This window comes from Dyella sp. 01N36 (assembly GCF_056399745.1).
The window spans coordinates 1-55498 of the sequence record NZ_JBFTRY010000015.1 but is presented as its reverse complement, the minus strand read 5'-3'; the positions used below and the strand labels follow the sequence as shown (position 1 = coordinate 55498).

Annotated in this window: 44 protein-coding genes and 1 pseudogene; 27 read left to right on the top strand and 18 right to left on the bottom strand. The window is 62.6% G+C overall.

Annotated elements, in window-relative coordinates; genetic code table 11:
- From AC1DMG_RS05765 to AC1DMG_RS05745, 5 genes and pseudogenes are all read left to right on the top strand, one after another.
- A pseudogene (locus AC1DMG_RS05765) lies at nucleotides 1-151 on the top strand (bifunctional D-altronate/D-mannonate dehydratase); the annotation flags it as partial.
- A gap of 204 nt (nucleotides 152-355) precedes the next feature.
- Nucleotides 356-2974: a glycoside hydrolase family 2 TIM barrel-domain containing protein gene (locus AC1DMG_RS05760; protein ID WP_441602104.1), complete on the top strand. Its 2619-nt coding sequence runs from the start codon at nucleotides 356-358 to the stop codon at nucleotides 2972-2974.
- Between the two features lie 54 nt (nucleotides 2975-3028).
- The gene (locus AC1DMG_RS05755; protein WP_441602103.1) at nucleotides 3029-4285 is read left to right on the top strand and encodes an MFS transporter; all 1257 of its coding nucleotides are present in this window, start codon (nucleotides 3029-3031) and stop codon (nucleotides 4283-4285) included.
- A gap of 85 nt (nucleotides 4286-4370) precedes the next feature.
- The gene (locus tag AC1DMG_RS05750; RefSeq protein WP_441602102.1) at nucleotides 4371-5129 is read left to right on the top strand and encodes an SGNH/GDSL hydrolase family protein; all 759 of its coding nucleotides are present in this window, start codon (nucleotides 4371-4373) and stop codon (nucleotides 5127-5129) included.
- Nucleotides 5130-5360: 231 nt separating this feature from the next.
- The gene (locus tag AC1DMG_RS05745) at nucleotides 5361-7469 is read left to right on the top strand and encodes a TonB-dependent siderophore receptor (RefSeq protein WP_441611347.1); all 2109 of its coding nucleotides are present in this window, start codon (nucleotides 5361-5363) and stop codon (nucleotides 7467-7469) included.
- Between the two features lie 127 nt (nucleotides 7470-7596).
- Here AC1DMG_RS05745 and AC1DMG_RS05740 read toward each other — a convergent pair whose 3' ends face one another.
- The 4 genes from AC1DMG_RS05740 to AC1DMG_RS05725 all read right to left on the bottom strand — a co-directional run bounded on the left by AC1DMG_RS05740 (nucleotide 7597) and on the right by AC1DMG_RS05725 (nucleotide 10545).
- Nucleotides 7597-8520: a flavin reductase gene (locus tag AC1DMG_RS05740; RefSeq protein ID WP_441602100.1), complete on the bottom strand. Its 924-nt coding sequence runs from the start codon at nucleotides 8518-8520 to the stop codon at nucleotides 7597-7599.
- 1 nt (nucleotide 8521) lies between these two features.
- On the bottom strand, nucleotides 8522-9151 hold the full coding sequence (locus AC1DMG_RS05735; RefSeq protein ID WP_441602099.1) for a class I SAM-dependent methyltransferase: 630 nt from the start codon (nucleotides 9149-9151) through the stop codon (nucleotides 8522-8524).
- Between the two features lie 69 nt (nucleotides 9152-9220).
- Entirely contained in the window at nucleotides 9221-9883 is a 663-nt protein-coding gene (locus AC1DMG_RS05730; RefSeq protein WP_441602098.1) for a helix-turn-helix transcriptional regulator, read from the bottom strand.
- A gap of 2 nt (nucleotides 9884-9885) precedes the next feature.
- Nucleotides 9886-10545 carry a hypothetical protein gene (locus AC1DMG_RS05725; RefSeq protein WP_441611349.1) on the bottom strand — a complete coding sequence of 220 codons (660 nt, stop codon included), beginning with the start codon at nucleotides 10543-10545 and terminating at the stop codon, nucleotides 9886-9888.
- A gap of 205 nt (nucleotides 10546-10750) precedes the next feature.
- On the opposite strand from AC1DMG_RS05725, the gene AC1DMG_RS05720 reads away from it, so the two are divergent.
- The 5 genes from AC1DMG_RS05720 (at nucleotide 10751) to AC1DMG_RS05700 (ending at nucleotide 16107) form a co-directional block, all read left to right on the top strand.
- Nucleotides 10751-11458 (top strand): DUF3348 domain-containing protein, encoded by a 708-nt coding sequence (locus AC1DMG_RS05720; RefSeq protein WP_477180243.1) that lies wholly within the window; start codon nucleotides 10751-10753, stop codon nucleotides 11456-11458.
- A 10-nt stretch (nucleotides 11459-11468) separates the two neighbouring features.
- Nucleotides 11469-13565 (top strand): DUF802 domain-containing protein, encoded by a 2097-nt coding sequence (locus AC1DMG_RS05715; protein ID WP_477178545.1) that lies wholly within the window; start codon nucleotides 11469-11471, stop codon nucleotides 13563-13565.
- Nucleotides 13562-14212, top strand: coding sequence for an OmpA family protein (locus tag AC1DMG_RS05710; RefSeq protein WP_441602094.1), 651 nt, complete (start codon nucleotides 13562-13564; stop codon nucleotides 14210-14212). The genes AC1DMG_RS05715 and AC1DMG_RS05710 overlap by 4 nt, the downstream gene beginning before the upstream one ends.
- Nucleotides 14202-14843: a DUF2894 domain-containing protein gene (locus AC1DMG_RS05705; RefSeq protein WP_441602093.1), complete on the top strand. Its 642-nt coding sequence runs from the start codon at nucleotides 14202-14204 to the stop codon at nucleotides 14841-14843. Before AC1DMG_RS05710 ends, AC1DMG_RS05705 begins: the two co-directional genes overlap by 11 nt.
- Nucleotides 14844-15189: 346 nt before the next feature.
- The gene (locus tag AC1DMG_RS05700) at nucleotides 15190-16107 is read left to right on the top strand and encodes a JmjC domain-containing protein (protein ID WP_441602092.1); all 918 of its coding nucleotides are present in this window, start codon (nucleotides 15190-15192) and stop codon (nucleotides 16105-16107) included.
- A gap of 233 nt (nucleotides 16108-16340) precedes the next feature.
- Here the strand turns inward: AC1DMG_RS05700 and AC1DMG_RS05695 are convergent, their stop codons facing one another.
- From AC1DMG_RS05695 to AC1DMG_RS05660, 8 genes are all read right to left on the bottom strand, one after another.
- Entirely contained in the window at nucleotides 16341-17768 is a 1428-nt protein-coding gene (locus AC1DMG_RS05695; protein WP_441602091.1) for an apolipoprotein N-acyltransferase, read from the bottom strand.
- Nucleotides 17752-18336 carry a TetR/AcrR family transcriptional regulator gene (locus AC1DMG_RS05690; RefSeq protein ID WP_441611351.1) on the bottom strand — a complete coding sequence of 195 codons (585 nt, stop codon included), beginning with the start codon at nucleotides 18334-18336 and terminating at the stop codon, nucleotides 17752-17754. The genes AC1DMG_RS05695 and AC1DMG_RS05690 overlap by 17 nt, the downstream gene beginning before the upstream one ends.
- A gap of 103 nt (nucleotides 18337-18439) precedes the next feature.
- Nucleotides 18440-19201 carry an ABC transporter permease gene (locus tag AC1DMG_RS05685; protein ID WP_477180242.1) on the bottom strand — a complete coding sequence of 254 codons (762 nt, stop codon included), beginning with the start codon at nucleotides 19199-19201 and terminating at the stop codon, nucleotides 18440-18442.
- Complete coding sequence (locus AC1DMG_RS05680) at nucleotides 19198-20145, bottom strand: ABC transporter ATP-binding protein (RefSeq protein ID WP_441602088.1); 948 nt, start codon at nucleotides 20143-20145, stop codon at nucleotides 19198-19200. The genes AC1DMG_RS05685 and AC1DMG_RS05680 overlap by 4 nt, the downstream gene beginning before the upstream one ends.
- Before the next feature lie 165 nt (nucleotides 20146-20310).
- A complete protein-coding gene (locus AC1DMG_RS05675) occupies nucleotides 20311-20697 on the bottom strand; it encodes a DUF1090 domain-containing protein (protein WP_441602087.1) in 387 nt (128 codons plus the stop codon).
- Nucleotides 20698-20795: 98 nt separating this feature from the next.
- Nucleotides 20796-21581 carry an alpha/beta fold hydrolase gene (locus AC1DMG_RS05670; RefSeq protein ID WP_441611353.1) on the bottom strand — a complete coding sequence of 262 codons (786 nt, stop codon included), beginning with the start codon at nucleotides 21579-21581 and terminating at the stop codon, nucleotides 20796-20798.
- Between the two features lie 125 nt (nucleotides 21582-21706).
- Nucleotides 21707-22051 (bottom strand): FxLYD domain-containing protein, encoded by a 345-nt coding sequence (locus tag AC1DMG_RS05665; protein ID WP_441602085.1) that lies wholly within the window; start codon nucleotides 22049-22051, stop codon nucleotides 21707-21709.
- A gap of 123 nt (nucleotides 22052-22174) precedes the next feature.
- Nucleotides 22175-23080 (bottom strand): LysR family transcriptional regulator, encoded by a 906-nt coding sequence (locus AC1DMG_RS05660; RefSeq protein ID WP_441602084.1) that lies wholly within the window; start codon nucleotides 23078-23080, stop codon nucleotides 22175-22177.
- A 220-nt stretch (nucleotides 23081-23300) separates the two neighbouring features.
- On the opposite strand from AC1DMG_RS05660, the gene AC1DMG_RS05655 reads away from it, so the two are divergent.
- The 3 genes from AC1DMG_RS05655 (at nucleotide 23301) to AC1DMG_RS05645 (ending at nucleotide 26461) form a co-directional block, all read left to right on the top strand.
- Nucleotides 23301-24002 (top strand): SDR family oxidoreductase, encoded by a 702-nt coding sequence (locus AC1DMG_RS05655; RefSeq protein ID WP_441602083.1) that lies wholly within the window; start codon nucleotides 23301-23303, stop codon nucleotides 24000-24002.
- A gap of 256 nt (nucleotides 24003-24258) precedes the next feature.
- Complete coding sequence (gene pdxR, locus AC1DMG_RS05650; RefSeq protein ID WP_441602082.1) at nucleotides 24259-25761, top strand: MocR-like pyridoxine biosynthesis transcription factor PdxR; 1503 nt, start codon at nucleotides 24259-24261, stop codon at nucleotides 25759-25761.
- A 145-nt stretch (nucleotides 25762-25906) separates the two neighbouring features.
- On the top strand, nucleotides 25907-26461 hold the full coding sequence (locus tag AC1DMG_RS05645) for a hypothetical protein (protein ID WP_441611355.1): 555 nt from the start codon (nucleotides 25907-25909) through the stop codon (nucleotides 26459-26461).
- A gap of 60 nt (nucleotides 26462-26521) precedes the next feature.
- On the opposite strand, the gene AC1DMG_RS05640 is transcribed toward AC1DMG_RS05645, so the two are convergent.
- From AC1DMG_RS05640 to AC1DMG_RS05625, 4 genes are all read right to left on the bottom strand, one after another.
- Nucleotides 26522-27172, bottom strand: a complete 651-nt coding sequence (locus AC1DMG_RS05640) for a uracil-DNA glycosylase (RefSeq protein WP_441602080.1) — start codon at nucleotides 27170-27172, stop codon at nucleotides 26522-26524.
- A gap of 68 nt (nucleotides 27173-27240) precedes the next feature.
- Nucleotides 27241-27678 (bottom strand): LysR substrate-binding domain-containing protein, encoded by a 438-nt coding sequence (locus tag AC1DMG_RS05635; protein WP_477180241.1) that lies wholly within the window; start codon nucleotides 27676-27678, stop codon nucleotides 27241-27243.
- 68 nt (nucleotides 27679-27746) lie between these two features.
- A complete protein-coding gene (locus AC1DMG_RS05630) occupies nucleotides 27747-29267 on the bottom strand; it encodes a tetratricopeptide repeat protein (protein ID WP_441602078.1) in 1521 nt (506 codons plus the stop codon).
- Nucleotides 29268-29746: 479 nt separating this feature from the next.
- The gene (locus AC1DMG_RS05625) at nucleotides 29747-30427 is read right to left on the bottom strand and encodes a hypothetical protein (RefSeq protein WP_441611356.1); all 681 of its coding nucleotides are present in this window, start codon (nucleotides 30425-30427) and stop codon (nucleotides 29747-29749) included.
- 912 nt (nucleotides 30428-31339) lie between these two features.
- Between AC1DMG_RS05625 and AC1DMG_RS05620 the strand changes: the two genes are divergently transcribed.
- Nucleotides 31340-35692, top strand: a complete 4353-nt coding sequence (locus AC1DMG_RS05620; RefSeq protein ID WP_441602076.1) for a hypothetical protein — start codon at nucleotides 31340-31342, stop codon at nucleotides 35690-35692.
- Between the two features lie 32 nt (nucleotides 35693-35724).
- Nucleotides 35725-40437, top strand: coding sequence for a hypothetical protein (locus tag AC1DMG_RS05615; RefSeq protein WP_441602075.1), 4713 nt, complete (start codon nucleotides 35725-35727; stop codon nucleotides 40435-40437).
- A gap of 104 nt (nucleotides 40438-40541) precedes the next feature.
- Here AC1DMG_RS05615 and AC1DMG_RS05610 read toward each other — a convergent pair whose 3' ends face one another.
- Nucleotides 40542-41174 carry a TetR/AcrR family transcriptional regulator gene (locus AC1DMG_RS05610; protein WP_441602074.1) on the bottom strand — a complete coding sequence of 211 codons (633 nt, stop codon included), beginning with the start codon at nucleotides 41172-41174 and terminating at the stop codon, nucleotides 40542-40544.
- A gap of 144 nt (nucleotides 41175-41318) precedes the next feature.
- Between AC1DMG_RS05610 and AC1DMG_RS05605 the strand changes: the two genes are divergently transcribed.
- From AC1DMG_RS05605 to AC1DMG_RS05580, 6 genes are all read left to right on the top strand, one after another.
- On the top strand, nucleotides 41319-42206 hold the full coding sequence (locus tag AC1DMG_RS05605; RefSeq protein ID WP_441602073.1) for an alpha/beta fold hydrolase: 888 nt from the start codon (nucleotides 41319-41321) through the stop codon (nucleotides 42204-42206).
- The gene (locus AC1DMG_RS05600) at nucleotides 42196-43008 is read left to right on the top strand and encodes an SDR family NAD(P)-dependent oxidoreductase (protein WP_441602072.1); all 813 of its coding nucleotides are present in this window, start codon (nucleotides 42196-42198) and stop codon (nucleotides 43006-43008) included. The genes AC1DMG_RS05605 and AC1DMG_RS05600 overlap by 11 nt, the downstream gene beginning before the upstream one ends.
- Before the next feature lie 51 nt (nucleotides 43009-43059).
- On the top strand, nucleotides 43060-43434 hold the full coding sequence (locus AC1DMG_RS05595; RefSeq protein ID WP_441602071.1) for a hypothetical protein: 375 nt from the start codon (nucleotides 43060-43062) through the stop codon (nucleotides 43432-43434).
- A gap of 252 nt (nucleotides 43435-43686) precedes the next feature.
- Nucleotides 43687-45558 (top strand): PAS domain-containing sensor histidine kinase, encoded by a 1872-nt coding sequence (locus AC1DMG_RS05590; RefSeq protein ID WP_441602070.1) that lies wholly within the window; start codon nucleotides 43687-43689, stop codon nucleotides 45556-45558.
- 97 nt (nucleotides 45559-45655) lie between these two features.
- Entirely contained in the window at nucleotides 45656-46024 is a 369-nt protein-coding gene (locus tag AC1DMG_RS05585; protein WP_441602069.1) for a response regulator, read from the top strand.
- Nucleotides 46025-46068: 44 nt separating this feature from the next.
- Nucleotides 46069-46704 carry a response regulator transcription factor gene (locus tag AC1DMG_RS05580; protein WP_441602068.1) on the top strand — a complete coding sequence of 212 codons (636 nt, stop codon included), beginning with the start codon at nucleotides 46069-46071 and terminating at the stop codon, nucleotides 46702-46704.
- 87 nt (nucleotides 46705-46791) lie between these two features.
- On the opposite strand, the gene AC1DMG_RS05575 is transcribed toward AC1DMG_RS05580, so the two are convergent.
- Complete coding sequence (locus AC1DMG_RS05575; RefSeq protein ID WP_441602140.1) at nucleotides 46792-47613, bottom strand: alpha/beta fold hydrolase; 822 nt, start codon at nucleotides 47611-47613, stop codon at nucleotides 46792-46794.
- A gap of 310 nt (nucleotides 47614-47923) precedes the next feature.
- Between AC1DMG_RS05575 and AC1DMG_RS05570 the strand changes: the two genes are divergently transcribed.
- The 6 genes from AC1DMG_RS05570 to AC1DMG_RS05545 all read left to right on the top strand — a co-directional run.
- Nucleotides 47924-48952, top strand: a complete 1029-nt coding sequence (locus tag AC1DMG_RS05570; protein ID WP_441611360.1) for an alpha/beta hydrolase — start codon at nucleotides 47924-47926, stop codon at nucleotides 48950-48952.
- A gap of 189 nt (nucleotides 48953-49141) precedes the next feature.
- On the top strand, nucleotides 49142-51946 hold the full coding sequence (locus AC1DMG_RS05565; protein WP_441611362.1) for a helix-turn-helix transcriptional regulator: 2805 nt from the start codon (nucleotides 49142-49144) through the stop codon (nucleotides 51944-51946).
- Between the two features lie 96 nt (nucleotides 51947-52042).
- On the top strand, nucleotides 52043-53077 hold the full coding sequence (locus AC1DMG_RS05560) for an alpha/beta hydrolase (RefSeq protein WP_441602065.1): 1035 nt from the start codon (nucleotides 52043-52045) through the stop codon (nucleotides 53075-53077).
- 365 nt (nucleotides 53078-53442) lie between these two features.
- On the top strand, nucleotides 53443-53973 hold the full coding sequence (locus tag AC1DMG_RS05555) for a sigma-70 family RNA polymerase sigma factor (RefSeq protein WP_441602064.1): 531 nt from the start codon (nucleotides 53443-53445) through the stop codon (nucleotides 53971-53973).
- 540 nt (nucleotides 53974-54513) lie between these two features.
- Nucleotides 54514-55080: an RNA polymerase sigma factor gene (locus AC1DMG_RS05550; RefSeq protein ID WP_441602063.1), complete on the top strand. Its 567-nt coding sequence runs from the start codon at nucleotides 54514-54516 to the stop codon at nucleotides 55078-55080.
- A 274-nt stretch (nucleotides 55081-55354) separates the two neighbouring features.
- The coding region (locus tag AC1DMG_RS05545; protein WP_477180132.1) for a helix-turn-helix domain-containing protein at nucleotides 55355-55498 on the top strand (144 nt) is incomplete at its 3' end.

The following is a 55498-nucleotide window of genomic DNA, read 5'->3' as shown; positions in this document are numbered from 1 at the left end:
CGCCTATTCCTTCGAGCAGGGCTATCTGTATCCCGGCGATGCGATCGGCCATGGCGTGGAGATCGACGAGAAGGAAGCGGCGAAGTACCCGTACCAACCCGCCTATCTCCCGGTCGCGCGCCTGGAAGACGGCACCATGTGGAACTGGTAAGCGACACGATTTCCCTCCGCCGCCGTGTCCTGCACGGCGGCTTTTTTTATGGGCCATCGCTGCCTCTCCGTGCCGCTGGTCTCGTTGACACCACCGCGGCCTTGCCGGAGTATTGGTCAAACCAATATTTCGCAAACAGGATAACCGGTGATGCATCGACCCAGCGTTCGACGAGTCCTTGCTTCCGCGTGCCTGGCAAGTTTGATGGCGATCGCCGCAATCCTGCCCCTGCCCGCCCTGAGCGCAACCTCGCCGGCAGCTGACGGCCGCAACACCCAAGCACTCACCACCGGCTGGCAGTTCCGCTTCGGCGGCGACCCGGCGGGTGTCACCGACAGCAACTACGACGACCAAGGCTGGACCTCGGTCAGCCTTCCGCATACCTGGAACCGCGTGGGCGAATACGGCCTCACGCCGTCGCCGGCCATGAACAACAACCATGGCCTGGGTTGGTATCGCCTGCATCTGGATGTGCCGTCGAAGCTCGCGGGGCGGCGCCTGTTCCTGCAGTTCGACGCGGTCGGCAATATCGCCGACGTGTGGGTCAACGGCGTGCATGTCGGCCGCCATGAGGGTGCGTTCTCGCGTTTCCGCTTTGACGTCACCCAGGCGATCAAACCCGGCGCCAGCAACGTGATCGTGGTCAAAGCCGACAACACCAAGCCGGATATCGGTGCGTCGACCGAGAACGTCATACCGCTCGGTGGCGACTTCTTCATTCATGGCGGCATCTATCGCCAGGTGGCCTTGATCGACACGGACAGCGCGCAGATCGACCTGCTTGATCACGGCAGCCCCGGTGTCTACGTAAGCACGCCCGAAGTCGACAAGGACGCCGCCAAGGTGGCGGTGCTGGCGAAGCTGCGCAATTTCTCCGCGGCGTCGCGCAATCTCACCCTCGTCACCACCATCCGCGACGATGCCAACCATGTAGTTGCCGACGACAGCAGCGCCCTGAAGCTCGATGGCTCGGCCACGCTCGACGCGCGTCGCTCGTTGACGCTCAAGCAGCCACGGCTCTGGCGCGGCCTCAAGGATCCCTATCTCTACGCTGTCACGGTGGAGCTGCGCGACCACGGCAAGGTGATCGACCGTGTCGAGCAACCGCTGGGCGTGCGCAGTTTCAAGTTCGACGCCAACCAGGGCTTCAGCCTCAACGGCGAAGCGCTGCCGCTGCACGGCGCATCGCGTCACCAGGACAGGCTGGGCAAGGGCTGGGCGATCTCGCCGCAGGATCACGCCGAAGACATGGCGATCATGGCCGAGATGGGCGTCAATACCATTCGCGGCGCGCACTACCAGCACGCGCAGGAGTGGTACGACGACGCCGACAAGACCGGCATGATCATGTGGGCCGAAGTGCCCTTCGTGCACCAGTCCTCCTTCACCAACAGCGCACCCAGGCAGGCGCTGATCGACAACGGCAAGGAACAACTGGTGGAACTGATCCGCCAGAACTACAACCATCCCTCCATTGTGGTCTGGTCGGTCGGCAACGAGACGGACATCCGTCCCGTGCAGTTGAAGTTGAAGACACCGGCGCAATCGCTGGTGATGCTCAAGGTCCTCAACGAGGTCGCCAAACAGGAAGATCCCTCTCGCGCCACCGGCTATGCCGATTGCTGCGAAGACGCCATCGCCGGCCAACCGGTGCTGAGCAATGTGGCCGACCTCACCGGCTACAACCGCTATTTCGGCTGGTATTACGGCAAGCCGGAAGAGCTCGGCAGCTTCCTGGACAAGATGCACGCACGCTACCCCGCCATGCCCATCGGCGTGAGCGAGTACGGCGCCGGTGGCGGCCTCACCCAGCACACGGACAATCCGCTGGGAGGTCCGGTCAATGTGTTTGGACGTCCGCATCCGGAAGAATACGAAAGCTGGGTGCACGAGCAATCGTGGAAGGCGCTCGCCGCGCGCCCTTATCTTTCCGGCGTGTGGATCTGGAACATGTTCGACTTTCCTTCCGACCTGCGCGAGGAAGGCGATGCGATCTACCTCAACGACAAGGGCCTGGTTACCTTCGATCGCAAGGTGAAGAAGGACGTGTTCTATTTCTACAAGGCGCAGTGGTCGGGCGAGCCGGTGCTGTACATCACGGGCCGTCGCTATGTCGACCGCGCCTATCCGGTGACCGAGGTGCGCGTGTACAGCAATGCCGAGCGCGCGACGCTCAGCGTCAACGGCCGGGATCGCGGCGTAGCGGCTTGTCCTGAGCACATCTGCGTTTGGCACGACGTAGCGCTGAAGCCCGGCAGCAACAGCGTGCAGGTGAATGCTTCGATCCATGGCAAGCAGCTCAGCGATACGGTCAACTGGACCGCGCCGGATGCTGCCGCTGGCATGCGCATCAAGTCCGGCAGCCTTACCGGCTTGACCACCGGCGATGCGCAGCGCTTCGGCTCGGATAATTTCTTTGTCGGCGGCGAAGGCAAGACGCTCAACCCGTTCCGTCGCGGCGCCAACGAAGCCGGTACGGAAGTTCCGGTGAAGCACATCGCCGGCGCGAAAGACGCGGCGCTCTATGAGGCCTATCGCGAAGGTGCGTTCCAGTACGACGTGCCGTTGCCCAACGGCCGCTGGGAAGTCACCGTCCATGTCGCCGAACCCGATGCCGCATTGGCGGCCTCGCGCACGTTTACGGTCAAAGCAGAAGGTACGGTGGTGCTCTCACACTTCAATCCAGCCAAGGCTGCAGGCGGTGCCCTCAAGGCAGTCGAGCGCCGCTTCCCCGTGGTAGTGAAGAACGGCAGGCTCGTGCTCGACTTCATTCCCGAGGGCGGCCCGGCCATCGTGTCTGCCATTACCGTCACGCCGGGCTAAGCGGCACGCCCTTCTTCACGATCCACCGGTGCGCACTGCGCGCGAGGTCAACTCATGTTCACGCACGGCCGGCGCTGGTGGATCATTTGCCTCGTCACACTCGGCACGATCCTCAATTACCTCGCGCGCTCGTCGCTCGCCGTGGCGGCGCCCACGCTCAAGACGGTATTCGCGATGTCCACGCGCGAATACAGCTGGGTGGTGGCGACGTTCCAGGGTGCATACACGGTGATGCAGCCGATCGCTGGCTGGGTGCTCGATAAGCTCGGCTTGCGGCTTGGCTTTGCGCTGTTCGCCATCGGCTGGTCGATTTCCAATTGCGCGCACGCGCTGGCCGGCAGCTGGATGGGGCTCGCGTTCTTTCGCGGCCTGCTCGGCGCCACCGAAGCGGCGGCGATACCCAGCGGGCTGAAGGTCGTCTCCGAATGGTTTCCACCGAAGGAGCGCACGGTAGCCACCGGCTGGTTCAACATCGGCTCATCGCTGGGCGCCATGATCGCGCCGCCGCTGGTGATCTTCTGCATTCTGCACTGGGGCTGGCAGATGGCGTTTATCGTCACCGGCGGACTGGGCTTGCTGTGGGCTGCACTCTGGTACTGGGGCTATCGCAAGCCCGAGGATGATGTTCGCCTCGGCGCCGAGGAGCGCGCCTACATCTTGAGCGGTCGTGCCGTGGACCCGCCAGCTAAAGGCGTGGATGCGTGGCACACCGTGCTCGCGACGCGGGAATTCTGGAGCATCGCCATTCCGCGCTTTCTCGCCGAACCGGCGTGGCAGACCTTCAACTTTTTCATCCCGTTGTATCTGTCCGAAGTGCGTCACATGGACTTGAAGCATGTCGCCGCCTTTGCCTGGCTCCCGTTCCTTGCCGCCGATGCCGGCTCGCTTTGCGGCGGCTATCTCGCCCCATGGCTGATGCGTCGCTTCGGTGCATCGCTGCTCACGTCGCGCAAGCTGGTCATGACGTTGGGCACCTCGCTGATGATCGGCCCCGCGTGCATCGGCCTGGCCGACAGCACCACCCTGGCCATCGTGCTGTTCTGCGTGGGCGGCTTCGCGCACCAGATGCTGTCCGGTGCCCTGATGACCTTGTCGGCCGACGTGTTCGACAGTCGCATCGTGGCGACGGCCACCGGCATGGCGGGTTCGGCCGCATGGATCGGTGGCCTGGCCTTCTCGCTGGTCGTGGGTGCATTGGCCGACAGCCTGGGCTACCACCCGCTGTTCGCCTGCCTGGGCATCCTCGACCTGCTGGCTGCGATCGCGCTGTGGAGCTTGTTGCGGGAACGGCGTGGTGTGGCGCGGGCGTGATGCCGCGCATCAACTTCCATCGTCCTGCATCGTGAATTAAGGTGGCTGCGCGCTTTTGCATGCACCCTTCATCACGGATACCCGCATGACTGCTCGATGGATGACCGTTTCCGCGCTCGCCTCGCTGTTGTGCCTCGCCATGTCGCCAGCCAACGCGCAGGAACACGTCGCCGGAATCGTTGCCGATCCATGCACGATGGAGAAGGCATCCGAGAATGGAACCGTCTTCGCACGCGACTTCGCACAACTGTGTCAGTACCGCGCGCAGAATGCCGAACTGATGAAGCCCGGCAGTCCGACGCCGCGTGTGGTCTTCATGGGTGATTCCATCACCGAGTTCTGGGGCCAGAAGGACGCGGCGTTTTTCACCAACGGCAAGGTCGATCGCGGCATCAGCGGCCAGACAACGTCGCAGATGCTGTTGCGCTTTCGCCAGGACGTGATCGACCTGCATCCGCAAGCCGTGCACATCATGGCCGGCACCAACGACGTGGCCGGCAACACGGGACCGGCGACGCTGGAACAAGTGGAAGGCAACCTCGCCTCCATGGCGGAACTGGCGAAGGCGCATGGTATCCGCGTCATCCTGGCCAGCGTTCCTCCCGCGGCCCGCTTCCCCTGGCGCCCGGGCCTGCAAACCGTCCCCACCATCCAGGCGTTGAACGGCTGGATCAAGGCCTATGCCGCGCGTAACGGTTTCACCTATGCCGACTACTACGGCGCGATGGCGACGCCCGAGGGCGGCATGAAGGCCGGTATGGCCGAGGACGGCGTTCACCCCACGCTTGAGGGTTATAGGGCGATGGAGCCGCTGGCCGAGGCGGCCATACGAGCCGTCCTTTAAGCGGACCGCGTCGCACGCCCTCCCTCTGGGCGCCGCCATTACACAAGCAGATCAGTTGCTTGCAGCTGCGCCTGGGCGGGTTGTGGACGCCCCCGCCGGACATTGCGCCGCGGCCATTTGACGTAATAAGTTGATCTACAAATAAGAATCATTATCATTGTGTAACTCGCCTCGGGCGAGCCGTGCCGCCACCCGCGGTCACGGCCACGATTCTTCTAGGGTTTCCTCAACATGTCCGCGTCCTTTTCCAGAACTGCGCTTCTGGTAGCGATCTCGTTTGCCCTGCTCGGCCCGGCCCACGCCGACGACCAGACCGAGAGCAGCAACACTGCCACCAAGACCACCAGCGCGGACGACAAGAAGAGCGTGTCGCTCGCGCCGGTCAATGTCGTCTACTCGACCACCAAGACTGAAACGCCGACCGTCGAGATCCCGCAATCGGTGAGCACCATCACGCCCGATCGCATGTCGCTTTACGGCATGCAGAATCTGGATGAAGCGGTGCGCTACATGGCCGGCGCGGTGGGCGGCAGCTACGGCGCCGATCCGCGCAGCGACTGGATCCTGATCCGCGGCTATGACCCGGCGAAATTCCTCGACGGCCTGGCGCTGCCCAGCGGCTCATGGACCGCCGATTCGCGCATCGAGCCGTACGGCCTGGAACGCATCGAAGTGAACAAGGGGCCGTCGTCGGCGATGTACGGCCAGCTGCCGCCCGGCGGCATGATCGACATGACCAGCAAGCGCCCGAGCCTCGATGCACCGCACGAGATCGAAGCCACCGTGGGCAGCTTCGGCCAGAAGCAGCTGGCTGGCGATACCGGCGGTCAACTCGACAATGATGGCCATTGGTTGTGGCGCGTCGTGGCGTTGGCGCGCCAGGGCGATTCCAACATCAAGCATTCCAGGGACGACCGTTACTACTTCGCGCCCAGCCTCACCTGGCAGCCGGACGACAACACCTCCTTCACCCTGCTCCCCCGCTATCAACGCACGCTGTCCGACGGCGTGGGCGGCTTCCTGCCGTCGCAGGGCACGCTGTACCCCAATCCCAACGGCCAGATTCCGCGCGATGTGAATCCGGGGGAGCCGGGCTACGACCATTACTGGAAAACCGACGAATCGATCGGCTACGCCTTCAACCATCGCTTCAACGACGTATGGTCGTTCCGTCAGGATCTGCGCCTGCAGAACGAAAAGGTCGACCATCGCTCGATCGGCAGCCTGGGCCTGCAGGACGACTTGCGCACGCTCAACCGCTACAACTATCCGCTGGTGGATCACGCCAACGTGTTTGCGGCGGACAACCAGGTCGAGGCGAAATTCGACCAGGGCAGCGTGCAGCACAACGTGCTGATGGGCGTGGACTATCTGCATAGCCACAACGACTACAAGTCGGGCTTCGGCTCCGCGCCGACCATCGACATTTTCAATCCCGTCTACGGTCAGCCGATTCCGCCGGCGCCTTATACCTTCCACACCAACAGCTTGCTCGAGCAGCTGGGTGCGTACGTGCAGGACCAGATCAGCATCGGCAAGTGGGGCATCGTCGCCAGCGGCCGCGAGGACTGGGTCAGCAACGACGTGAAGGACTTGATCGCCAACACGCAGCAGAAGCAGAACGACAACGCGTTCTCCGGCCGCCTGGGCGTGAACTACACCACCGATATCGGTCTGGTGCCGTACGTGGCCTACTCGCACTCGTTCAAGACGACCGTTGGCACCACCTTTGATGGCAGCGCGTTCAAGCCGATCACCGGCGACCAGTACGAAGGCGGCCTGAAGTACCAGACGCCGGATGGCCGCACGCTGATCACCGGCGCCATCTACCAGCTCACGCAGAAGAACGCGCTCACCGTCGATCCCAACCACCTGTTCTTCTCGCTGCAGCAGGGCCAGACGCGTACGCGTGGTGCGGAGCTGGAAGCAAATGTCGCGGTGACCGATCACCTGAGCATGACGGCCGCGTATGCCTATACCGACGCCAAGGTCACCCATGCGAACGATGCCACGCTGGGCAAGGAAGTCGCCCTGGTGCCGAAGCAACAGGCCTCGCTGTCGGCCGATTACAACGTGCACGAAGGTGTGCTGGCGGGCCTCGGATTTGGTGGCGGCGTGCGCTTCATCGGCGAGCACTACGGCGATGCGTTCAATCAGTTCCGCACGGGCGGCTATACGTTGTTCGATGCGAATGCGCACTATGACGTGGAACGCTGGCGCTTCCAGGTGACGGCCGCGAACCTGTTCAATCGCCAGTACGTCAGCGCGTGCAATAGCGCGATCTGGTGTTATTACGGGTATCCGCGGGAGATCACGGTGTCGGCGCGGTATCGCTGGTAAGCGGGAGCATGGAACGATTGTCTGTGGGAGCGCACCCTGTGCGCGACAGCCACGCTTTGGTGTATCGCTCCGTAGGTTGTCGCGCACAAGTGCGCTCCTACACAAACAGCTGTGGCGTTCGGGCGAACTAGACCTCCGCAAACGCCTCCGCCTGATGCCGCCGATACGCCTGGTAATACGCCGGCGTGTGATGCAGCTGCGTACCGTCGGACAGCTCTTCGCCTGAGGCGACACGACACACGAAGAACAGGTGCGAACCGATCTCCTGGCTGTGCACGATGCTCAACTCGTGGATTCGCAGCGACTCGGCCACCGCGGGTATCCCGAAGTCCTGCGAGGGGCGAACCGGAAACGGCAAGGCCTGCCAATCCTGCAACGGATGCTTGTGGTGCTCGCTGAGCTTGTAGACCGCCGCTTTCATCGTGGCCGGCACGCTGGACAGCGCCACCTTGCGCAGCTCGCGCATGAAGGGCGCGGAGACATTGGTGCTGCGCAACGCCAGCGAATAGAAACCGCTGCGTTCCAGCGGACCGATCAAGTCCATCGGAAATATATTCTGATGATCCCCGGCTCCCACCGACACCAGCACGACCGGCCGCGGGCAAAGGTAGGCGATCATCAACTGCTGCACCGCTGCGGGCGTCATCAATGCATGCTGCGCCGAAGGATGTTTGCGCATCAGGCGATTTTGCAGCCATGCATTCCACGGGCGGCGCGGCCAGCCGAGGCAGCGATGTTCGCCTTTGGCCACGTGGTAAAGCGTGAGCGTCTTGTCGTCGACAGCAATAGAGGTGGCTTTGGCCAAGTGCAACGTGCCGACGGTGTCGCCCGTGGCACGATCGCTGTATTGGATCACCGCATGGTCGCCGGCATCGACGCTGGTGGCGATGGTCAGCGGCTTGAGCGACGCCACCGTGTGATCGTTGGTGACATCGGCCGAGCCACCGTCCCAGCGCAAACTGGCGTCCACCGCGTGTTGCGGCGGCGCCAGCGCAATCGTCGCCCATTGCGGCAGCGGGCGAACGAACGGCCTTAGCCAGTCCTTCCACATGTCAGCACCGCCGCAACAGCAGGAACAGGTAGAGATCGGTGAATGTGCCCAGCCCGCGTGGAAGCACGCGCTCCAGCCGAAAATGCGGCGCGGCCGCACGCGCCACGATGCGCGGCGCAAAGCGATGGATGTTGCTCTCGCTGGTAATGGCATAGTGGCCGCGCAGCGCGAGATTGAGCAGGTTCGCCCGCCACCATCGATAACGCGCGTCGCCGAGGAAATACGGGTTGAGCATGCTTGCCAGCACGAAGCCGCCGGGGCGAACCACGCCCGACAGCTGCTCGAACAGCGCCGCCTGATCGGGAATATGGTTGAGCACCGCGAAATTCGCCGTCACGGCGCCCACCCGGCAGGCCTGCGGCGATGTCACCGGCATGATCGCCTTGCGCTCGATATCGTCGCGGCAGTGCACGGCCAGGTAACCGCGCATGGCCTCGGACGGCTCATACACGAACGTCGGGTGACCGCTGGCGGCATAGGTCTTGGCATCGATGCCGGTGCCCGCGCCGAAATCGAGCACCTCGGCGCCGGCGGGCAACAGCTCCAGCGCCAGCTTCTGAAAGCGGTCGCGCACCTGCTGGTCGCGCGGCGAGCTCAGCATGATTTGGTGGTACTGCTCGCCCGTATGCATGTGTGGTTCGCCCGACCTCTCGCTGCCCGCAGCGTGCATCGCTTCGGCTCTGCGTGAGTGCCCGGCCGGTTACGGAAGGTTGTGCGGGTCAGGCTCCGTCGCCGCCACGCCGAGACGGAAGCGGCAGCACTGCCCGCCGCGCACGATGCATTCCATGTGGTGCACCTCGCGCCCGCTGGCCGCCTTCATATAGGCCAGGTCGAACTTGCACACTTCCTTGTGTTGCCTGGCCACCTCGTGAAAGACGCAATTGAAGGCTTCGATCTGCCATTCGTCGCGATATTTCACTGGCAGCGCCTCGTAGCCCAGGCGATCGAGCTGCGCCGACAGCGCGCGCACGACCTCTTCGTGGCTCGCCGTGGCCGGCAAGGGCAGCTCCCGCTGGCCCAGTGAGCGGCCCATCTGCTGCATGAAGGCTTCGAGTTGTTCGTCGCCCAGCTGCGTGCGCAGGGCGACGAACATTTCCGAAGCAATCACCGCGTAGTTGCGGGGGAACAGCGCGCTGCCCGTCTCGGTGATGCGAAAGATCGCCAACGGTCGCCCGCCGCTGGGACGCGAGCGGGCCCGCTCCACGTAGCCGTGCGCGATCAGCGCGCTCAGGTGCTGGCGCACGGCGTTATGGGTGATGCGCAGCTTGCCGCAGAGGGTCTCGACCGTGCTCCCGGCGTGTTCCGCCAGCAGGGCCCGCATCAGGCGCTGCTGCGTATCGCCAAGCTGGTCCAGACCGCTCACGATCAGGCTGCCTTGGCCGGGAACTGCTTGGCGATGGCGCCGGCCAGCGCATCGGCAATCACGTTCATATGCTGCTGCATCGCGGTCCAGGTGCTGGCTTCGGCCGTCATGTCGCCTGCCATGATTTCCTCGATCTGTGCCGAATGATGCGCCACATGCCCGGCCAGCAGGCTCGATACCGCCGATTCCGGCAGGTTCGGATTGGCGCCGGCGAGGAATTTGGCGATCTCGCCGCCATTGGTGGCCAGCGCGTTCATCGCCGCCGTTTCGGCGGTCTTGTCGTGCGTGCTGTCGGCCTGGGTGAGCGCCTTCACGCCAGCCCAATGTCCCGCCAGCAAGGTGAACATCTGCTCGCCCGCGGCCTTCCCATAGAAGCTGCCCACTGCATTGGCGATTGCCTTGGCATTGGTCACCACGGCGTCTTCCGCCGCCTTCGCCTTGGCGGCGTCGTGCGCATGCACGGCCAGGGCGTATTCGCGGGTGTGCACCACATGGTCGTGCCACAGGGAGCGCATGGCCGCCTGCAGCTTGGGGGCGGCCACGGGCGCGGCGGTTTCTGCCATGGCCATGCCATCCATCGTGGCAGCGGGTGCGGGCTGGGCGAAGGACAAACCCGTACCGGTCAGGAACAGGGCGGAGGCGAAGATAAGTCGAGCGTTCATTGGTTTTCCCCATGGATGTCGCCGGATGCGACTACGCTCATCCTGGGCCAGCCCTCGAGATACGCAATCAACCTATGTGTAAAGCCTACTACAGCTAGTGCTGAACGGGATCGGGCCGAACCGGCCGGCGGCGAGTGCCGACATCGCGCGGAAGGCGCCCGGGTCGGCTTACCGTGTAAAATGACGGTTTTATTGCCAGTAGTTGATGGTGTCTGCCTCTCCCTGGACGACAGTCCGTGGCCCAACGTTCATTCGCTTGCTTGCACGCCTGACGGACGTTGACGTCGCCCAATCCARACAGTCGCTYTCGGACCGGCTGAGCCAWTGGCTCGACTGGACGCATGCGCTGGCCTTGTCCACGGTGCTGGACGGCCAGCCCTCCGTCGACGGCGGCGATGCCCCCTCCTTCGGCAGTGCGGATGATGAGGAGTGCGCGCGTGCGCGCGTGTCGCTGGCGCAGACGATTGCCGGCGACAAGGCGTTCACCGAACGACAGCCGGCGGACGAGGCGGTCGATTACGCCGTCTTCCGCCAACGCTACTTCGCCCTGCAGCGGAAGATGCAGGCGACCACCGGCCATCTGCGCGGCCGGCTGCGCGACATGCTCGCGCAGAAGAGCCACGACATGGCGCGACTGGCCGCGGTGGATGCGGTGATGGAGCAGGCGCTGAGTCCGCGCGAACAAATGCTGTTGGCCGCCGTGCCTGCGGTACTGGGAAAACATTTTGATCGCCTGCGCGAGGCCGAGGGCAAATCGCTCGACGATGCGCAGGCCACCGAGAACACCACCGCGGTGATCCGCGGCGCCTGGCTGGACGTGTTTCGCAGGGATATGCAGAGCGTGTTGCTCGCCGAACTGGACGTTCGTTTTCAACCGGTCGAAGGCTTGCTTGCAGCGCTTCGCACCAGCTAATTGGGTAGTCATGTTCAGAAATCTTCTTCATCTCGCCGTGTTCGTTGCCGGCCTTGTCGCGGTGTGCTGGATCGGCGCCGGTTACATCGGTTCCAATCCGCTGGGCGCTGCCGTCGCGGGTTTGATTGGCCTGTGCTATCTCGCCGGTGCGCTGGAGTTGCATCGCTATCGGCAAGCCACGGCAACGCTGACGCAGGCGGTGACGGCGCTGTCCGCCGCGCCGGCCAGCCTTGCTGACTGGCTCAGCAGCCTGCATCCGAGCGTGCGCAACGCGACGCGCCTGCGCGTCGAAGGCGAGCGCGCGGCCATGCCCGTGCCGTCGCTCACGCCGTATCTGGTCGGCTTGCTGGTGCTGCTGGGCATGCTCGGCACCCTGCTCGGCATGATGGCGACGCTGCGCGGCACCGGCATCGCGCTGGAAAGCGCGACCGATCTGCAGGCCATCCGCGGCTCGCTCGCCGCGCCGGTCAAGGGCCTGGGCTTTGCGTTCGGCACGTCGATTGCCGGCGTCGCCAGCTCGGCCATGCTCGGCCTGCTCTCCGCCCTGTGCCGCCGCGAGCGCCTGCAGGCCGTGCAGCTGCTGGACGCGAAGATCGCCACCACGCTGCGCGTGTACTCGCAGAGCCATCAGCGTGAGCAGGCTTTCAAGCTGCTGCAGCAACAGACCGAGCTGATGCCGACCCTGGTCGATCGCCTGCAGACGATGATGGCGACCATCGAGCAGCAGAGCGTCGCTGCAAACGAGCGCCAGCTGGCCGGGCAGGAAGCGTTCCACGCGCGTACCGAAGCGAGCTACACCCGCCTCGCCGCTTCGGTGGAAACGTCGCTGAAGGACAGCGTGAGTGAAAGCGCCCGTGCCGCTTCGTCGGCATTGCAGCCCATCATGACGGCCACGATGGACGGTATCGCGCGCGAGACCGTGTCGCTGCACAATCAGGTGAATCAGGCCGTGCAGCAGCAACTGCAGGCGCTGACCCGCGGCATGGAGACCACCACCACCACGGTCGCCGAGCTGTGGAACGCCGCCCTGGCGGAGCATCGCGGCACCAACGAAGCACTGACTCACGACCTGCGCGGCTCACTGCAGCAATTCACCGACACCTTTGAACAACGCTCGGCCGGCCTGCTGGACAACGTCTCCGCACGCCTGGACGCCACCACCCACGGCGTTGCCGACGCCTGGAAGCAGGCGCTGTCGCAGCAGCAGGACGCCAATGGCGAACTCGCCGCGCGCAATCAGCAGGCCTGGGATACGGCCGCGGCAAGTTTCGAACAACGCGCCGCATCGCTGGTCGAGCTGATGCAGCAATCGCATGCGCAGCTGCAAGCCACGCTGGAATCGCGCGATCACGAACGACTGGCCGCCTGGTCGCAGGCGCTCGGCGCCATGACCGACACGCTGGGCACGCAGTGGGCGCAGGCGAGCGAGCATGCCGCGAGCCAGCAGCAGACCGTCTGCGATGCACTGGCGCGCACCGCCGCCGACATCTCGGCACAAACCCAGTCGCACGCCAGCGCCACCATCGCCGAGATCTCCCGCCTGGTCGAGGCCGCCTCCGAAGCACCCAAGGCCGCCGCCGAAGTGGTTGCCGAGCTGCGCCAGAAGCTGTCCGAAAGCATGGTGCGCGACACCGCCATGCTGGAAGAACGCAGCCGCCTGCTGGCCACGCTGGAAACCCTGCTCGATGCGGTAAACCACGCATCCACCGAGCAGCGCACCGCCGTGGACGCACTGGTGGTCACCTCGGCCGACCTGCTGGAGCGCGTCAGCACGCGCTTCACCGACCATATCGAAGCGGAGACCGGCAAGCTCAACGCCGTGGCCGCACAAGTCACCAGCAGTGCCGTCGAAGTGGCGAGCCTGGGCGATGCGTTCGGCGCGGCGGTGCAGTCGTTTGGTCAATCCAACGAGGCACTGATGGAACGCCTGGAGCTGATTGCCAGCGCGCTGGACAAGTCGGTCGCGCGCAGCGACGAGCAGCTCGCTTACTACGTGGCCCAGGCGCGGGAAGTGATCGACCTGAGCATGCTGTCGCAGAAGCAGATCATCGAAGACATGCAGCAGCTTGCCAGCCAGCGCGCCGCGATCGAGGCCGAAACGGCATGATCGACGACCTGGAAGGCGAAGCCGAATCGAGCGCCACGATCTGGGCCGCCTTCGGCGACCTGATGTCGGTGTTGCTGGGCGCGTTCGTGCTGATCCTGGTCGGCGTGATCGGCATGCAGTTGCAGCTGTCGAGCCGGCTGGATGAAGAGGTCAAACAGCGCCAGGCCGAAGCGCAGCGTCGCCAGACGCTGGAGCAGGCCTTGGCAGGGCCGCTGGCCGCCGGACGCGTCACTCTGGTCAATGGGCGCATCGGTATTCGCGGCAGCGTGTTGTTTGCCTTGAACTCCGATCAGTTGCAGCCGGAAGGACGCGACCTGTTGAAGAGTCTTGCCAGTCCACTGGCCGGCTATCTGAAATCGCGCGACGAAATCCTGATGGTCAGCGGCTTCACCGACGACCGCCAGGTGCGCGACGGCAATAAGCAGTTCGCCGACAACTGGGAACTGTCGGCCGAGCGCGCGCTCACCGTCACCCGCGCCTTGATCGCCGAAGGCGTGCCTGCGTCATCGGTATTCGCCGCCGCCTTTGGYGCGGAGCAACCGGTAAGCACGAATACAAACGACGAAGGCCGCGCCAAGAATCGCCGCGTGGAAATGGCGCCAATGCCGCGACCGTCGAATGCCAACGTGGCTGCCCATGAGCCCTGATGCGGCGACCGCTCGCGCGAAGTTAGCCGCGTGGCGTGAACAAGGCGCCGACCGGCTCGATCCCATGCGCTTTCACGTGATGGAAGCGCTGGCAACGCGCGCGTCCAGGCACGAAGGCAAGACGCGGCACATCCTCGATGCTCGCCTGGCCGAACTGATCGAGGCGTACGCGCACGAACTGGGCAATGCGGCGCCCGGCGCGAACACCGATCAGGCGACGACAGGTGCGCCAAGTGCGCTGAATGATCTGCTCGCCCATATCGAAACGGGCATAGCGGCGCGCCTTGAGCACGCCGCCACTCGTGAAGCACTGCCAGGCGCCAGCTATCCCACGCTGGAGATGCTCGATCAGTTCAAGAGGCTCTGGTCCACGCTGCGCACCACCAGCCAGATGCGGCAGTCGCTGGAACAGGTGCCGGAGAATGCGGGCCCCTTGAACTCCGGCGCGCTGGTGCATCGTTCCATCGCACTCATGCGCGAACTGTCGCCGGGTTATCTCGAACAATTCCTCTCGTACGCGGACAGCTTGTCGTGGATCGAACAGATCAACGCAAACGCACCGACGACGAGTGATGCCGCGCGTGCGCCAAGCACCCGCAAACGCGCCAAGGCGAAGCCGCGCGCAAGCTGATTGCCAGTCACCAGCGTAGCCACAAGTGACGCACGGTTGTATCAGCAACGCTTATCGACAGATACGCGCAAGCTAGCTTTTTTAAGGCGTTGAACCGCGATTTTCAGCACGCACCATGCGCGTCGCCATCGTTGCGCGGCGAAACTATTTTCGCCTTTCCTGACGCCAGGCGATCGAGTGCAATCTCTTGCGACGATGCACGTACAGCCATCCCGGAACGTAGTTTCTTTCACGGCGTATTGCGTTTAGACGCCTGCTCGCTGGCGATGCCTCAGCGTATAAATATTCATCACAGGGGCCACACATCACACGCGACGCATGCGCTCGCAAGGGTTGGGGGTCCGCTATGAGTGAAAGCACAAAAACGTTTATCGAGATGGATTGGGACGCGTTTGATCCATGGCGCATCCAGCCGCTGAAACACTGTCTGACTGACCACCCGCTGTTGCAGACCGAACAGCTGGTGGAACTTGGCAAGCGCTGTCGCGGCACCAAGCTCTGGTACGCGTTCAACAGCAATGTCAGCGCCGGCACCGACTTCGACGACGCTGCCAGCTTGTTTCCCACTGCCAAGTCGGCGGTCGATTCGCTACGCGATATCAGCGCGGCGAAGGCGTGGGTGCTGCTGCGGCACATCCAGGCGGACCCGCTCTATCGCGAGCTGGTCGATGCGGTGATCAATCCGATCAAGCCCCAGATCGAGCGCAAGGATCCCGGGCTTTACTACCGCGCGGGCTGGATCTTTTCCGCCTCGCCCAATACAGCCACGCCTTTCCACATCGATCGCAGCCACGTGCTGCTGTTGCAGGTGCGTGGCACCAAGACCGTCTATGTCTGGGACGCCGATGACACCGCCGTATGCAGCGACCGTGCTCGCGATTGCTTTCACATGCGTCACGATTTGAGCCGCACGCTGTGGAGCGAGGAGTTCCGCCAGCGCGCACACGTGTTCAAGCTGGGGCCCGGCACGGGCGTATACATGCCGCTGACCAGTCCGCACATGGTGGAGACCAGCGACGAGTCGTCCACCACCATCAGCTTCACCTACAACACCGACGCCACGCGCAGGAACGCCAAGGTGCATGTGATGCGCGAGATGCTCTTCCGGCTCGGCATGACGCCGCCGGACTATGGCAGGAACCACGTGTTTGATCGGGCGGCATACGCCGCGGCGTCAGCCATCGTGGTGTGTCGCGGCCCGGGTGGGCATCCACCCGCCTGCCCTTCTCTGCTTCACAAGAGCGCGTACGCCGTCGCGGATTAGCTGCGCCGCGGGGTGGCCAACCTCCGCCATAGGCCAGAAAGCAGAGGCCAGCTCCCGCGCTAAAACGTAATTTCCTGCTGATCGGGGCGAAGCTGATATCCGCCGCGAGGGCAACGGGCGAATGCACGCCGGCGGGGAGATCCCCACCTGCTGAAGACTACGTAATTTTGCGCGAACCGGACGACGGTCTGCCGCGTGCCATCAATTCCGGTGCGGAAGCGGCGCTAAGTGTTTCATCGCTGCGACACGGACGGTCGCAGCGCGAATGCAAGGCATGCGGCCAGGCCCAACATATCGAGCCAGGCAAACCAGTCGCCCCAGCGGCCGTAGAGCGTGCGTGTTTCACGCAACGGCAGCTCACCGACCAGTTCGGCGTCGTGTTGCTCGCTGGACGCTTCGGCGACCACGCGGCCGCGATCATCGCTCAGGGTGAGCCGGCCGGAACGAGGTGCACGCGCCACGGCAAAGCCGTTTTCCACGCCGCGCATGATGGCCATGCGTCCGTGCAGCCAGCCGTCGATGCTGAAATCCCATGCCGGCACCAGCAGCAATTGCGCATGGCGCGCGGCGTAGGCGCGGCCAATGTCGTGGAAGTCCATGTCCTTGCATACCGCCAGACCGATCCGCGGCCCGTCGCCAAGCATGGTGTAGCCGCTGCCCGGCGTGTACTGACGCTCGAAGCCCGGTATCAGGTGCTGCTTGCTGTAGGTTGCCGGCGACGCCGCTGCCGGTTGGAACACCGCCAGCATGTTGCGTTCGGCGCGGGGATCACCCTTGAAGTCGATGCCGGCCGCCACGGTGATGCCACGCCGCGTCGCCAGCTGCGCCAGCGCAGGAAGGTTGGCATCGGGCGTGGCGAACGAGGTTTCGGGTATCAGCACCAGATGCGCGCCCTGGTCCGCGAGACGACTCACGGCATCGACATAGCGCGCTTGCAGGGCCTGGCCATCGGCATCCGCCAGGGCGGGACGGATCGGCTTTTCCAGCGACACCAGGCCGATGCGCATCGTAGACACGGCTGGCGCCTGCAACCGCCAGCCGCCATAGGCAAGCGACACGGCGAGCACGACGGCGGTCGACACCGCCACGATCAAGCGGTCTCGTTTTGCAGCCCGCGGTGCGAGCAGCACGGCGATCGCGGTGGGCACCAGCAACACCAGGAAACTGATACCCCAGAGTCCGGCGACTGCGGCCACCTGGAGGATGGGCAGGGCATCCATCTGGGTGTAGCCGATGCTGCCGAAGGTGCCGTGCGGCGAAAGCAGGCTGCTGATGTATTCGATGGCAAGCCAGGCGGTCGGCACCGCCAGCGTCGCCAGCAAGCTGCTGCCACGCAGCAGCAATCGACGAAACAGCAGCACGCACAAAGCGAGCGCCACGCCCGGCATGCCGATGGCATACGCAATGAACGGCAGCGGCAAACCGATGTAGTGGTGCAGGTAGTCCCACTGGTTGAAGCCACCGGTCGCGAACGCAGCGAAGGCAGCGAGTGCAGCCACGGGCGCACGCACCCTCGGCGCGAGCCACAGCACCGGCAGCGGCGCCAGCCAGGTAAGCCACCACAGCGGTTGCACGCCGCTGCCATACCACCAGCACAGGGCAGCCAGCGCTGTCGCGCCCAGCCAGGTCAGAAGAGCGGAACCATCAAGCCTTGATGCCATGGATCAACCTCTCCATCGATTGCAGATAGAAAGCGCGGAACGCCGCCTCGTCGAAACTGAAACGACCGGCGCGATAAAGGGCGACCAGACCGTGCTGCTGGGCCCAAAGGGCCATGGCGACATCGTGCGGGTCGTCTTGCTTGAGCACGCCCTTGGCCATCCCTTCGGCCACGGTGTCGACCACGACATTGAAGGTGGGCGACAGCCCGGCGCGGAAATCCTCGGGATAACGGCGTGCGTCGTCGCGGCGCACCGAGAAGGCGTGATCGAACAGGTGTGGGTGCGCCAACGCGTAATCGAGATAAGGGCCAGCCAGCGCCATCAGTCGCTTCATCACGTCGCGGCTCTTCCCGCGATGCGCCTCCCACTCATGCGCGACGGCCTTGAAGCTGTCATCGGACAGCTGCTTCAGCAATGCATCGCGAGTCGGGAAGTGCCGATAAATCGCCATCGGGGTGATACCCACCGCCTCGGCGACGCGGCGCATGGTCACTGCGTCGGCGCCTTCGCGATCGAATAGCCGATGCGCGGCCTTGAGGATTTTTTCGGCGGTGGTGAGGCGGCTCATGTATACACTGTATACATGACGGACGGGACGAGGCAATGGCCCAGACGTCACGGCCCGGGCACTTGGAACTTCCAGCATATCGGGGCGGCGGCCCGCCCCGGACTCAGGAGCGCAGCTTGTATCCGGTGCGGAAGATCCAGGCCACCGCCACGGCGCACAGCAGCAGAAAGCCCAGGGTCATGCCTGCGCTCAACACCACGTTGACGTCGGAGTGTCCGTAGAAGCTCCAGCGGAAGCCGCTGATCAGATAAACCACCGGGTTGAACAGCGCGACCTTCTGCCAGAACGGCGGCAGCATGCCGATGGAATAGAACGCGCCGCCAAGGAAGGTGAGCGGCGTCACCACCATCAACGGGATCACCTGCAGTTTCTGGAAGTCATCCGCCCACAGGCCGATGATGAAACCGAAAAGGCTGAAGKTCACCGCCGTCAGCAGCAGGAACACGATCATCCAGCCCGGATGCAGGATGCTGTACGGCACGAAGAAACGCGCCGTCACAAGGATCAGCAGCCCGAGCATCACCGACTTGGAAGCGGCCGCGCCCACATAGCCCAGGATCGCCTCCAGCGCTGACACCGGGGCGGAAAGCAGTTCATAGATGGTGCCCGACCACTTGGGCAGATAAATGCCGAACGAGGCGTTGGAGATGCTCTCGTTGAGCAGCGACAACATGATCAGGCCGGGAATGATGAAGGCGCCATAGCTGGTGCCCCCGATCTCGCCCATGCGCGAGCCGATTGCCGTGCCGAACACAATGAAATACAGCGACGTCGACAACACCGGCGACACGATGCTCTGGGTCAGGGTGCGGAAGGTGCGGGCCATCTCGAAGCGGTAGATGGCGCGGATCGCGGGGAGATTCATGGCGCACCCCGCACGAGGCTGACGAAAATATCTTCGAGCGAACTTTCCAATGTATGCAGGTCCTTGAAGTCCACGCCGCGCTCGGCCAGCTTGCGCAGCAGTTCGGCAATGCCGGTGTCTTCGCTCTGGGCGTCGAAGGTATAGATCAACGTGGCGCCGTCGTCGGCCAGCTCCAGGCCGGTTGCATCCAGGCCCTCGGGCAGCGCCTGCATCGGCGTCTGCAGCGTGATGGAAAGCTGCTTCTTGCCCAGCTTGCGCATCAGTACATCTTTTTCTTCCACCAGGATCAGCTCACCGCGCGTGATTACACCCACGCGGTCGGCCATTTCCTCGGCCTCCTCGATGTAGTGCGTGGTGAGGATCACGGTGACGCCGGTTTCGCGAAGCCCGCGCACCATCTGCCACATGTCGTGGCGCAGTTCCACATCGACGCCGGCGGTGGGTTCGTCCAGGAACAGGATGCTGGGCTCATGCGCCAGCGCCTTGGCGATCAGCACGCGGCGCTTCATGCCCCCGGACAGGGTCATGATCTTGGCGTCCTTCTTTTCCCACAGCGACAGTGCACGCAGCACTTTCTCGATATGCGCGTCGTTGCGCTCGCGCCCGAACAGGCCGCGGCTGAATCGCACCGACGCCCAGACCGTTTCAAAGGCATCGGTGGATAGTTCCTGCGGCACCAGGCCGATCTTCGAGCGCGTCGCGCGATAGTCGCGCAGCACATCGTGACCATCCACCGTCACGTTGCCGCCGCTGGGTTTGACGATGCCGCAGATGATGCTGATCAGCGTGGTCTTGCCTGCACCATTGGGACCGAGCAAGGCAAAGATCTCGCCACGCCGTATGTCCAGATCGATCGCCTTCAGCGCCTGGAAGCCGCCCTTATAGGTCTTGCTGATGCCTCGTATGGAAACGGCTTGCTGGGTCAGGTGGGACGAGTCGTTCATGGGGTTCCTTGGTTCGAACGCAGCTCAACCATGAGGATTCTAACCCCGACATTCAATGGCCACGTGACACGAAAGGTTCGCTTGCAGGCATGAGGCGCCGCGCTTCATGCGACTGCGCCTCGGCGGGAGCGGCGTCCACTCCGGTGCTGGCAAGATCCCGCGGGATCAGTGCAAGGCCTCGGCATCCATCATGGCCTGCTGGAGTTGGGCATGGGCTTCGTCCGCCTTGCGCTGGCGGTCCGCCATCTTGTCGGCGCTCTTGCCCTGCTCCCTGGCTTCCTGCAACTCCTGATCCCGCGCGACCACCTTCTGCTGCGCCTTGGCCACCTTTTGTTCGGCATCGGTGCGCAACGATTCATCCGAGCAATGCGCTTTCACTTGCGCCAAGGCGGTCTGCAGTCCTTGCACGCGCGAGGCGTTGCCGTGGGCCTGGGCATAAGTGATTTCCTGCTCGATCGATTGGCGCTTGGCATCGCAACCGCCCGACTGGGCGAGCAGTACAGCTGGGCACAGGGAAGCGGCAAGAAGGGCCAGCGAGGTGACGACTTTCATGGGCGACTCCTGGAGTGATCGAGGGGAGCGCCAACGCAGCGGCGCCCTTCCTCATGGTCCATTCGTCGAGTGATCGTAATGTGTTCGCCGCGCCCTGCTCAGCCTGTGAGCACTCGCTCGGCATACGCCTTGAAGGCAGCGGAGACGGCCGCCGGTTGATCGATCCACGGGAAATGACCGGCATCCGGGATCGCCGCCGTCATCACGTTGGGCGTGTTGTAGCGCGCGGCCGACCATCCGCGCTGGCTCACGATCCGGTCGCATTCGCCCCACAGGCGCAGCACCGGTATGTCGAGCGGCCACCAGCTGGCCGCATAGGTGTGATCGAAGTGGGCGTCCGACCATTCCACCGCCGCGCGGTTATAGGGCATGCGCGCCAGCAGGGCGCGCCCCGCTTCCAGCGCTGCGGGCGTGAAGTTCCACTCGGCGGAGGTGACCGCCAAGGTGGTGAGATTCTCGACAGAGGGGTCCTTCGTGTACGCGACGACGGCCTGCTCGAAAGCCGGCAGGGGATCGCGCCTGGTCATCGCCACGTATTGGGCATGCCAGGCGCAATCAGGTGCGGTATCCAGCAAGGCCAGGCCGCGAACCACGCCGCGCAATGCCGGCGTGGCCAGCAGATACATGCCGCCGGTGGAGTGCCCCACGAAAACAGCGTCGCCAACGGCCTGCGCGGCTTCGATCAGCACCTGCGGCCAGTGCGCGAACGGGTCGTCGCTTGCGTGCTCCGTATTCGAACCGTCGCCCGGAAGATCAATCAGCCAGATATGGCCGGGTACGACCATGGCATCGGCCAACTCCTGCAGGCTTTCCGAACCAATGCCGGGGCCGCCGGGCAGCAACAACCAATTGAGCGTGCCGTGCCGCGATGAATGAAGACGCATGCGGACGCCGGAGTCGGTAAAGCGCGTTTCCATGCTTTGCTGTTCTCGAAGGGGGAGCGGTCATTATCGAGCCGTCCGCGAGCGCGGACTTTCCAAATCCCCCGATTCAACCCGCGGCGTGGACGTTACCGCTCCTCGACACGCAGCACGCGCGCCCGGCTCACATTGCCCCGGGCGACCGCATGGAACTTCCACGTCTGCCCGGGCGCGAGGTTATGCACCTGATCCGTCGCACGCCCGATGGCATGACCCATGGCGTCGAACAAGCGGAAGCTCACCCGAGCCGAATGCACCGGCACGCGACCCACGTTGGTCAGCGTGCCCACGACTTTATTGTGCCCCGGCTTCACGTCGCGTTCGACCCGATAAGCACCCAGCCGCACATGCCGCACCGGCGCACCCGCAGCGACGGCCGACGAACTCACCACACATCCAAGCAACACCCACCACACGATCGAGCGACGTTTCATTGCAATCAGGGACAGCACCAGGGACGAAGCGCGCAAGTCTAGATTGATTCGAGCCCGTTGCGCAGTCACTTCGATCACAGCAAGCCAGCGGCGTGGCCGAAGCTCAGCGGGTTGCCATCCGTATCAGGGATGTTGATAGCCGAAGCGCTCGCGCAGTCGCGGCGTGGCGAAATCGATGAAAGCGCGTAGTTTCAGGGGCATCTGCCGCTGGCCCGGATACACCAGGCTCAGCGGCATGGGAGCAGGCTCATAGGCCTGCAGCAAGCGCACCAGCATGCCGGCTTTCAGCAGATGATCGACTTGATCGGCCAGGACACGCACGATGCCGCCATCCTCGGTGGCGGCGATCACGGCGGCTTCGGCCGAATTGACGCTCAGGCGCGATGACACCTTGACCACCCGCGAGGCCTGACCCTCGCCGAATTCCCACATGTCCGCCGCCGAGTAGCCCACGTAAGTGATGCAATCGTGCGCAGCAAGATCTTCGGGTTTCTGCGGGACGCCACGTGCCTGCAGATACGCAGGACTGGCGCACAGCACACGGTCGAGCAGTGCGATGCGCGTGGCTACCAGGGTGCTGTCGGGCAAGGCGCCAAGTCGTACGGCAAGATCGACATGATCCTCCAACAGATGGCTGACCTGATCGCTCAACTGGATGTGCGCGCGAATCTGCGGAGCGCTGCGCAGGAACGCGACAAGCACCGGGACCACGTGATTGCGTCCGATCACTACCGGCGCGCTGATGATCAATTCACCCTGCGGCGCGCGGTATTCACCGGCGGCGGTGCGTTCGACCTGCTCGATGTCTTCCAGAATCTGCCGACAGGAGGCGACGTAATCGCGCCCTGCATCGGTCAGCACGAGTTTCCGCCCACCGCGCAACACCAGGCGGACATTGAGGTGCGCTTCCAATTCCGACACGCGGCGGCTGACGGTGGCCAGCGGCATATGCAGCTGCCGGCTGGCGGCGGAAAGGCTGCCCGCGTCTACCGCCGTCAGCAGCACGGTCATGGCTTCGAGTCGGTCCACGGCCTCTCACCAGATGAAAGGGTGCCTTCCGAATTTACCGTCTAGTGCCCGGATTTGAAAGGATCTAGCCTTTGCGTCCATGCGATGAGCCCTTGAAACACATGCTCCCCTTACGGCGACCGGCCAACCGGGGGACCTCTGGAATTCGTCACGAAACTCATCACGGCCGGGACCGCCTGAGGCGGCATCACTCCCTTTCCCCCATCTCCTGGAGTTTCCTATGAACATCAAAGACGCCACTGTTCTTGTCACCGGTGCCAATCGCGGACTCGGCCTGGTTTTCACCCGCGAGCTGCTCGCCCGCGGCGCCCGCAAGGTCTACGCCGCAGCGCGCGACCCCGCCACGATTACCGAGCCCGGTGTGCAACCTCTGCGGCTGGACGTCACCAACCCGGACGACGTGGCGGCTGCCGCCAAGCTCGCCTCGGATGTGACGCTGGTGATCAACAATGCCGGCATCGCCCAGGCCGGCGGCTTTCTTGCCGAGGACAGCGAAGCCGTCACGCGACGCATCTTCGAGACCAACTTCTACGGCATGCTGAGCATGAGCAAGGCTTTCGCGCCGGTGCTCAAGGCCAACGGCGGCGGCGCCTTGCTCAATGTGCTCTCGGTCGTCTCGTGGGTGAGCGGCGCGATGGCCGCCTATTCAGCCAGCAAATCCGCCGCGTGGTCCCTCACCAATGCGCTGCGCCTCGAACTGGCAGGACAGAACACGCAGGTGACGGCGCTGCATATGGGCTTTGTCGATACCGATCTTGCCCGTGACTTCGATGCCCCGAAGTCGACGTCGGAGGACATCGTCAAGCGCGCGCTCGACGGGCTCGAAGCGGGCGAGGATGAAGTGCTGGCCGATGAGCGCAGCGTGCAGGTGAAGCAAGGCTTGGCAGCAGCGCGGCCCATCTACTTGCCGCCACGCTCCTGAAGTTCGGCATGGAGGTGATCGCCCGCCAGCGCGCAGCCTCCAAGCCTGTTCCAAGGGTGATGGCGCGCGGGATTCGATCACGTGTGGGCTATGGACTTACAACACCGAGCGCCTGAACATGGCGCTCGGTCGTACCTCGATGCAGGATGGTCCCGCTTGCTCCGCGTTGATTGGCAACCGCTGGAAGCGCAGGACCCGCTCCGCTGCAGTAGCTTGTTCACCTCCCCGTGCGCTTGAGCCAGTTCGGAGGCAGTTCGTGGCAAGTGATGTGCTGGATACGAATAGCCTGTTCGAAATTGCTTTCGAACTCCCGCCCAAGGGGAGCCGCCGTTCGGCGGCAGCCGTCTACACGCAATTGCGTGCCGCCATCCTGGATGGTCGCTTGGTCCCTGGGGCCAAACTCCCGGTGGAACGTCAGTCGGCGACCTTTTTCGGCGTCTCAAGAAACACGGTTGCCCGGGCTTATGCGCGACTGGCGCTCGAAGGATGGGTACAGTCCCGGCAAGGCTCGGGAACCTACGTACTGCCCAAGCAAAAACGCCCGCCGCGTGAGCGGCCCTCGACACGGCAAGCGCCCGATCCACGCCTGAATGCGCTGTGGTCGCGACCTGAGCTGGCACAGGCGCTGAATTTCTGGAACGACAGTCAACCGGGAACCTCGACAAGCACCGCGAGGTGTCTGGATTTTCGTCCCGCGCTGGTTGATCCGCGCCTGTTTCCATTCGACATATTCCGCCGGGTCAGCGCCAAGCAACTCCGGCGAATGGAATTGAAGCCTCCCGCCTTCAAGAGCCCGCAGGGCAATCAGGGGCACTACCCGTTGCGGGCAGCCGTTTCGACGCATATCGGCGTGTCGCGTGCGGTTGTCTGCGAGCCCGACGATGTGCTGGTGACCGCCGGCGCGCAACAAGCCTTCGATATGCTCGCCCGAGTGCTGGTGACCCCAGGGGTTACGACAGTCGCCATTGAGGATCCTGGCTATCCACCGATGCGTGCGGCCTTTCTCGCTGCCGGCGCGAAGGTAGTACCCATACCGGTGGACGCGGAAGGACTGGTGGTTCACGCCTTGCCGGACTCGGTACGCATCGTGTGCGTTTGTCCGTCGCACCAGTTTCCGTTCGGCGTCTCCATGTCGATGCGGCGGCGATCGGCATTGCTCGACTTTGCCCGCAAGCATGGCGCGGTCATCATTGAGGACGATTACGACGGAGAGTTCCGCTACGACGGCGCTCCGCTGCAGGCGCTGCGTTCAACGGCCACCGCGAATGAGGTGTTCTATGTGGGAACCTTCTCCAAGTGCATGTTTCCCGCATTGCGCCTGGGCTTCATCGTGGCGCCCCCATGGGCCATGTCGGCGCTGGTCACGGCCAAGAACTGTCTCGACTGGCATTGCCCGACCTTGACGCAAATGGCCGTCGCCCGTTACATCGCGGACGGCCACCTGGCGCAACATGTACGCAAGCTCCGTGATGTGTTTCGAAAGCGCAGAGATCTACTGGTCGACATCCTCCGAGCGGATTTCTCCGAAGAACTATCGCCGATGCAGTCGCACTACGGCATGCACGTGTCGGCGTCCGCGACGCAACCCCATCGCTTGGAACGCGTCACGGCACGATTGTCGGAGTCCAACGTGCATTTGCATTCCTTCGAGCGCTATTTCTTCGGCTCGCCAACATCGGAAGGACTGGTATTCGGCTACGGGGCGGTTGACCTCAACGATATCGAACAAGGGCTCAAGGCGCTGCGCCGCGTGCTCTAGCCACGCCCGGTCGTTCGCTACCTGGCGCCCCGCGTCCAACTCGCGCCCATCGAAGTGGACCACGCGAGTTTCTCCTCATTGGCCCCACAGGAACGATCGGTTTTCCCTAGAGTCACGCCTCAGGCTTGGCTAAATGGAGAAAACGATGACGTGGAGACTGCAATTAGGTGGAGGCATGCTGGCAGGTGTCCTGGCCTGCCTGTCCCTGAGTGCAAGGGCCGAAACGCCGCGCGACGGGTCCCATGACTTCGACTTCGCTCGCGGTGCGTGGCATACGCACGTGACGCAAGTACTCGACCCATTCGAAGGCGGGACTCACACGGTCACCATGGACGGCACCAAGACGGCGCGGCCGGTCTGGAATGGCCGCGCATGGCTGGAGGAGATCGAGGCCGACGGCCCGGATGGACACTGGGAGGGCGCCACGCTCTTCGTCTACAACGCCAAGGCCGGGCAATGGAGCCAGACCTACATAGACGGCGATACGGGAGCGTTCGAGGCTCCCACGACTGGCAGCTTCAAGGACGGTCGCGGCGAGCTATACGGCACGTCCGTCTATAAGGGACGTACCGTGCTGGTGCGTGGCGTCTGGTCGGACATCACCACCAACTCCCACCGCTTTGAAATTGATTACTCCAGGGACGGCGGCCGAACCTGGGCGACTTCGTTCAAGGCGTACTTGACGCGGGTCAAGCCATAGCGCGGATCCAACCGTGCTTCTCATGGTCGAAAGCGTTCGCGCGGCACGTCGCCCTTGCCATCAGAGTTGCTGCGCCACCAAGGCAAGTCCGGCGCGGAACATCGTCGCGCCACCATTGGAAGGATGGCGGATCTTGTCGGCGTGTACGCCCAGCTTGCGCAGCGAATCGGCGGCGACATTGCCCACGGCCACCACGGTCACGCCAGGCAACGCAGCCATCAGTTGCTGCAGCAGTGCCGCGCCCATGGCCTTCTCCGCTTCGTTGGGCGCACGGTTCGACAAGGGCGTCGCGCCGTGCGGATGCCATGGGAAGGCGCCCCACAGGACGGTGTGATCCATCAAACCTTGTTCACGCAGCGCGTGCCACACGATGGTGGACGATGGCTCGCGCCAGGGTAGCCGCCGCGAAGTAAGTCGGCCGTGCAACTTTCCGATACGCGGCACGCCATCCTCCAGCAGCAGAGCCTCGGAGGTGAACGGGCAACCGGTGATCCGTGTGCCTTGATAGCCTGGCGCCTCGCCGACCAGCAGCAACCTCGGTGCAGGAGCAGACAGATGCAGCCTCAGGCGTTCGCGGCGGCCTTCGATCGCGGCGGGAGCAATGTCGTCGCTGGAGATAGCGTTCCACGGATCGAAGACGTGCGGTATACCGGCGGTCGGCGCCGAGTAGAGTGCTTCCAGGAAGGCTTCGATCTTCGCAGTAGTGCGCATGGCCATAGGCATAAGGCTTAGTGATCTTCCACGAGCGCCATCCGACGCGCCATCCAGTCCATCCGACTTTACGCCCTGATCGCCTCGATCAGTGCTCTCAAACCCGCCGACTGATGTTTGCGACTCGGAAAGTAGAGGAACAGATTTTCCTCCGTCGTGCACCAATCCTCCAGGCAGTATCGAAGTCGACCATCGGCGATATAAGGCGCAGCGCGATCCTCCCACTCATAGGCAAGCCCTACGCCTTGCGCCGCGGCATCGACCATCAGTTCCTGGCTGTCCAGGGCGAGTGGTCCATCGACGTCCACCTGGATGGCTTCGCCCGCCTTGGTGAATTCCCAACCAAAGATGGCGCCGCTGGGAAAGGCGTAGCGAATGCAGAATGTCGTTGCGTTCCTGGCTTCCGATGACGCGCCGTTTGTTTCGGGGCATGGATTGCTGGTGGATGGTGGTTGGTCGATCGCCTGATCGCTTGCAGCACCAATGCACTGCATCCCGAGCAGCACCGATGTGTGCTGCTCGACGCGCGCTGAAAATGCGATCAATGGCCTTTTGAGCTGCTATCCGTTGCGCGTCACAGCCGCTCCATGCGCAGCCACGATGGATCACCGAGCCATGCGCGCTGAAAAGCCGCTCGCGCCGCGGCCGCTTCGCTTTGATGGCCCAGCGCATCTTCGCTTTGGGCCAGTCCATACAACGCCCAGCCGTTCTGCGGCGTTTGCTGCAGCGCTGCCTGGAATGCTCGGCTGGCTTCCTCAAATCGCCCCGCTCCGAACAAAGCCGCGCCAAGCGACTGGCTGACCGGGTAGTACCAGTACGCGGGCTCCTGATAGGGAATCTTGCGCTCGAGCGTGATGGCTTCGCGATAGTGATCCGCTGCCTCGTCGAAGCGGCCTTGCGCGTGCGCAAATCTGCCACGCGCGACAGCTTCGGCAAGCAGAAGGAGATCGGGTGCAGGTACCCCCTGCTCGATCATCGGCGCGAACGCATCGGAAGCACGCAGCGCGGCGAGCGCCCTCAGTTCGCTGTCGAAGGCGGCACGATCTTGTCGCTGGGCATGGGCGACTGCGCGTGAGTAATGGCGCATGGCTACCGCATAGGGAAGACGCGCATCCGCCGGTGGCATGGCGAGTATCGCCTCGGCTTGCGCGAACTGCGCCATCGCCAGATAAGGCGCAGCATCGATCGCCTGCACCCAGGCAATGCGCGCGGACGTCTCCGGATCGAGCACGGTACGCAGTCGACCGGCCTCGCGGATAGCGGTGTCCATGTCGCCGGCCATCTGGGCCGAGGCGACGATGAAATGGATGTTGTGCGGGTAGTAGCCGTAACGCACCAGGCTGTGGTCATCGGTACGGCGAATCAGCCCTTCGTCGGATCGGGCCGCCGCAACGTTGACCCTCATGGCATCGGCATATCGCCCCGTCAATGCATAGATATGCGCCGGCATGTGGACGAGGTGTCCCGCGCTCGGAGCGAGCGGTTGCGCCAAACGATCCGCAGCCGCTTCGGCGCGGCGTGGATCGGCGCTGTTCTCCATGAGATGGATATAGAGGTGAGCCGCCTGCAGGTTTTCCGGATGGCGGGCAAGCACCTTCTCGATCAACGCAACGGCCTCACCGCTGCGCCCTACGGGCGTTCGCTTGTCGGCTTCCCAGTAGTTCCATGGGCTGGTATCCATCGCCGCTTCCGCGGCGAGCACCGCGACGTCGTCGTCGTTCGGAAAGCGACGCGCGACATCCAGCATGGCGTCGGCATAGGCCGCATCGAGCACGGCACGATCAGCCTTCGCATCGCGAGAGTAGCGGCGCGCAATGGCGTCGATCAGCGCCTGCTCAAGTGGCGATGCGTGCGCGCGAAGTGCGAGCGCCCGATCCATCGCAGCCAGCGCGCTGGTCCGGTCGCGATCGTCCATCGGAGCATTGATATTGGGTCCCAGCGCGAGTGCCTCGCCCCACCAGCACATCGCGCAACCCGGATCGAGCCGCTGCGCCTCCCTGAATGAGCGCACCGCTCCCGCGTGATTGAAACCGTAGGTGAGGACCAAGCCCTGATTGAAGTAGCGCCTGGCCTGCTCGCTACGCGTCGTGATCAAGAGCCGAGATCCTGTGAGATCGGCGAAGAGCGGCATGGGCGCCGATGCAACGCCCGCTGGCCCGGCAACAGCCGATGCAAATGCCAGGTGGCGCGTCAGAGACCATGTGGCCGACCCGCTGCCACACATCGCAGTGGCCAGCAGAGCAGGATCAAGAGTCCTTGCTTGGGATAGATAAGACGTGACAAGCGACGAACTGGTGAGTGCAACACCAGCCCCGGCGAGTACTGCGTACTTCAACAACTTGCGCATGGCCAAGGCTCCGTAGAGGAACGTAGCCTGGTCAGGTTACTCGGTCTGCCGGGGGCGTAAATAACCAGAAAGAGAGATCCGCAAATGCGAGGGGCAACATGGGTAGTGGCATCCATGCCGCTGGCTGATTTCAAAGACGGCTGAACGAAATCGACGATTGAAACGGGGATCAGGTTGAGTTCCTCACTGCCCTTCGATCGCGGAACTTAAGCTGACCCCGTTCCTGGTCAGGCGAGGCCGGACAGTCCGTAATTGAAGATCCGCTGTCCTGCTTCTTCTGCTGCATGCTTCAGCGTCGCGACCTCGCTCAAGCGAGCCGCTCGAATCAGCGTTGCGCCCAACACGAGCGATTCCTCTGGACGAGGCGGGCGGGGTTCGCCCGGGTCGTGAGGTTTCGGCAGACCTGGAAGCGGGATGACGGTGCCGCACCAGTCCTCAGAAAACTGGCGCAGCAGACTGGCACCCTGCTCACCACCGGCCTCACGCGCGCGCCGCAGCGCGACGAATGCCAAGGCTCTCGCAAATCCAATTCCACCAGCCTTCGGGGGCAGTGGCTGAGGATTGAGCGCTACAAGATCGCTCAATAACCCGCCGCCATGCCAGTTGGGATGAGGTCTCTTACCCCCGGCGGTGAGTTCATTGTCGAAAAGGCCGTTCAACCCCGCCAGTGCGGCAAGGATCGCCCTGAGAGGTGGCCCCGGATGTGGCCCCACGGGACTGTTCTTCCACCAGTCATCGTCCTCCGTGCTTGCTGCTCTGCGCCAGGGTTCGGGATGTGGCCCCTCGTTGAGCGCATCCCTGATCCATGGTCCCCACGGCCCGACCGGACCGGGATCATCCGGGTTGGGATAGAACGCATCGGTCAGGCGATTGACCAGCGCAATCAATCGAATGTCATTTGCTTCCATTGACGTTCTCCAGAGAATTATCAGGACGTTCTGCCAGACGGCTATCCCATTTCCTTGCGCATTCGAGATCGCCGCTCGATCCAGCGCGCTCCACCGTGCCGTGCCAGCAGGCAACGGGGAACGCGAGTGCTCACGCATCCGCATTTGGGGCGACCGTGAAAGCCGGGCAGGAGACATTCACGAATACCATTCGTCATCTTCTGTACGCGCTCCACGGGCACGTGACACTGCCATATCAGCGACGTCGGAGTAATCCGTGAAACTACGCGCTTTACTTAGGATGAAAGGCATAGACAAATCCGCGACCGACGTTGAGGCATGCAGCTGCAACTTCGATAAATCAAAGCTGGCCACATCGCGTCGCCACACCGTCGAATACGCGGCGCCAGTCGCTTTTTGAGCTGCCGAGGCTCAAGCATTGCCTTGCAAGAGCCGATGCAAATCACGAACGTTTAGCCGTCCGTGTTTGTTCGGCATCAGATACTGCCGCGATGCTATGGGCTTGCGTCTCCGCCAGCCCTGACTTCAAAGTTCGACGCCACCTTAACCTCGGCTACCGTAGGCTCTTGCGCCGGGGTGTTCGCGGGGGCGCTGTTCGCTTTCGGTCCCGCTGGGGTACGCAGCCGACATCGGCTGTCGCGAAGTGGATTCGTTTGGAATGACTGGCTTGGTTTGCTGACTTGGTCGGCACGGTTTCGTGTTGCCTGAACCACGGTCCGCCGTAATGCCGGTCCATACCATCTGGCGTGGGAGATTGGGCGGGGAACACTGGGAAGCCGTGATCGAACGGCTAGGCAGACATGAACCGATGCACGTCCCGCATGGCGTGCGTGGGGAACGTTTGCGGTGCGCTCCGATGCCTATGAATGATCTTCCGTTCCGATGGGAGTCTTTCACGACGGAGGGACGGTCATGCCCAGCAAGACGCGACGCGGCGCCACCATCCAGCGCGACCTGGCCGAGTTGGCCAACGATCCGCGATTTGTCGCCGGCTTCGAGCGCGCGCAGCTCAAGCGCGTGGAACCCATCGTGGGCGGCATCGCCGCGATCGTGGATATCGGGCAATCGGTGATCCGCTCCGATGACTTCCTTTCGATCAATTTCTCGTTGATCAACCTGGACGTGGTCGCGCCCGATGGACACGGCCCGGCCACGCTCAAGGCGAGACAGGGCAAGACTGGCTACATCGTGCTGCGCTTTGCGCCGCAATCGATCTCGGAAGAGGTGTATTACCAGGCGCCCACCGGCAGCATCAAGGACAGGGACCCCCAGTGCCCGCCGACTTCGCCTCCTGCGAACATGGCCGGCGAGCCGCCGCGTTTCCCGCCCATTCCTTCGCGCATTGCCAACGGCAGCCGCGCCGTGTTCCGCTACGACGCCAAGCTGCTGGCCGATGCCAACATGCTGCCGGTGCCTTACACCTTGCAAGGCATACTTGAAGCCTGCCTGCATCTTCCCCTGAGCATCACCGCGAATGCGGCCCGTGGTCCTGCGCGGCGCATCGTGGTCGGTCCACTCACCGGTGTGCTCCAGAAACGCCAGCGCGCCGCTTTCGCCGCGCTCACGCCGGGTCAACAGGCACGCACACTCGCCACGACGCTGCGCAACCTGCGCATTGTGCAGAACGGGGGACCGGAAGGCCTGCATCTGCTGTTGCGTCGCGCCGAACTGCGTGCCGACCAGCTCGCCGTGCCCGCCGAACAAGCTGGCACGGAGGTCCTCGAACCAGGCAGGCCGGTGGCCGGCACGGTTCGGCCCGCTGCGCATCAATCGCTGCACAGCGCATCTGCCATGGCGCTGTATGGCGTGGTCGGATCGGCGGGTCTGGAGGTCACGAAGATACCTCCGTCCTGGTATTTACTTCCGCCCATCCCTAGCCTGCCCACCGCCACGCAAACATCGCTGGAGCTGCCGTATCGGCTGATTCTTTCGCCTAATGAGACCGGCCGCTTCGTGCATGCCATCACTTCGCAGACCTTCACTCCGACGGGCTGCACGCCGCTCTGGCATACGCGGCTGGGCTGCCTGGACGGCACGACCGGCGTCTTCAAGGAAGGCCCGAACAGCGGCACGCAAGTGCGCGCCATATGGGCACGCTTCGGGCCGCAATCGGTGCCGTCCACATTTGATCCCGGCATTCCCAAACCCACCACCACGCCCGCGCCGAACGCGGTTCCGTTCCGCATGACGCTGGACGACCGCGACCGCTTCAACATCGTCCACGAGTCGAGCAACTTCCGTATCTCAGACGGCAACCAGGAACCCATCGAATGCCATCGGCTGATGCTGTCTGCGCTTGGCGGCTGGCTGGATGCACGCGGTGCGTGGAAGGTGCCGCACGGACTGTCGGTGGAAGAATGGGTGCACCAGGCAACGCAAGCGCGCGACCACTACGTGAAGGTGGTCTACAAAGGCTACCTCTGCCCGTTTGGTCATCAGGTCTCGCTGGTAAAAGTGAGCGAGCGCAAGTTCCATCACGACCGACCCGGCAATCCTGCTTATCTGCGCCAGCGAACCTTCATCATCGTGCGCGAGCCGGTGCACAGCTATCCCACGATGACGATTCCATCGAGCGATGCCCTCCCCGGCGTCGCCGACTCCGCCTATACGCGGTATTTCCATCGCCAATTTCCCTTTAGCCAGATCCGTTGCCTCACCCATGTCACGCCTGATCTGCAGAATCCGGGCGGCAAGGACGTTGATGACAAGGACATGCAGATGTTCTGGCCTTGCGTCGATAAGGACACGCCGTTCCGGTTTCGCTTTGTGGGCACCGACTTGGATGGCAAGCACGTCGCATTCGAGATGCCGGGCATCTTCATCGACAACTCACTGGCCAATCCGTCGCCCGACGGCGATCGCAGCGACGCAGAAACGAACTTCGATAAAGTCCAGGCCGACTGGTACACCGACGACAATAAGCCATGGCGCAAGGCGACTACGCACCGGCAACGTGTCTGCATGGCGCCCAGCCAGAAGCACGGCGACACGTCCTGCGAACTGGAGGAGATCGAGTTCGGCATGGAGGTGCGTCAACTGCGCCATGATCCGGCGACGCGTACCGGGCCGCTGACCTATCCCTCGATCCAGCAGGCCACCGCCTTCATCCCCTCGCTCACCTACCTCACCGGCGGCACGACCGGCAGTGAGCTCCACTGGAACAAGCAGTATGCCGCGCGTCGAAACGACTTCGACAAAGGCGAAGTGTTTGCCGATATCAAAAATGGCCCTGACCTGGACTTCACCAGCAAGGGCGACCGTTCGGGCGGTTTCGTGCAACCCAACTTGCGTCCCTCCGGCATGTCACGCCTCGCCGGTCCCTTCGCGGGCGATGTCGCCGCCTTCAACAGCGGGGCCTTCGATGGCTCGCAAGCCTTCAGCGCCATCGTCAACCCCGTGCTGTTCGGCTGCATACCGCTGGGCGAATTGCTCAACCTGGTGAACATCGATACGGACGGCATCGACAGGCTGCCGAAGTTCGTCTCCGAAGCGGCTGACGCGTTGCAAGACTTCATCGGCGCCCTGGGCAACACCAACGACCTGCTCGGTCAGCTCGAGGGCATGGCCTCATCGGCCGCGCAGTCGGCGCTGGAGCAGGCCATCGACCTGGCCTTCAAACAGATCAAGCCGCAGATCCAGGCGCTCGATGCCACCACCGCCACCCTGGCCGGCAAGCTCGATCAGGCCGCGGGCGCGGGCAAAGGCCTGATCAACGCGATCAAGGCGGCCGATGCATTCAAGCCGCCAGCGAGCGGACTCACCACCGCGCTCAACAACATGCAGGGCGAGCTGGGCAATTTGCTGGCGGCAGTAAACCTGCGCATCACCCAGTTGCCAGGCAGCGGACTTTCCACCGCCGTGCAGAATGTCGTGCAGCAACAGCTCGTACCGATACGCACTCGCGTCGCGCAAATCCAGGCGCTAGTCGATGACATCAGGCGCATTCCGGCCATGGTGGGTCCCGCTGAGGCACTGTTCAACGCGGTGTCCAAGTTGCTTGTTCAGCCCGAGCAATTGCCCGACCTGCTGGCGAACACGACTGATCTGAAGAACAACATCGACGCCGTGGGCAACGCGTTGACGGACTTCCAGGCGGCGTTCGACAAGATCAACCTCTTCGCCGGCGGCGTGCGCGGGACCGTCGACAGGATCGCCATCACGCTGCGCTCAATCACCGATAAAGCGGCGGACATCACGCAGTTGCTTTCCTCGCTGCTTGGCGACGAGATCACCGTGCGTTTTGACTGGCACCCCATCATAAAGCCCTGGCCTGAGCCGTCCAACACGCTGTACGGCCCGCTGGGTACGCTGTTCCAGCCGCGCGACAAGGATGCCTTCATCGTGGCGGTCGAGGCCAAGGTGAAGAAGAGCACCGGCGAGGCGCATGTGAAGGTGCTCTGCGGCCTGCGCGCTTTCGACCTGATCCTGTTGGGCGAGAAGCTGGGCTTCATGAAGCTCGCGTTCGAGAAGATCGAGTTCCGCGCGGATTCCTCGGCCAAGATGGACGTGGACGTGAAGTTCGACGGCATCCACTTCATCGGGCCATTGAAGTTCGTCGAAACATTGAAGGACCTGATTCCGCTGGATGGCTTTTCCGATCCGCCGTCGCTGGACATTTCACCGAAAGGCATCGACGCGAGCTTCTCGATGGCCCTGCCGAACCTGGCCGTCGGTGTGCTCAACCTGAGCAATCTCAGTCTGGGCGCTGGCTTCACGGTGCCCTTCATCGGCCAGCCGTTGTCGGTGCGCTTCAACTTCTGCACACGCGAACAACCGTTCTGCCTCACCGTCTCGATGTTCGGTGGTGGCGGTTTCTTCGGCATCACCATCGATCCGCACGGCGTGCAATTGATGGAGGCGGCCTTTGAGTTTGGCGCCGCCATCGCGGTGGACTTCGGCGTGGCTTCCGGCGGCGTGCATGTGATGGCCGGCATCTACTTCCGCATGGAAAAGGATGCCTGTCAGCTGGCGGGCTACTTCCGCCTGGGCGGCAATGTGAGCGTGCTGGGCATCATCTCGGTGTCGATCGAGCTTTACCTGGCGCTGAGCTACGACAGCGGCACCGGCAAGGCCAAGGGCGAGGCCACGCTGACCATCGCGGTGAGCCTGTTCATGTTCTCGGTCAGCGCAGCCATCCACTGCGAGCGCAGCTTTGCCGGTTCCAACGGCGATCCATCGTTTGCCGCATTGATGGGGCCGGAAGCCGGGCCCGTCACCGACGACTCGAAGTATCCCTGGCACGACTACGTCGACGCTTTCGCCTGAGCGAAAGGAACCACGCTCGCAAGGAGACGATCATGGCGGAAAAACTGGTCTGGACCGTGCTGCCCAACGGCTTCGACAAGCAGGGCCACCTGCGCGTGTCCATCGTGCTTTCACCCAGGCTTACCCCGGATCCGGACAGTGGCAATGCGCAGGCGCTGCTGTCGGGCTATCCGGATTTCCTGGACTGGCCCGCAACGCTGGCACAGCTCGGCTTTTGGCTGAAGACAGATGGCGCGACGTTCGATCTCAAGGTCGACCAAGTCGCCGACAGCGTCAGCTGGAAGAAGCTGTTCACGCCAGACATGGGCGTGGCGCCGTTCGTGTACACGGACATGAGCCAGCACAACCTCCATTCCTTTCCGGTGCGCCACGTCGTGCGTTTCCTGAAGGACCACTACGGCGACCTCGCCGCACAGCAGGGGCTGGATCGCCCCGCCCTGTTCCCCATTGGCCGCAGTCCGTTCAAGCCGATGATCACCCAGGCGGCCGGCGGCGAACGCTGGGGCCGGCGCAAGTACGACAACCGCCGACCCAATGGCATCGGCGACTTGCTGGCGAACAGCGACATCGACCAGCGAGTGCGTGGCGAATACTTCGGCAAACACAGCAAATATGTACCGGAACAGATCGTCGGCATCGACGGCCGCCTCACCGCCAACAAGAAGCACACACCAACGCGTGCACTACCGGGCGATCTACCCCCGGGCCTCAAGAACCTGTTCGGCAAGAGCACGCCGGCTTACGCGCTTTACCAAGCGAACCGGTTCTATTCGCGGGAAGAGACGCCGCCGACCTACGTGCCTTATCCCGATCCCACCGTGACCAGGCAAGCCATACCCACGCCGAAATACGACTTCCACAAGGTGGTGGGTTCGTTCGGTGATGCGCCGAAGTTGATGCGCACGCTCGGCCTGGTCATCGATGCCACCGTGGTCGGCGCGGAACCACTCATCGAACAGGGGCGTGCCAGCCCCGCCGGCATCGCCGGCACCATGCAGCTGGTGGTCAAGCACCGTGGACACAGCACCGCCGAGGACTCCACGCCACGCACGGCCTGGCACCTGACCGGCAGGCGCTTCATCGTGCGCAGCCGCACGACCACCGATGTCACGGACGGATTCCTGGCGCTGGCCGGCGCGATGGAAGTAGCGCGCTCGGATGACGCCAAGGGCGCCGACAGCAGGTCACCCTTCAGCCTGATCCAGGTCGATGCCGACGGTTCAGCGATCAAGACGGTGAACTTCGTCAACAGCACGCTCACCCACCTGCAGAACACGCCTGATCCGGACGACGACGACCCTCTGGGCAAACCGGCAGGGATCGCGTACACCACCAACAACAACCAGGAGGCCACGCCTGCGCTGCGCTCGGCCGGCATCACCGTGACGCGCCACAACCGCGCTACCGACCTGGCAGCGGACCTCGCTGCGCATTCGCTCAAGAACGATGCACTGGACGACGCCGGCCAGTCCGCGAACGTGCTGCTCTACGCCGAAGATGTGCTGCGCGGCTTCCGCGTGGATGTGCGGGAGAAGCGCACTGGCCAGTGGCGCTCGCTGTGCGCCCGCATCGCCAAGTATCGGGTCACCAAGGACCAATCGAAGCTCATCGATGACGTGCCGGACGAAGGTTGCGTGCAAGGGCCTTCGACCACCACCCAGGCCGCGCCGAAAGACGTGGACAACAACAAGGACACCCAGGATCACTACCTGCACGAGGCACTGTTCAAGTGGGCTGGCTGGAGCCTGGTCGCGCCACGTCCCGGCAAGCGCATCGTGCCCATCAACGAACACGGCCTGATCCAGGAAGAAACCGTGCAGGCGCACGCCGATGCCGATGCCGCCGACGGCGCGTCGCCCGTGCTGACGGTGACGGAGTCGCGACAGGGCACGCTGCCGCGCCTTCGCTTCGGCGATACCTATCGCTTGCGCGCGCGCACGGTCGACCTCGCCGGCAACAGCCTGGAGTTGGACGACAAGTCGATTTCCGATCTGGAGCAGGCCAGCGAAGAAATCACCTATCGCCGCCTGGAACCCGTGGACCCGCCGGTACTCTCGCTGCACGGCCGCGTGTCGGAAGGCGAGTCGTTGGAGCGGGCCGTGATCCGCTCCGATGTGGTGGCGACGGACGCGGGCTACCAGAGCCTGTCCACCAGCCAGTACATCGCGCAAGGTCCCTATGCGCTAAACGATCCACTGGTGAGCGGTTTCGCATACGTCGATGTCAATCTCCGTCACGTGGTGCCGCCGAAAACCTCGCAGACGCTGGCCGAGCAGCACGGCTGCTTCGACGACGCCTTCGATGCACCCGCCGGCCCCGGCAAGAACGCCGCCATCCACCAGGCCTTCGACCTGATCGCCAAGCGCGAGGCCGGCACCCTGTATGACGGCGGGGCAGCAGTGAAGATCATCACGCCCGCCATCGATGGCGCGTCCAAAGAACAAGCGCTGGCGCAGTCACCACCCGAAGGCTTCCGACTGCAGCCGGGCGAATACGTCGTGCACACCGAAGATCGCCTGGCCACGCCTTACCTGCCTGACCCCACGGCAGCGGCCGTCGTACTTCGCGGCGTGCCGGGCATCGTCGCGCCGGTGGTGATCGACGCCGCCGACAACGTGCACGCCGACTACATTCCACTCACCCAGGAACTCGTGCTCTACGTGCCATTGAAAGGCACCTGGCCTGACATCGATGGATTCCGCATCGCCATCATCGAACTGGCCGAACAGATCGACGCGGCGCCATGCACAGACACCGTCGACGCCACGCATGCCCTTCCGACCTGGGACAGCGCCAAACGCACGCTGACGATCTTCCTGCGCAAAGGCGAGATTGCACCCGTGCGCTACTCCACCGGCATCCGCGTGGACCATATCCTCAAGATGGGATTGCCCGCATGGACCAGCACGCCGCTGGGCGGTGTCTGGGCGGCCATACTCGGTATCTGCGGCGCCAACTGGACGATGACGCCCGATCGCACGCTCACCCTCGTGCATGCCACCCAGCATCCGGTGTGCGAGCCGACCTTCCTCACCATCCATACCAAACGCGAAACGGGCGCCACGTGGCTCGACTTCCAGGGTGAAACCTTCGTGCGCTATCACGCGCGCAGCACCGGTCAACTCGAAGTGATGGCCGACTGGATGGAGTGGATCGACGACCCGGCCGCAGGCAAGCCGTACCGCAAGCACGTCACGGCGCGGCTCAAGCCCGTGCGCATCGAGCAGCCCGGCATCGACACCAGCGAGCCCACCAGGTCGGACTTCGGACTCCTGGGACCCTTGCCCGACAGCGGCACGGTTCGCCCGCATGTGCGCCACGATTTCGGCGACCAGAAGTTCCGCTTCGTACGCTACAGCCTGCTGGCGACAACGCGCTTTCGCGAATACCTGCCGCCATCGATCACGGCTGACCCGGCACAGGTGACGCGGCAAGGGCAGCCCTGTTTGCGCGATGCGCTCGCGCTGCCTGCGAACTATCACGACGACACCGTTGAAGCGACCGACGTGGCATGCGGCGCGCCCTTGCTCCTATCGAACGTTGCGCCGCAGGGATACATCGTCCCCGCCTCGGGCCGGCCCAAACCGCCGCACCTGGTCTACATCATGCCTACGCAACACTGGTCCGACGCGGAGGTCGGCGGTGTGCATCGCGTGGTACGCGACGGCGGCACCTTGCGCATCTATCTGGAGCGCCCCTGGTTCACCTCCGGCGATGGCGAGCTATTGGGCGTCGTCGTGATCTCGGGCAGCAATCCCCAACAACTGTGCCACCTGACCGAGCCGAGCGAAGCTTTCGTCAGCCAATGGGGACAGGACCCGTTGTTCGACTCCACGTTGCCACACGGCACGCTGACCGCCGCCGCGTTTCCCAACGCCGTCTACACGCAAACCGAGCGTCTTCCCGAAGCCAATCAAGACATGCTGATTGCCGGGCACCGCGTCTACTTCGATGCGGAGCGCAACGAGTGGTTTGCCGAAGTGCGCATCGACGCCGGCGACAGCTACATGCCCTTCGTTCGCCTGTGCCTCGTGCGCTATCAACCCAACGCGAACCATGACGTACGCTTGTCGACCGTCGTGGTCGCGCCCTATGCGCAACTCCTGCCGCGCCGTCGCATCGACGTATCCAAAGCGCGCGATGCGTATACGTTCAAGGTGTATGGCCCGGTGCCCACGCAAGGCGCGGGCTCCACCGCCGCCATGTATCCGGGCGTGTCGTCCCTGCTAAGTGAATACTTTGGCCCCGGACCCGGCCACAACCGCATCGAAGTCGTGCTGCAATGGCAGAACACGACCTTCGAAACCGACCTCGACTGGTTCGACGTACCCAACCAGACCCACCCCAGCGCCGACGCCACCCCCCAACAAGCGGTGCTCGGCCTGCTCGACCAGATCGGCGCCACCATGCTGACGAGCTTTGCCCAAGATCAACACGTCGCAACGACGACACCCGCGCCTAGCCGGGAAGCGGCGACAGCAAACGTTGCGCAAACAGCAAAGATCACCCACCTCACCCCAGAGCTGATCGCACAACTGGTCTCACTCGACACCTGCGTCTGGGTCGGCCGTATCAGCGTACCCGCCAACCTCCAAGGCAAACGCCTGCGCCTGATGCTGCGCGAATACGAACGGCATCTGTCCGACCAGGAAGTCGTCGTCCAGCCGTTTCCGTTCCATCAGCCCAAGGTGGTTGAGCGCCTGGTCTTTGCGCGGGAGTTTCCGTTGGCGCCTGCCATCACCTGACCCTACGATGCATTGTGGGGCGGCCAAATCGACGGCCCTATCCTGTCATGTCCGCCATGGATCGGAGACTGACATGAGTGCGCGCAACCGCCGCCCTGCCGTGCTCAGGATGGCTCAGGAGATGCACCGATTCCGCGCAAAATTCGCTGCACAACTTCGGCGCCTATGCGTTCGACTTCCCCCTGTGCCGGAGCTACGTTGCCCACTCTCAGCGCCGCCGCACCATGGACGGTGCTCCAAGTGAACAACAGATCGCCTGGTGATGGTGGCAGCGCCATCACGCCGGTTTCGTGCAGCCCTTGCAGTGCCGCCGGCAGATACGAGTAGCTGGTCGGTTTGCCCGTTTGCAATGCGTTGGCACGGGTTTGCACCGCATACGTACCAAAGATCAGGCGCCACATGGCCGGCTGATCGTCGGCGAAGCGCAGATACGCCACGCCCAAGCGGTGCAGGCGTGCAATCGCCTCCGGGCCATCTGCCGGCGGGGTGTGGAGATCGAATGCGTCAGCAAAGCGCTCCTGGAGCTGGGCGATGCCGATGGCAGCAAGCTCCGCCAGCAAAGCTTCGCGGCTGGCGAAGTGCCGGTACACCGCCGCGCCACTGACGCCCAGTCCCGAGGCGAGCTCGCGTAAAGAGATGTGCTCGATGTCAGCCGCCTTTCCTGCGGCCTCAAGCAGGGCCCGTCGCAGGTCTCCGTGGTGATACCGCCCTCCGGCAGGATCGGAGGGCTTAGTCATGGCTGAATGTTAACGCTGTTGACATCGGTAGTTTTGCGGTCTAAGTTAACGGTCATAACATTGATCCTTCGATGCCAGCGGCCATCCGATTTCGAAGCACGTCCTGACGCAATAACCCCATCCCCATCCAGCGATGGTCGCCCCATGACGCCTCCCAAACCCCATTCAATCAAGGTCTGGTCGATACCGACCAGTCTCAGTCAGTTAGCGGTCTACGATACCGGCATACCGGGCGGCGCGGGCGCCTCTTCGGAGGTGCTGGTCCTGTGGCCGTCGGTTCTGGCCGACCACCGGATCTACGATGCGCAGGTGGCCGCCCTGCGGGAATGCCATCGACTGATCCTCATCGACGGCCCCGGTCATGGCGCCAGCGGCCCATCGGCTGGCGGCTTCAGCATGGCGCAATGCGCGGATGCCTTGAAGCAGGTGCTGGACGTACTCCAGATCGTCAAGCCTGTCGTTTGCATTGGCACGTCCTGGGGCGGCCTCGTTGCGGGTGAGTTTGCGCTAAACCATCCCGAGCGCACTCGCGCCGTCGTCATGCTGAACACTCCTGTCTTCAAGACCCGTGCGCGCTGGCGCGATAGCTTCGTCAGTTGGGGCGCACGCTGGCTGAAATTTACCAAGGTATACGTACAGGGTGTGGCCGATGCTTATTTTATGCCCGAGACGCGAAAGCGCGAGTCCGCCCTGATGGAAGGATTCCGCGAACATATCCGGCGGGCCGACGGCAGGGCGCTGTCGCAGGCCGTTCGTTCGGTACTGCTGGAAAGAGACGATCTCTCGTCGCGTCTGAAGAACATTGCTGCGCCAACGCTTTTCGTCGCCGGAACGCACGATGCCATGTACCCGGTGGACGATCTTCGCCATGCGGCCGCTCAGTTGACGCGCGGCCGCTTCATCGAGCTGCCAACGGCCCATCTCTCGGTAGTCGACGCTCCCGCTGAAACCACGCGAGCCATCGATTCGTTCTTGAACGAGCTGAACCTCACGAGCCCCTTAAGGCTCAGGGAGCTGAAGCTTGAAGAATGAACGGCAAGTTGTACTGGTCACCGGCGGCACGCGGGGCATCGGTGCAGCGATCGCCTCGCAGCTCCGTGGACGGGGGCATCGCGTGTACGTGACCCAGCGCGCGCCGGTTGAGCGCGGGCCGCAGGGCAGCCCCGAGGTGCTGAGTCTGGACATTACCAGCGCGGCCTCGGTCGAGGCTTGTGTGCAAGAACTGCTGCGGCGTGAGGGTCACATCGATGCGCTGATCAACAATGCCGGCTACGACCTGTTCGGTGCCGTGCTGGAGACCCAGTGGCACGAATTCATGGATCAGCTGGACACGAACTTTCTCGGCGCGGTGCGCATGGTCCAGGCCGTCTTGCCGCACATGCTGGAACGCCGCTCGGGGCGCATCATCAACATCAGCTCGATCGGAGGTGAGATTGGCCTTCCGATGAACGCGGCTTACTCAGCCAGCAAGTTTGCCCTCGAGGGCTACACCGAATCGCTGCGCCATGAGCTGATGCCTCTTGGCCTCTATGCCTGCACTGTCAGCCCGAGCCCGGTGGCCACTGGCTCGCTCGAGCAGTCGATTCGAGAAGTCAGTGCGGCTGACAATCCGTTCGCTCACAGGCGAGCCCAGTTGGTTAGCCGCATGCGCCGCGACGGCCTTGCGAGTCGCACTCGGCCCGAGCATGTGGCGGCCGCTGTCGTGCAAGCCATCCAAGCCCGAGTGCCGGCGCCGCGTTACCGGGTAGGCTCGCTCGCGCGCTGGATCCCTCGCCTGAAAGGCTGGCTGCCCGACTCGCTGTTTGAGCGATTCATGCGCCGCACCTTTCCCTGATCTGCAAGTCCGTTCGTACAAGCCTCTGGGCGTGACTGTTGGAGAATCACCGTGATCGTCGACCACATTCGCATCATTCTATGGGTCAGCGGCGCGTTTACCCTGCTGCCGATCATTGTCTTTCTGCTTCCAGCACAGGGGCCAAGACTCCTCTTCGGAATCGAAGCACCCGAAGGGGCCGGTGGGCTGCTCACGCGACATTGGAGCTTGCTGGCGCCGAGCCTGGGAGCGTTACTGATCTATGCCGCGTGGCACCCGGAACTTCGCGTTCCGCTGATGTTGGCTGCAGGCATCGAGAAAGCTGGGCTCATCGGCTTGATCGTGGCGAGCTGGAAAAAACCGTACGTGACCCGCATGCGACCCATTGCCGCTTTCGACCTGGCCATCGTGTTGGTCTACGCCATCTATCTCTGCCGCGAACTTTGATTGACCACCCAAACCCGATCGGTTTAAGGAGAAACACACACAAAGGAGTACGGCTTACTTATCGACCGGCTTGATTCGCAGTGCGCGCTTGACCGCGTGTTACGACCCACCGCTTGCGTAGACGGTTAGGCACTCGACATGACCCGAAGCAGACAGCATTCGATTGGAGTCCAGAGGAGCGGCGATCCAACATCTACCGCCGAGCTGTTCATTCATTATGCTATCGCAGGTCAGCTTTCTCGAGAGTCTCGTATGAAAAGCCAGCTGCGGGTCATTGGGGCCGTTGCCCTGTCACTCGCCGTCTTCATGGTCGACGCATTTACGACGGTAAACGGCGCTATAGCTGTCGTCTACATCGTGGCAATTCTCCTGGTTGCCCCCTTGGGCTTACGAGCCATCATCGCGGCGGCGGCCGCCGCCGTGGTGTTCACGCTTCTGGCGTTCGTCCTGCAACACGGTGACAAGCTCAACAGTAGCGCGCTGATCCGCCTTGGCGTTTGCATCGTCGCCATCTCCTTGACGACAGTCCTGATCCTCCGGGACCGAGCCACCCGCACATCACTGGTTGAGCAGGCCAGGATTCTCGAGCTATCACACGACACGGTCATCATCAGGGACAAGAATGACGTCATCGTCTATTGGAACGACGGCGCCGAGAAACTGTACGGTTGGATGCGGAGCGAGGCGGTCGGCAAGCACTGTGAGAGCTTGCTCAAGTGCCAGTTCTCCTCGGAAGAAGTCCAGGCCGCCTTTGATCTGGAAGGCCACTGGACTGGTGAATTGATTCGTACGCGCCGCGATGGTGCGTCGCTTACCCTCGCGAGTCGCTGGCTCCAGCGTAAGGACGATGCGGGAAAGCCTGTTGGCGTCATTGAGTCCAGTGCAGATGTCACAGCGCAGTTGAAGCATGACGAAGCACGACGTGCGTCGGAACAACGCTATCGGACCATATTCGAGACTGCAGGCTTTGCTACCTGGGAGTCCAATTGGTTGGAATCCAAACGCGTTCTCGACCAATACACGGGCGACGTACGTCATTTGGAAGATTGGCTGTTGGCCAATCCCGAAATCACTCAAGCTGCCATCCGGGGAGCCATTATCCGCAACGCGAACCCCGCCGCGGTACGGCTATTCCATGCAGACAGCAACGAAACACTCTCAGGTACAAATCTGTGTGGCCGGTATCTACCCGATAGTTTCCCCGCCATCGCACAGCTACTTGCAACGTTGCTTAGAGGCGAACGCGGGGCAGAGAACGAAGTCCGCTTGAAAACGCTGACAGGGGACGTTGTCGACGTGGTCCTTCGCGTCAATATTCTTCCCGACTCACACGACTGGACACATGTCTTGGTCATGGCTTTCGACGTCACCGAACAGAATCTATCGCGTGCCCGGATCGAACAGACGTCGGCCGAGCTGGCTCATGCCGCCCGCGTCTCGCTGCTAGGGCAGCTCTCTGCATCCATCGCGCACGAAGTCAATCAACCACTCACAGCGATCCTCAACTACGCCCGCTCGGGCGAACGCTGGCTGTCGAGGGAAGATCCCGATCTGGTTGAAGTTTCTTCGAGTCTTCAGCGCATCGTGACCAACGGGAACCGGGCAGCGGAGGTGATCAAGCGAGTCAAGACGCTAGCCAGGAAGACCCTGACTCCCGCAGCAAGCTTTAGTCTCCCCGAGATCGTCGAGGACGCACTTGGACTCGTGCGGCATGACGCAAAGTTACAGGGCGTCAAGCTCAGGCAATCGTCGGACGGCCCTCTCCCCCTTGCTTTCGGTGACCGAGTTCAAGTGCAACAGGTTCTCGTGAACCTTATCGTCAACGGCCTCCACGCCATGCGAGATGTCGCCGATCGGAAGAAGGATTTGCGGATCTCTCTTGGCGTTGCACCTGAAGGGCTGCTTCGCGTCGAAGTACGGGATGTGGGTATGGGCTTTGCGCCGGAGGCCATTGGCAAGGTGTTCGATCCATTCTTCACGACCAAGGCCGAAGGYATGGGCATGGGCCTTTCCATCTGCCGCTCCATTATCGAAGCGCAAGGAGGGCACATCCAGGTGAACAACAATCAAGGGCCAGGCGCGACGGTAACCTTTACCGTCCCCGCGACTCCAGCAAACACATAGGCGAGGGTGCAACACCTATACATTCGGATGGTGGAGAACGGCATCCGAAACATGGAGAATGGCTCCGAAAGTCCCTGTACAGGGCATGGAGTTGTTCTTGAGCCAGGTTCATACCATCGGCGTTGTTGATGATGACGAGGATGTGAGGGATAGCATCGTCGCTGTCTTTCGCTCCGAGGGCATTGGCGTGTATGCCTTTTCAAGCGCAGAGTCCCTTCTGGCCTTCCCGCTGATCGATACGCTGGAGTGCCTGGTCACGGATCTTCACATGCCGGGAATTGATGGGTTCGGGCTAAGACGCGAACTGATGGACCAGGGAAAGCATTTGCCGGTAGTCATGATGACGGCATTCGCGACTCCCGAGGCGCGAGACATGGCAGATAGCCTCGGCATCGCGGAATTCCTTGAAAAGCCCGCCGATCCGGACGAGCTCTTGAAAGTAGTCAGGTCGCTTATCGCCAACTAGCAACACGTTCAATCGGCGGCTACCCAAACAGGTTGAGGCGCACCTTGGAAACTGCACTGATTTGCGTACTGGATGATGACCAAGACGTCAGGTCATCGTTGGAAAGCCTGCTGCGTTCCGCGGGATACAGCGTCCAGGGCTTTGCGACCCCCGAGGAATTCCTGGCGTGCGATGCGGCTGACACGGCCGTATGCCTGGTGCTCGACGTTCAGCTGGGCAGCGCCAACGGGCTGGATTTCCAGCAGGAGCTGGTCGAGGGTGACACGCCGATTCCTGTTATTTTGATCAGTGGTCACGGGGATATACCGATGACGGTACGCGCCATGCGCGCCGGCGCGGTCACCTTTCTATCCAAGCCTTTTGATGAGCATGAATTGCTCGCGGCGGTGCAAGAAGCAGCTACCCGGGCTCGGATCCGAAGAGCAGAGGTCGACGCCTTTGCTTCCGTTCGCGCGAAGTTCGATAGCCTCTCTGCCAGAGAGCGCGAAGTTTTTGGCCTGGTAACCTCAGGTCTTCTCAACAAGCAGATCGCTGGTCGCCTCAATCTGAGCGAGATCACGGTGAAGATTCACCGGGGAAACCTGATGCGAAAGATGCAGGCCGAATCGTTGGCTAACCTGGTGCGAATGGCGGAGGCTCTTGGCATTCGCGAGCCGGTCTCCCGCTACAAACGCGACTGAGCAAGCGGCGCACGCTCTTCACGGTCGACCAAATTCCCAAAAGCGAGTTCGACCCACCGGCGTCATCGCTGGCGGGTCGACCTTTGCTCACTCCCGAATAAACGCCAGCAGATCGCGATTGAGCTCATCCTCGCGAGTGATCGGCAAGCCGTGCGGTGCGCCGGCGTAGATCTTCAACCTCGCGTTGGGTACCAGCTCCGCGGAGCGCTTGCCGGCGGCATCGATGGGCACAATTTGATCGTCATCGCCGTGGATCACCAGGGTCGGTACCCGAATGCGCTTCAGATCGTCGGTGTAATCGACCTCCGAGAACTCGCGAATGCAGTCGTACTGTCCCTTGATGCTGCCCATCATGCCCTGCAGCCAGAATGACTGGCGAACGCCTTCGGAAACCTCTGCATGAGGGCGGTTGTACCCAAAGAAAGGCAGCGTCAGGTCGAGGTAGAACTGGGAGCGGTTCTTGAGCACGGATTGGCGAATACCGTCAAAGACCTCAAGCGGCGTGCCATTGGGGTTATTCGCAGACTTCACCATGATCGGTGGGACCGCGCTCACCAGTACGGCTTTGGCGACGCGGGCGGCGCCTTGGTTTGCCACATAGCGCGCAACTTCACCACCGCCTGTCGAATGGCCGATGAGTACCGCGTCGCGCACATCCAGATGATCCAGTAATTCCGCCAGGTCGGCCACGTACTGGTCCATGTTGTTGCCTTGCCAGGTCTGGTCGGAGCGTCCGTGGCCTCGACGATCGTGCGCAATCACCCGATAGCCATGGGTCGCCAGGAACTGCATCTGCGAGTCCCACGCGTCCGAAGAAAGCGGCCATCCATGGGAGAAAACAACGACCGGCCCCGTTCCCCAGTCCTTGTAAAAGAGATTGGTTCCGTCTGACGTCTTGAAGGTGCACATGATGATGCCTCGTGTGGTGATGGTGACCACGATGGTTGGGCATCAAGCATGAAATGCAAAGATGGCGAAGGCTCATACAAAGGTATGTAGATAGCCCACGCCAGACGCTTTGGTGCATTGAATAGTGCTTAAAAGCAGCGGTTCAAGGCGCAGCATATGCGCATCTCTTGGCTGACTCATACCTTGGCATGAATATCGTCAGCTCGATGGTGTTGCTTAGATGCGCTCGTCCTCGGCATCGACTGATGTCGCAGAAGACGAACCCATCTCGGAGTTTCTCCGAGTCTGTCACTCGCTCACGGAGAACACCATGAAGCGCATCAACGGCCTTTTGGCCCTCATCATCGGAGCAGCCGTCATGTCTCAGTCCGTTTCCGCCGAAGACTTCAAGAACAACACGCACCTCGATCCCACCGTCCGGTCGTTCCTCACCGAACTCAGCAAGAACCCCAGCCCGTTCTGGCAGCTTCCGCAGCCCAAGCCGCAGGAGATCCTGACTGCCCTGCAGAACCAGACGCCGGTCGATATGTCGGGCGTGACGACGACGGAACGGACCATCACGCAGGATGGTCAATCCGTGAAGATCTACATCATGAAGCCGGATCATGCTGCAGCTAACCCCGGCGTCCTGTTCTTCATCCATGGCGGCGTGTGGATCGTCGGCAACTTCGACAATCACAAGCGCTTGTTGCGCGATCTCGTCGTCAAGTCCGGCCAGGTCGGCGTTTTCGTCGAGTACACCCCGCTGCCGCAGGCAAAGTTTCCGACTCAGCTGGACGAGACCTATGCCGCTCTTGTGTGGGTCGCGGCGCATGGCAAAGAAATCGGCGCAGACGGCAGCCGCATCGCGGTGGCCGGCAACTCGGTCGGCGGCAACATGACCGCAGCCATTTCCCTGATGGCCAAGGATCGCAAGGGCCCGAAGATTGCCTATCAGGTGCTGCTGGTGCCTGCGACGGATGCCAGTGTCGATAGCGAGTCCTACAAGAAGTTCGCTGATGGCTATTTCTTGTCGCGTGCCTTCATGAAGTACGGCTGGGATCTGTATGCGCCGGACGCCAAGACGCGTGACAACCCGTACGTCTCGCCGCTGCGCGCGAGCAAGGAAGAGCTGACGGGTCTTCCGCCGGCACTCGTCATCACGGCGGAAAACGATCCGCTCCGTGACGAAGGTCAGGCCTACGCCCGCAAGCTGACGGATGCCGGTGTTCCGGTGGCGGCCGTGCAGTACAACGGTACGATCCACGACTTTGTTGCGCTCAACGCTCTGCGCAAAGTGCCGACGACCGAAGCGGCCCTTGACCAGATCGCTGACGGCATCCGCGAGCACCTGAACTGATCGGACGCGGAGCCACGAACTTCGTCGTACGATCTGCGCCCTCCGCCGTCATTCGACGCTGGAGGGCGCTTTTTTTTGGCAAGCGTGAGGTCGAACCCATCCAGAAGAAGTTGCTTCCCCAAATCTTGCGGATGGTAAGATGTGCATAACGCTGCGGAGTCTAGGCGTCGCGTCTGCGACGGTTGTGCGATGACCAACGGTCCGAAAAAGACGTACCCTGCTGTGCAGAAACAGCGCACGCGGGTCGCCCGGTCGCCGTCGCCTGTCTTGCAAGGCCGGGAGAAGGACATCGCCCTGATCGATCATCTGATCGACCGGATCGATCAAGGCGGATCGGCGCTTGTTATCAGCGGCGATGCAGGTATCGGGAAATCTGCGCTTCTGGAAATTGCCAGGCACCGAGCCAAAGAACGCGGCTTTACCGCACTGCATATGACCGGCGTTCTTGCCGAGGTCCATTTGCCGTATGCGGCACTTGAACTCGCCCTTCGTCCATTGAAGAAGCAGATCGCAAGCCTGGTACCTCGGCAGCGATCCGCATTGTTGTCTGCCTTTGGCATGCATGACGACGGGGGAGCGCCTGACCTCTTCCTGGTCGCACTCGCGACCTTATTTGTTCTGAGCGAAAGGGCCACCTCAACGCCCATCTTGTTCATTGCTGACGACGTCCAGTGGCTTGATCAGGCCACTTATGACGTCTTGTCGTTCATCTCGCGCAGACTCAGTTCAGACCCCATCATTCTCCTGGTGGCCATACGCGACGGTTTCGATCGCCCCTTCGGAGACACTGACACGTTGCGGCTCAGGCTTTCGGAACTGGACGGTACCGATGCCGGGCAGTTGCTGGACACACACGCCCCCGATCTGTCGCCTGATCTACGCAGACTGTTCCTCACGGAAGCCGCCGGCAATCCGCTGGCGCTGTTGGAGCTGCCTCGCGGCAAACGCCCAACAGACGCAGGCGACCCGGCATGGCTTCCGTTGACCGAGCGTTTGGAACGCGCCTTCTCGTCTCGCTTGCCCGATCTTCCCGATGCTACCCGCACGCTGTTGTTCGTGGCAGCGGAGAATGATGGAGCATCGCTCCAGGAAGTGCTGCGTGCCGGCGAAGTCGTGCTGGGTGAGCGGGTGGGAGTCGATGTCTTGGCACCGGCCATCGCCGCCAGACTTATCGAAGTTGACAGAACGGAGGTGCGGTTCCGGCATCCCCTCGTTCGTTCCGCCCTCCATCAGGTGGCCGATCTGGCAACGCGCCAACAGATTCACGCCGCACTTGCCGCGACCATTGAGGGGCAGCTGGATCGTCGGTTGTGGCACCGCGCGGCGGCCATCATCGGGCCGGATGACGAGCTCGCAGCCGAGCACGATCGCATGGCGGAGCGCGCCTTGCGGCGAGGTGCGGTTGCGATGGCGATCGAGGTCCTGGAGAACGCCGCACGACTGAGCACCAGTGCAAGGGCGAAAAGTGACAGGCTTCTGCGGGCCGCCGAACTTGCGGCAGACCTGGGTCAACCGCAAGTGTTGGAACGCCTGTTGCGCCTGGTCGACGTGGACGAGTCGGACAACCTCACGCCCGTGCGCATCAGTTGGTGTCGTGAGATCAGCAAGCCCCCGGCGGTTTATGACGCCGCGAAAGTCGCGACCCTGATTGGCTTCGCCGCACAGGCCGACGCCGCTGGCGCGAAGGACCTGGCCTGCAATCTCCTGTGGCGCGCTGCGCAACGCTGCTGGTGGAGCAGTGCGAGTGGAGAACTCCGGGCCAGCATTCTCGTTGCGGCAAACCGGCTGGGCTTGCCAGAGGAAGATCCACGCCTGACCGCCATATCTGCCTATGTCGAACCGCTCCGGCGTAGCCGCAGCGTGCTCAATGCGCTGCAAAAGCTCACGGCCATCGACCACAGCGATCCGGCGATCGCGAGGGTCATCGCGACCACTCCCAACATCATTGGCGCCTTCGATTTCAGCGTGAGCATGCTCGCCGAGTTCAGTGCTGCGCTGCGCGCTCAGGGCCGGCTCGGCGAGCTCGCCCGCGTGCTTTTTGCCCGCGGATGGGCCGAAATGGAAGTCGGCAACTGGGCGGGCGCGATGAGGGAGGCCGAAGAATCCGCACGCCTTGCCGAGGAGACAGGCGGAACCTTATGGGTGGCCGCGGCCACTATCCTGAAAGCCAAGCTTGTGGGAATGCAGGGGAACCTGGACGAATCCGAAGCGTTTGCCGCGCAAGCGGAACGTCTACTTTTACCGGTTGGCGCCGGTTTCTTGCGGGCGTTGTTGCAGATCGCGCGCGGTGCCTCTGCCATCGGAGCAGGCCAGCATTGGCTGGCCTACGAACAGCTGCAGCGCGTTTTTTCGCCGGCCGACCCGGCCTTCAATTCAGGCCTTGAGTTTTTTGCGTTGGCGTATTTCGCGGAGGCAGCCGTTTTTTCCGGCCATCCGGACGCGGCCCGGCGTGTGATCGACCAGATCGAGCTGGCATCGGCCCCGACCCCGATGCCATGGGTCGAAACGATGCTCCATTACAGCAAGGCGTTGCTCGCTGCGCCGGCCGAAGCCGAACATTGGTTCCTGCTGGGCCTCGGCCCGGCTGCGAAGAACTGGCCATTCTTGCGTGGACGCCTGCTCCTTGCCTACGGCGAATGGCTGCGGCGGCAGCGCAGGCCTGCGAATGCAAGGGCTCCCCTGCGTGAGGCCCGCGACATCTTCGACGCACTCGGCGCCGCTCCCTGGAGCCACCGCGCACGCGAGGAGCTGCGCGCTTCGGGTGAATCCAGCCGCCAACGAACGGAGCGCATCTGGGAGACGCTGACCCCGCAGGAACTCCACGTCGCGCAGCTCGCGGCCGAAGGGCTTTCGAACAAGGAGATAGGGATCAGGCTGTACCTGTCGCACCGGACGGTTGGATATCACCTGCACCGAATCTTTTCCAAGACCGGTATTACATCTCGGTCGATGCTAGGCCCCATGCTCGCCGGCGTTGAAAACCCGGCAGGTTGATGGCCAACCGGTCATCAGACTGGTCATTTGACAGAAGCGACCATCCCCCCTCCAGGACTAGCTTTTCGCCATCCAATTCTTGGATGGAGAACGACCATGAAGCGCGTCTTTTCGCTCGCAACACTAGCCCTGGGAGCAGTCCTCATGACACAAGCCGCCTTTGCGGAGCCCGATGCCGCAACCGACCCCCGGATCGACCCCCAAGTCCGCGCCTTCCTGCGCGAAATCAACAAAGACTCAAGTCCATTCTGGGAGCTCCCTCAACCCAAGCCGCAAGAGATCCTGACGGGTCTGCAGAACAAGACCCATGTCGACATGTCCGGGGTGACCACGACCGAGCAGACCATCACCCAGGACGGTCAGACGGTGAAGGTCTACATCATGAAGCCCCAGCAGGTGACCGGTAAGCCGGGCGTTCTGCTGTTCATCCATGGCGGTGTCTGGATCGTCGGCAACTTCCAGAACCATCAACGCCTACTGCGGGACTTGGTGGTGGGCTCCGGTCAGATCGGCGTCTTCGTCGAGTACACATCACTACCGGAAGCTCGCTTTCCCACTCAGCTCGATCAGTCCTACGCCGTGCTGAAATGGGTCGCTGCCCACGCGGAAGAGTTCGGCGCCGATGGCAGCCGGATCGCAGTGGCCGGCAACTCGGTGGGCGGTAACATGTCCGCAGCGCTGGCGCTCATGGCGAAAGACCGGCATGGACCCAAGATCAGCTATCAGGTGTTGATGATCCCGGCGACGGACGCCAGCGTGGATACCGCGTCTTATCGAGAGTTCGGCACGGGGCGGTTTCTGGCCCGCGCGTTCATGAAATACGGCTGGGATCTGTACGCGCCGGACAGCAAGACCCGCGACAATCCCTATGTATCGCCGCTGCGTGCCACTTTGCAGGAGTTGAATGGACTTCCGCCGGCCTTGGTCATCACCGCAGAGAACGATCCTTTGCGCGACGAAGGCGAAGCATATGCACGCAAGCTCAAGGAAGCCGGAGTCTCGGTGATCGCCACACGGTACAACGGAATGATCCATGACTTCGTCCTGCTCAACGGCCTCCAGGCCGATCCCGAGCCGCAGGCCGCGATCCGCCAGATGTCAGCCGAGATCAAGGCCCACTTGGCGCAGTGATGCAGGTCTGTGAAGCAGAAGGCGGCGCCTGGACGCCGCCTTCTTGCCTGCGCGACCAGTCGTGACTCCAATCAAGCATGGAGCGCTCAGGATGCATCGGAGTGTCCCACGCCGGGTGGTGCAATCACCGCAGGACAAGTTCAAACAGGACTTGTTGGACTTCGCCAAGGCGTCATCGAGAAAGGTCGCAGCAGGAGTAAGGCTTCTGCCCTTCTCATCTCTCGCAGCAAGTGCAATAGAAAACACCTGATCGCGGATTTCGTGCACAGGCGGTGCTCATCACATCGGTAACGCCACTCACCGGCCAAATGCGCCGGAGGGCTTTTGTTTCTACGGATATTTTCTACGTTGGTATCAGGCTACCCATGAATGCCCGTACATGCCCAAAGCAAGACACCGAAGCTAGCGACAGGCTACTTCTTGAGCGCATCGCCGATGGCGATCGGGACGCTTTGGCGACGCTCTATTACGGTTATTACGAGAGCCTATGTGCGTTCCTGTATCGCCTGACCCGACACGCGGAGATCATCGATGAGGTGATCAATGAATGCTTCTGGATCGTCTGGCAAAAGGCAGCAGGCTTTCGACAGGCATCACTCGTATCTACCTGGATTATGGGCATCGCCTATCGCGCGGGGCTGAAGGCTCTGCGTCGGCGTGGTGCCGAACCTGTCGACGGAGATAACGTCAATCAATATCTCATCCCTTCAACCGATCCCGAGGAAGTTCGCGAGTTGCGAGATGGGATCACCAAAGGCCTCACCCCACTTAAGCCCAACCAGCGTCTGGTCTTCGAGCCCGTTTACGGAATTGGTCACAGCCTCGATGACGTGGCCACGATCACGGGCGTACCTGTGGGTACTGTGGGAAATGGTGTCAGGGACAATTGGGCATAGCTCAACCCGCCCAAATGTCCACACACCATTCTTCAAAAGACTGACTTCGCGCCGATCGCCCTTCCACTGCTTTTCATCTGCATATCTGCCTGGCCTCCTGAATTGAATTTCCATGCAGGCGGCCTTGCTTGTCCGCAGGGCGCGACGTCGCGGCTAAAACAGCCGACCCGAAAAATGCGTGGAGAATCCGCGCCTGTATCGGCCGTCCATTCGGAATCTTTACTCGACTTTGGAGGCCTGATGCGAGGTACCCAAAACGGCAACGCATACATCTGACCATAGCCTGAGATGGTCGCGTGCGCTCGCCTCCATCATCAGAAATTGCTCTGCAGAAACACGAGGCGCCCGATATGCGACGGGCCCCACAAAAGCATGCTTTGTCTTGCTTATGACATCGCAAAAACATACGCGCATATCGCAAGATGCCGTGGGCTCACTCCCCTACCCCAGCCCATCAATACAAGTAGAGCCACATACCGGCCGATAGCGCCGACGGGCTTCTATTCCCCTGAATATTTCAATATGGGCGTTAGGTCACTCATGAAGACCCGTTCCCACCGAGAGCAGGACACCGAGGCCATGGACAGGCTGCTCCTTAAGCGCATCGCCGATGGCGATCGAGATGCGTTGGCGACGCTCTACTACAACTATCACGGGAGACTTTGTGAGTTTCTCTATCGCCTGACCCGACATGCAGAAATCATCGATGAGGTGATCAATGAATGCTTCTGGGTCGTCTGGCAAAAGGCATCGGAGTTTCGACAGGCGTCCCCTGTCTCCATCTCGATCATGGGCATCGCCTATCGCGCAGGGCTGAAGGCGCTACACCGACGTGGTGCCGAACTTATCGATGCAGATTGCTTCACTCAAGCTCTGACGCCGTCGCCCAACGCCGGGAAACATTGCCAGTTGCGGGATCGGATCACCCATGGTCTTGCCCGCCTCACCTCCGACCAGCGCTTGGTATTTGAGCTGGTTTACGGCGCAGGCCATAGTTTGGACGACATAGCCGCCATCACTGGCATACCTTTGTGCACCGTGAAGGCGCGCCTGTTCCAGGCCAAAGCCAGTTTGCGCAATGTCCTTCCCTTCCTGGCCGGCGATTGAAACCATGCCGCTCAAACCTGGCGTGAGTGGAAGAGAAGGATGCGATCCATTGCGCCCTTGCTGTTACTGGCCGATGTCCAAGATCCGTTTCGGGTTGCGGTTTCAGCCGGTCGTTGCAACGAATTGATGAAATCGTTCGGCCGGTGTTTCGAAGTTTAGAGTCTTTCTCTGTTGAGTTTCATCCAAAACTGAGCCACTTCCCGGGGTGATTTTCGTCGAATTTTGAGCCACCTCCTACCACCCTCCGCTCACGACACGAGCGGGAGTAACGGGAGTGATCGACGTGGCCCTATTGAGCGTAATCCGACGCTGGCACCTTCGCGACAAGATCTCGATCCGAGAGATCGCCCGACGCACGAAGCTGTCACGCAACACCATTGCCAAGTACCTGGCGAGCGGTGAGACCAGCCCGCACTAT

Excerpts from the sequence above, each read along its gene's own strand:
- AC1DMG_RS05725 (WP_441611349.1), bottom strand. The coding sequence starts at position 10,545 with ATGAACGCTCGACTTATCTTCGCCTCCGCCCTGTTCCTGACCGGTACG.
- AC1DMG_RS05745 (WP_441611347.1), top strand. The coding sequence starts at position 5,361 with ATGTCCGCGTCCTTTTCCAGAACTGCGCTTCTGGTAGCGATCTCGTTT.
- AC1DMG_RS05620 (WP_441602076.1), top strand. The coding sequence starts at position 31,340 with ATGCCCAGCAAGACGCGACGCGGCGCCACCATCCAGCGCGACCTGGCC.
- AC1DMG_RS05570 (WP_441611360.1), top strand. The coding sequence starts at position 47,924 with ATGAAGCGCATCAACGGCCTTTTGGCCCTCATCATCGGAGCAGCCGTC.
- AC1DMG_RS05640 (WP_441602080.1), bottom strand. The coding sequence starts at position 27,172 with ATGCGCACTACTGCGAAGATCGAAGCCTTCCTGGAAGCACTCTACTCG.
- AC1DMG_RS05615 (WP_441602075.1), top strand. The coding sequence starts at position 35,725 with ATGGCGGAAAAACTGGTCTGGACCGTGCTGCCCAACGGCTTCGACAAG.
- AC1DMG_RS05555 (WP_441602064.1), top strand. The coding sequence starts at position 53,443 with ATGAATGCCCGTACATGCCCAAAGCAAGACACCGAAGCTAGCGACAGG.
- AC1DMG_RS05740 (WP_441602100.1), bottom strand. The coding sequence starts at position 8,520 with ATGTGGAAGGACTGGCTAAGGCCGTTCGTTCGCCCGCTGCCGCAATGG.
- AC1DMG_RS05735 (WP_441602099.1), bottom strand. The coding sequence starts at position 9,151 with ATGCATACGGGCGAGCAGTACCACCAAATCATGCTGAGCTCGCCGCGC.
- AC1DMG_RS05760 (WP_441602104.1), top strand. The coding sequence starts at position 356 with ATGGCGATCGCCGCAATCCTGCCCCTGCCCGCCCTGAGCGCAACCTCG.
- AC1DMG_RS05665 (WP_441602085.1), bottom strand. The coding sequence starts at position 22,051 with ATGAAACGTCGCTCGATCGTGTGGTGGGTGTTGCTTGGATGTGTGGTG.
- AC1DMG_RS05715 (WP_477178545.1), top strand. The coding sequence starts at position 11,469 with ATGTTCAGAAATCTTCTTCATCTCGCCGTGTTCGTTGCCGGCCTTGTC.
- AC1DMG_RS05670 (WP_441611353.1), bottom strand. The coding sequence starts at position 21,581 with ATGCGTCTTCATTCATCGCGGCACGGCACGCTCAATTGGTTGTTGCTG.
- AC1DMG_RS05750 (WP_441602102.1), top strand. The coding sequence starts at position 4,371 with ATGACTGCTCGATGGATGACCGTTTCCGCGCTCGCCTCGCTGTTGTGC.
- AC1DMG_RS05565 (WP_441611362.1), top strand. The coding sequence starts at position 49,142 with ATGACCAACGGTCCGAAAAAGACGTACCCTGCTGTGCAGAAACAGCGC.
- AC1DMG_RS05755 (WP_441602103.1), top strand. The coding sequence starts at position 3,029 with ATGTTCACGCACGGCCGGCGCTGGTGGATCATTTGCCTCGTCACACTC.
- AC1DMG_RS05625 (WP_441611356.1), bottom strand. The coding sequence starts at position 30,427 with ATGGAAGCAAATGACATTCGATTGATTGCGCTGGTCAATCGCCTGACC.
- AC1DMG_RS05560 (WP_441602065.1), top strand. The coding sequence starts at position 52,043 with ATGAAGCGCGTCTTTTCGCTCGCAACACTAGCCCTGGGAGCAGTCCTC.
- AC1DMG_RS05645 (WP_441611355.1), top strand. The coding sequence starts at position 25,907 with ATGACGTGGAGACTGCAATTAGGTGGAGGCATGCTGGCAGGTGTCCTG.
- AC1DMG_RS05605 (WP_441602073.1), top strand. The coding sequence starts at position 41,319 with ATGACGCCTCCCAAACCCCATTCAATCAAGGTCTGGTCGATACCGACC.
- AC1DMG_RS05655 (WP_441602083.1), top strand. The coding sequence starts at position 23,301 with ATGAACATCAAAGACGCCACTGTTCTTGTCACCGGTGCCAATCGCGGA.
- AC1DMG_RS05690 (WP_441611351.1), bottom strand. The coding sequence starts at position 18,336 with ATGAGCCGCCTCACCACCGCCGAAAAAATCCTCAAGGCCGCGCATCGG.
- AC1DMG_RS05680 (WP_441602088.1), bottom strand. The coding sequence starts at position 20,145 with ATGAACGACTCGTCCCACCTGACCCAGCAAGCCGTTTCCATACGAGGC.
- AC1DMG_RS05700 (WP_441602092.1), top strand. The coding sequence starts at position 15,190 with ATGAGTGAAAGCACAAAAACGTTTATCGAGATGGATTGGGACGCGTTT.
- AC1DMG_RS05610 (WP_441602074.1), bottom strand. The coding sequence starts at position 41,174 with ATGACTAAGCCCTCCGATCCTGCCGGAGGGCGGTATCACCACGGAGAC.
- AC1DMG_RS05550 (WP_441602063.1), top strand. The coding sequence starts at position 54,514 with ATGAAGACCCGTTCCCACCGAGAGCAGGACACCGAGGCCATGGACAGG.
- AC1DMG_RS05705 (WP_441602093.1), top strand. The coding sequence starts at position 14,202 with ATGAGCCCTGATGCGGCGACCGCTCGCGCGAAGTTAGCCGCGTGGCGT.
- AC1DMG_RS05675 (WP_441602087.1), bottom strand. The coding sequence starts at position 20,697 with ATGAAAGTCGTCACCTCGCTGGCCCTTCTTGCCGCTTCCCTGTGCCCA.
- AC1DMG_RS05575 (WP_441602140.1), bottom strand. The coding sequence starts at position 47,613 with ATGTGCACCTTCAAGACGTCAGACGGAACCAATCTCTTTTACAAGGAC.
- AC1DMG_RS05695 (WP_441602091.1), bottom strand. The coding sequence starts at position 17,768 with ATGGCATCAAGGCTTGATGGTTCCGCTCTTCTGACCTGGCTGGGCGCG.